This window comes from Streptomyces sp. NPDC048606, assembly GCF_040650855.1.
Classification (GTDB): Bacteria; Actinomycetota; Actinomycetes; order Streptomycetales; family Streptomycetaceae; genus Streptomyces.
Window position 1 is genome coordinate 54,701 of sequence record NZ_JBEZIB010000035.1, and the last position, 50,381, is coordinate 105,081.

At 72.6% G+C, this 50,381-nt stretch carries 48 protein-coding genes and 1 pseudogene (1 of these 49 cut by a window edge); 12 read left to right on the top strand and 37 right to left on the bottom strand.

Going from position 1 to position 50,381, the window contains the following annotated elements; translation table 11 throughout:
• The 7 genes from pheT to infC all read right to left on the bottom strand — a co-directional run.
• Positions 1-1,567 carry the 5' portion of a phenylalanine--tRNA ligase subunit beta gene (pheT, locus tag AB0D01_RS31020; RefSeq protein WP_363061060.1) on the bottom strand. 962 nt of this gene lie to the left of the window's left edge, so the window shows 1,567 of its 2,529 coding nt (coding positions 1-1,567); its start codon is at positions 1,565-1,567; its stop codon lies beyond the left edge, outside the window.
• Positions 1,567-2,694, bottom strand: a complete 1,128-nt coding sequence (pheS, locus tag AB0D01_RS31025) for a phenylalanine--tRNA ligase subunit alpha (RefSeq protein WP_363061062.1) — start codon at positions 2,692-2,694, stop codon at positions 1,567-1,569. The genes pheT and pheS overlap by 1 nt, the downstream gene beginning before the upstream one ends.
• Before the next feature lie 138 nt (positions 2,695-2,832).
• Complete coding sequence (locus AB0D01_RS31030; protein WP_363061064.1) at positions 2,833-4,155, bottom strand: ATP-binding protein; 1,323 nt, start codon at positions 4,153-4,155, stop codon at positions 2,833-2,835.
• 54 nt (positions 4,156-4,209) lie between these two features.
• Entirely contained in the window at positions 4,210-5,067 is an 858-nt protein-coding gene (locus AB0D01_RS31035; protein ID WP_363061066.1) for an RNA methyltransferase, read from the bottom strand.
• 172 nt (positions 5,068-5,239) lie between these two features.
• Entirely contained in the window at positions 5,240-5,626 is a 387-nt protein-coding gene (rplT, locus tag AB0D01_RS31040) for a 50S ribosomal protein L20 (RefSeq protein WP_007263143.1), read from the bottom strand.
• 102 nt (positions 5,627-5,728) lie between these two features.
• Positions 5,729-5,923: a 50S ribosomal protein L35 gene (gene rpmI / locus AB0D01_RS31045; RefSeq protein ID WP_266598480.1), complete on the bottom strand. Its 195-nt coding sequence runs from the start codon at positions 5,921-5,923 to the stop codon at positions 5,729-5,731.
• A 105-nt stretch (positions 5,924-6,028) separates the two neighbouring features.
• Positions 6,029-6,739: a translation initiation factor IF-3 gene (gene infC / locus AB0D01_RS31050; RefSeq protein ID WP_363061069.1), complete on the bottom strand. Its 711-nt coding sequence runs from the start codon at positions 6,737-6,739 to the stop codon at positions 6,029-6,031.
• 325 nt (positions 6,740-7,064) lie between these two features.
• Here infC and AB0D01_RS31055 point away from each other — a divergent pair, with 325 nt between their 5' ends.
• On the top strand, positions 7,065-7,445 hold the full coding sequence (locus AB0D01_RS31055) for a DUF1844 domain-containing protein (RefSeq protein ID WP_363061071.1): 381 nt from the start codon (positions 7,065-7,067) through the stop codon (positions 7,443-7,445).
• Between the two features lie 98 nt (positions 7,446-7,543).
• Here the strand turns inward: AB0D01_RS31055 and AB0D01_RS31060 are convergent, their stop codons facing one another.
• From AB0D01_RS31060 to AB0D01_RS31070, 3 genes are read right to left on the bottom strand one after another with little or no spacing between them, the layout of a single operon-like run.
• Complete coding sequence (locus tag AB0D01_RS31060; protein ID WP_363061073.1) at positions 7,544-8,290, bottom strand: SseB family protein; 747 nt, start codon at positions 8,288-8,290, stop codon at positions 7,544-7,546.
• Positions 8,291-8,292: 2 nt separating this feature from the next.
• A complete protein-coding gene (gene mycP, locus AB0D01_RS31065) occupies positions 8,293-9,582 on the bottom strand; it encodes a type VII secretion-associated serine protease mycosin (protein ID WP_363061075.1) in 1,290 nt (429 codons plus the stop codon).
• On the bottom strand, positions 9,579-10,382 hold the full coding sequence (locus tag AB0D01_RS31070; protein WP_363061077.1) for a hypothetical protein: 804 nt from the start codon (positions 10,380-10,382) through the stop codon (positions 9,579-9,581). The genes mycP and AB0D01_RS31070 overlap by 4 nt, the downstream gene beginning before the upstream one ends.
• 160 nt (positions 10,383-10,542) lie before the next feature.
• Between AB0D01_RS31070 and AB0D01_RS31075 the strand changes: the two genes are divergently transcribed.
• Positions 10,543-11,745, top strand: coding sequence for an amino acid deaminase/aldolase (locus tag AB0D01_RS31075; protein ID WP_363061147.1), 1,203 nt, complete (start codon positions 10,543-10,545; stop codon positions 11,743-11,745).
• Between the two features lie 25 nt (positions 11,746-11,770).
• On the opposite strand, the gene AB0D01_RS31080 is transcribed toward AB0D01_RS31075, so the two are convergent.
• The 4 genes from AB0D01_RS31080 to AB0D01_RS31095 all read right to left on the bottom strand — a co-directional run bounded on the left by AB0D01_RS31080 (position 11,771) and on the right by AB0D01_RS31095 (position 16,889).
• A complete protein-coding gene (locus tag AB0D01_RS31080) occupies positions 11,771-13,105 on the bottom strand; it encodes a haloacid dehalogenase-like hydrolase (RefSeq protein WP_363061079.1) in 1,335 nt (444 codons plus the stop codon).
• Between the two features lie 149 nt (positions 13,106-13,254).
• Positions 13,255-14,049 (bottom strand): 3-oxoacyl-ACP reductase, encoded by a 795-nt coding sequence (locus AB0D01_RS31085; protein WP_363061081.1) that lies wholly within the window; start codon positions 14,047-14,049, stop codon positions 13,255-13,257.
• A gap of 6 nt (positions 14,050-14,055) precedes the next feature.
• Positions 14,056-15,435 (bottom strand): aldehyde dehydrogenase family protein, encoded by a 1,380-nt coding sequence (locus AB0D01_RS31090; protein WP_363061083.1) that lies wholly within the window; start codon positions 15,433-15,435, stop codon positions 14,056-14,058.
• A gap of 83 nt (positions 15,436-15,518) precedes the next feature.
• Positions 15,519-16,889, bottom strand: a complete 1,371-nt coding sequence (locus tag AB0D01_RS31095; RefSeq protein ID WP_363061085.1) for a glutamine synthetase family protein — start codon at positions 16,887-16,889, stop codon at positions 15,519-15,521.
• 77 nt (positions 16,890-16,966) lie between these two features.
• Between AB0D01_RS31095 and AB0D01_RS31100 the strand changes: the two genes are divergently transcribed.
• The 4 genes from AB0D01_RS31100 to AB0D01_RS31115 all read left to right on the top strand — a co-directional run bounded on the left by AB0D01_RS31100 (position 16,967) and on the right by AB0D01_RS31115 (position 20,939).
• Positions 16,967-17,713 carry an FCD domain-containing protein gene (locus AB0D01_RS31100; RefSeq protein WP_363061087.1) on the top strand — a complete coding sequence of 249 codons (747 nt, stop codon included), beginning with the start codon at positions 16,967-16,969 and terminating at the stop codon, positions 17,711-17,713.
• A gap of 119 nt (positions 17,714-17,832) precedes the next feature.
• Positions 17,833-19,326 carry an ethanolamine permease gene (gene eat, locus AB0D01_RS31105; RefSeq protein WP_363061089.1) on the top strand — a complete coding sequence of 498 codons (1,494 nt, stop codon included), beginning with the start codon at positions 17,833-17,835 and terminating at the stop codon, positions 19,324-19,326.
• A 59-nt stretch (positions 19,327-19,385) separates the two neighbouring features.
• Entirely contained in the window at positions 19,386-20,093 is a 708-nt protein-coding gene (locus tag AB0D01_RS31110) for a gamma-glutamyl-gamma-aminobutyrate hydrolase family protein (RefSeq protein ID WP_363061091.1), read from the top strand.
• A gap of 27 nt (positions 20,094-20,120) precedes the next feature.
• A complete protein-coding gene (locus tag AB0D01_RS31115) occupies positions 20,121-20,939 on the top strand; it encodes a hypothetical protein (protein WP_363061093.1) in 819 nt (272 codons plus the stop codon).
• Positions 20,940-20,976: 37 nt separating this feature from the next.
• Here AB0D01_RS31115 and AB0D01_RS31120 read toward each other — a convergent pair whose 3' ends face one another.
• A complete protein-coding gene (locus AB0D01_RS31120) occupies positions 20,977-21,915 on the bottom strand; it encodes a LysR family transcriptional regulator (RefSeq protein WP_363061095.1) in 939 nt (312 codons plus the stop codon).
• A 70-nt stretch (positions 21,916-21,985) separates the two neighbouring features.
• Here AB0D01_RS31120 and AB0D01_RS31125 point away from each other — a divergent pair, with 70 nt between their 5' ends.
• Positions 21,986-23,119, top strand: coding sequence for a TDT family transporter (locus AB0D01_RS31125; RefSeq protein WP_363061097.1), 1,134 nt, complete (start codon positions 21,986-21,988; stop codon positions 23,117-23,119).
• Here AB0D01_RS31125 and AB0D01_RS31130 read toward each other — a convergent pair.
• The 3 genes from AB0D01_RS31130 to AB0D01_RS31140 form a co-directional block, all read right to left on the bottom strand.
• On the bottom strand, positions 23,116-23,841 hold the full coding sequence (locus tag AB0D01_RS31130) for a helical backbone metal receptor (protein ID WP_363061099.1): 726 nt from the start codon (positions 23,839-23,841) through the stop codon (positions 23,116-23,118). The genes AB0D01_RS31125 and AB0D01_RS31130 overlap by 4 nt on opposite strands.
• 4 nt (positions 23,842-23,845) lie before the next feature.
• Positions 23,846-24,439 carry an XRE family transcriptional regulator gene (locus AB0D01_RS31135; RefSeq protein ID WP_363061149.1) on the bottom strand — a complete coding sequence of 198 codons (594 nt, stop codon included), beginning with the start codon at positions 24,437-24,439 and terminating at the stop codon, positions 23,846-23,848.
• Positions 24,440-24,617: 178 nt separating this feature from the next.
• Positions 24,618-26,657 carry a peroxidase gene (locus AB0D01_RS31140; protein ID WP_363061101.1) on the bottom strand — a complete coding sequence of 680 codons (2,040 nt, stop codon included), beginning with the start codon at positions 26,655-26,657 and terminating at the stop codon, positions 24,618-24,620.
• A 285-nt stretch (positions 26,658-26,942) separates the two neighbouring features.
• On the opposite strand from AB0D01_RS31140, the gene AB0D01_RS31145 reads away from it, so the two are divergent.
• From AB0D01_RS31145 to AB0D01_RS31155, 3 genes are all read left to right on the top strand, one after another.
• Positions 26,943-27,848, top strand: a complete 906-nt coding sequence (locus AB0D01_RS31145) for a 5'-3' exonuclease (protein WP_363061151.1) — start codon at positions 26,943-26,945, stop codon at positions 27,846-27,848.
• 48 nt (positions 27,849-27,896) lie between these two features.
• A complete protein-coding gene (locus AB0D01_RS31150; protein ID WP_363061103.1) occupies positions 27,897-28,745 on the top strand; it encodes a siderophore-interacting protein in 849 nt (282 codons plus the stop codon).
• Positions 28,746-28,833: 88 nt separating this feature from the next.
• A complete protein-coding gene (locus AB0D01_RS31155; protein WP_363061105.1) occupies positions 28,834-29,811 on the top strand; it encodes a pseudouridine synthase in 978 nt (325 codons plus the stop codon).
• Here AB0D01_RS31155 and AB0D01_RS31160 read toward each other — a convergent pair.
• From AB0D01_RS31160 to AB0D01_RS31215, 12 genes are all read right to left on the bottom strand, one after another.
• Positions 29,747-30,460, bottom strand: coding sequence for a helix-turn-helix domain-containing protein (locus tag AB0D01_RS31160; RefSeq protein WP_363061107.1), 714 nt, complete (start codon positions 30,458-30,460; stop codon positions 29,747-29,749). The genes AB0D01_RS31155 and AB0D01_RS31160 overlap by 65 nt on opposite strands.
• Before the next feature lie 90 nt (positions 30,461-30,550).
• On the bottom strand, positions 30,551-33,403 hold the full coding sequence (locus AB0D01_RS31165; RefSeq protein WP_363061109.1) for a DEAD/DEAH box helicase: 2,853 nt from the start codon (positions 33,401-33,403) through the stop codon (positions 30,551-30,553).
• Positions 33,404-33,576: 173 nt separating this feature from the next.
• Positions 33,577-34,542 (bottom strand): twin-arginine translocase subunit TatC, encoded by a 966-nt coding sequence (gene tatC / locus AB0D01_RS31170; protein ID WP_363061111.1) that lies wholly within the window; start codon positions 34,540-34,542, stop codon positions 33,577-33,579.
• 56 nt (positions 34,543-34,598) lie between these two features.
• Positions 34,599-34,895: a Sec-independent protein translocase subunit TatA gene (tatA, locus tag AB0D01_RS31175; RefSeq protein ID WP_363061113.1), complete on the bottom strand. Its 297-nt coding sequence runs from the start codon at positions 34,893-34,895 to the stop codon at positions 34,599-34,601.
• Positions 34,896-35,094: 199 nt separating this feature from the next.
• The gene (locus AB0D01_RS31180) at positions 35,095-35,295 is read right to left on the bottom strand and encodes a hypothetical protein (RefSeq protein WP_363061115.1); all 201 of its coding nucleotides are present in this window, start codon (positions 35,293-35,295) and stop codon (positions 35,095-35,097) included.
• 24 nt (positions 35,296-35,319) lie between these two features.
• Positions 35,320-35,538: a hypothetical protein gene (locus AB0D01_RS31185; protein ID WP_363061117.1), complete on the bottom strand. Its 219-nt coding sequence runs from the start codon at positions 35,536-35,538 to the stop codon at positions 35,320-35,322.
• Positions 35,539-35,570: 32 nt separating this feature from the next.
• A complete protein-coding gene (locus tag AB0D01_RS31190; RefSeq protein WP_363061119.1) occupies positions 35,571-36,539 on the bottom strand; it encodes a WYL domain-containing protein in 969 nt (322 codons plus the stop codon).
• A 43-nt stretch (positions 36,540-36,582) separates the two neighbouring features.
• A complete protein-coding gene (locus AB0D01_RS31195) occupies positions 36,583-37,539 on the bottom strand; it encodes a WYL domain-containing protein (RefSeq protein ID WP_363061121.1) in 957 nt (318 codons plus the stop codon).
• Positions 37,540-37,666: 127 nt separating this feature from the next.
• Complete coding sequence (locus tag AB0D01_RS31200) at positions 37,667-38,044, bottom strand: FKBP-type peptidyl-prolyl cis-trans isomerase (RefSeq protein ID WP_363061123.1); 378 nt, start codon at positions 38,042-38,044, stop codon at positions 37,667-37,669.
• Between the two features lie 40 nt (positions 38,045-38,084).
• On the bottom strand, positions 38,085-39,026 hold the full coding sequence (locus tag AB0D01_RS31205; protein ID WP_363061125.1) for an FKBP-type peptidyl-prolyl cis-trans isomerase: 942 nt from the start codon (positions 39,024-39,026) through the stop codon (positions 38,085-38,087).
• Positions 39,027-39,156: 130 nt separating this feature from the next.
• Positions 39,157-40,518 (bottom strand): Pup--protein ligase, encoded by a 1,362-nt coding sequence (gene pafA / locus AB0D01_RS31210; RefSeq protein ID WP_363061127.1) that lies wholly within the window; start codon positions 40,516-40,518, stop codon positions 39,157-39,159.
• Between the two features lie 145 nt (positions 40,519-40,663).
• Positions 40,664-41,929, bottom strand: coding sequence for an MFS transporter (locus AB0D01_RS31215; protein WP_363061129.1), 1,266 nt, complete (start codon positions 41,927-41,929; stop codon positions 40,664-40,666).
• A 135-nt stretch (positions 41,930-42,064) separates the two neighbouring features.
• Between AB0D01_RS31215 and AB0D01_RS31220 the strand changes: the two genes are divergently transcribed.
• On the top strand, positions 42,065-43,063 hold the full coding sequence (locus AB0D01_RS31220; protein WP_363061131.1) for a LacI family DNA-binding transcriptional regulator: 999 nt from the start codon (positions 42,065-42,067) through the stop codon (positions 43,061-43,063).
• A gap of 92 nt (positions 43,064-43,155) precedes the next feature.
• Here AB0D01_RS31220 and prcA read toward each other — a convergent pair whose 3' ends face one another.
• The 6 genes and pseudogenes from prcA to arc all read right to left on the bottom strand — a co-directional run bounded on the left by prcA (position 43,156) and on the right by arc (position 49,006).
• Positions 43,156-43,920: a proteasome subunit alpha gene (gene prcA / locus AB0D01_RS31225; RefSeq protein WP_363061133.1), complete on the bottom strand. Its 765-nt coding sequence runs from the start codon at positions 43,918-43,920 to the stop codon at positions 43,156-43,158.
• 40 nt (positions 43,921-43,960) lie between these two features.
• Positions 43,961-44,755: a proteasome subunit beta gene (gene prcB, locus AB0D01_RS31230; protein ID WP_363061153.1), complete on the bottom strand. Its 795-nt coding sequence runs from the start codon at positions 44,753-44,755 to the stop codon at positions 43,961-43,963.
• A pseudogene (locus AB0D01_RS31235) lies at positions 44,752-44,853 on the bottom strand (recombination endonuclease VII); the annotation flags it as partial. The gene prcB and the pseudogene AB0D01_RS31235, both read right to left, overlap by 4 nt.
• 190 nt (positions 44,854-45,043) lie before the next feature.
• The gene (locus tag AB0D01_RS31240; RefSeq protein ID WP_042803062.1) at positions 45,044-45,256 is read right to left on the bottom strand and encodes a ubiquitin-like protein Pup; all 213 of its coding nucleotides are present in this window, start codon (positions 45,254-45,256) and stop codon (positions 45,044-45,046) included.
• Between the two features lie 199 nt (positions 45,257-45,455).
• The gene (gene dop / locus AB0D01_RS31245; RefSeq protein ID WP_363061135.1) at positions 45,456-46,967 is read right to left on the bottom strand and encodes a depupylase/deamidase Dop; all 1,512 of its coding nucleotides are present in this window, start codon (positions 46,965-46,967) and stop codon (positions 45,456-45,458) included.
• A gap of 272 nt (positions 46,968-47,239) precedes the next feature.
• Positions 47,240-49,006, bottom strand: coding sequence for a proteasome ATPase (arc, locus tag AB0D01_RS31250; RefSeq protein ID WP_363061137.1), 1,767 nt, complete (start codon positions 49,004-49,006; stop codon positions 47,240-47,242).
• A 264-nt stretch (positions 49,007-49,270) separates the two neighbouring features.
• Between arc and AB0D01_RS31255 the strand changes: the two genes are divergently transcribed.
• A complete protein-coding gene (locus AB0D01_RS31255; protein WP_363061139.1) occupies positions 49,271-49,591 on the top strand; it encodes a ferredoxin in 321 nt (106 codons plus the stop codon).
• 4 nt (positions 49,592-49,595) lie between these two features.
• Here the strand turns inward: AB0D01_RS31255 and AB0D01_RS31260 are convergent, their stop codons facing one another.
• Positions 49,596-50,207 (bottom strand): hypothetical protein, encoded by a 612-nt coding sequence (locus AB0D01_RS31260; protein WP_363061141.1) that lies wholly within the window; start codon positions 50,205-50,207, stop codon positions 49,596-49,598.
• Positions 50,208-50,381 lie beyond the last annotated feature (174 nt).

Sequence of the window (50,381 nt, forward strand, 5' to 3'; positions counted from 1 at the left end):
AGCCGGCGCCGGCGAGCGCGCGGCCGACCCGGCGGTGCAGCTGCTGGCGGGCGGTCAGACCGCGACCGGAGGGCACCTGCGGAAGGGTGGACGGGAGGTTCCCGTAGCCCTCCAGGCGGATGACCTCCTCGGCGAGGTCGTTGGGCTCGGCGAGGTCGGGCCGCCACGAGGGGACGGTGACGACGAGCTCGTCCTGGCCGTAGACGTCGCAGCCGATCTCCTGGAGACGGCGCACGACGGTCTCGCGGCCGTACTCCATGCCCGCGACGCGGTCCGGGTGGTCCGCGCGCATGGCGATGCTGCGCGGGGCGCCCGGGGCGATCAGCTCGGTGACGCCCGCCTCGGCGGTACCGCCGGCGAGGAGCACGAGGAGGTCGACGGTGCGCTGCGCGGCGGCGGCCGCGGCCTGCGGGTCGACGCCCCGCTCGAAGCGCTTGGAGGCCTCGGAGGAGAGCTTCAGGCGACGGGCGGTGCGCGAGATCGACACGGAGTCGAAGTGCGCGGCCTCGATGACGACGTCCGTGGTGCCCGTGACCAGACCGGTCTCGGGGTCGGTCACGGAGTCGGCGATCTCGGTGTTCGCGCCGCCCATGACACCGGCGAGCCCGATCGGGCCGCTGTTGTCGGTGATCACCAGGTCCTCGGCGTCGAGCGTGCGCTTGACCCCGTCGAGGGTGGTGAACTTCTCGCCCTGCTCCGCGCGCCGGACGCCGATCGCGCCGTCGAGGCGGGAGCGGTCGTAGGCGTGCAGCGGCTGGCCGAGCTCCAGCATCACGTAGTTGGTGACGTCGACGGCCAGCGAGATCGGGCGCATGCCCGCCTTCTGGAGGCGGCGCGTGAGCCAGATCGGGGAGCGCGCCTCGGGGTCGAGACCGGTCACGGTGCGGGCGGTGAAGCGGTCGCAACCGGCCGGGTCGTCGACCTTGACGAGGTAGCCGTAGGAGTTGGGCGCCGGGACGTCGATCAGCGCCGGGTCGCGCAGCGGCAGGCCGTAGGCGGTGGCGGCCTCGCGGGCCACACCGCGCAGGGACATGCAGTAGCCGCGGTCCGGGGTGATGTCGATGTCGAGGACCTCGTCGACGAGCTGGAGCAGCTCGATCGCGTCGGTGCCGACCTCGTACTCCGGCGGCAGCACGATGATGCCGTGCGTGCCGTCGTCGCCCATGCCCAGCTCCTCGCCGGAGCAGATCATGCCGTGCGAGGTCTTGCCGTAGGTCTTGCGCGAGGCGATCGCGAAGTCTCCGGGCAGGACGGCGCCGGGCAGGACCACGACGACCTTGTCGCCGACGGCGAAGTTCCGGGCGCCGCAGACGATCTCCTGCGGCTCGCCGGTGCCGTTGGCCCCGCCGACGTCGACGGTGCAGAAACGGATCGGCTTGCGGAAGCCCTCGAGCTCCTCGATGGTCAGCACCTGGCCGACGACGAGGGGGCCCTTCAGGCCGGCGCCGAGCGTCTCGACGGTCTCGACCTCCAGGCCGGCGTCGACCAGCTTGGCGGCCACGTCGCGGCCGGTCTCACCCGCGGGCAGGTCGACGTACTCCCGCAGCCAGGAAAGCGGGACGCGCATCAGATCTCACTCCCGAACGGCCGGGTGAAACGCACGTCACCCTCGACCATGTCTCGCATGTCTTCAACGTTGTGACGGAACATCAGCATCCGCTCGATGCCGAAGCCGAAGGCGAAGCCGCTGTACTTCTCCGGGTCGACGCCGCAGGCGACGAGCACCTTCGGGTTGACGATGCCGCAGCCGCCGAGCTCGATCCAGCCCTCGCTGGAGCAGGTGCGGCAGGGGCGGTCGGGGTTGCCCACCGAGGCGCCGCGACAGACGTAGCACTGCATGTCCATCTCGGCGGACGGCTCGGTGAAGGGGAAGAAGTGCGGGCGCAGGCGCGTGGTGGTGCCCTCGCCGAACAGCTCCTGGACCATGTGGTCCATGGTGCCCTTGAGGTCCGCCATGGTCAGGCCCTCGTCCACGGCGAGCAGCTCGACCTGGTGGAAGACGGGCGTGTGCGTCGCGTCGAGCTCGTCCGTGCGGTACACGCGGCCGGGGCAGACGATGTACACGGGGGGCTTGCGCTCCAGCAGCGAGCGCGCCTGCACCGGGGAGGTGTGGGTGCGCAGCACGACGCCGGACTCGTCGCCCGCGGTGCCCTCGGGGCCCTTGACGAAGAACGTGTCCTGCATCTGGCGCGCCGGGTGGTCGGGCGTGAAGTTGAGGGCGTCGAAGTTGAACCACTCCGCCTCGACCTCGGGGCCTTCCGCGACCTCGTAGCCCATGGCCACGAAGATGTCCGCGATGCGGTCCATCAGCGTGGTCAGGGGGTGGCGGGCGCCGGCGGGCACGCGGTCGTGGGGCAGCGTGACGTCCACGGCCTCCTCGACCAGCACCCGCTCGTCGCGCTCGGCCTCCAGCTCGACCGTGCGGGCCCCGAAGGCCTTGTTCACGGCGCCGCGGGCCTGTCCGACGCGCTTGCCCGCCTCGGCCTTGGCCTGGGGCGGCAGGGCGCCGATCTCGCGGTTGGCGAGCGCCAGGGGCGAGCGGTCGCCCATGTGCGCGGTCTTCGCCTCGCGGAGCTCGTCGAGGTCACCCGCGGAGGCGAAGGCGGCGAGCGCCTCGTCCCGCATGCGCTCGATCTCTTCCGGTTTCAGTGCCTCGACCTCGACAGGGTCGTACGACTTGTTCGGTGCCGACATCTCTTCCCGTACTTCCGATGGCTGGCTGGTGGGTCCCCGTACGACTCGGCACGCGGACACAAAGGTGCCAAAGGACGAGTCTAAAGGTCGACGGGGGTGGAGGAGCCCGTGGGCCGCCTGGCGAGACTCTCCGCAGGGTTACTGGGTGAGGTAGGCCGGCGCGCTCACGGGCAGGATAAATCGGAATTCGGCGCCGCCTCCGGGGCCCCGGCCGACGGTGATGGTGCCGCCGTGGGCCTCCACGATGCCCTTGACGATGTACAGGCCCAGGCCGGTGCCGCCGCGCTTGCTCCCCCGCCAGAAGCGGGTGAAGACGCGGGCCATCGACTCCTCGGGGATCCCGGGGCCTTCGTCGGTCACGGTGACGGCGGTTCCCTTCTCGTGCGGCGACACGTCGATGGTGACCGTTCCGTCCCCGTGGCGCACCGCATTTTCGAGCAGGTTGCCCAGGATCTGGTCGATCTTGTCCGGGTCGGCCCAGCAGTCCGGCAGCGGCCTGCTGACCCGTACGAGGAACCGCTCGGGGGCCTGGCCGTTGGCGGTGAGCGCCTGGACGTGCCGGCCCACGGCCGCGGCGAGGTCCACCGGCTGCCGGCGTACCTCCAGGCGACCGGAGTCGATGCGGGAGATGTCGAGGAGTTCGGCGATCAGCCGCGTGACGCGGTTGGCGTCGGCGTCGACGGTCTCCAGCATCAGCCGTTTCTGGTCGTCGGTGAACCGCTCCCACTTCGCGAGGAGGGTCGCGGTGAACCCCTTCACGGAGGTCAGCGGCGAGCGCAGCTCGTGGGCGACCGTCGCGATCAGTTCGGCGTGGCTGCGCTCGGTGCGGCGGCGGGCCTCGGTGCCGCGCAGGGTGACCACGAGGCGGCGCACCGGGCCGGTGGGGTGGGCGCGCACGTACCGGGCGGAGACCAGGACCTCGCGGCCCCCGGGGAGCAGCAGGTTGCGCTCGGGCTGGCCGCGTCGGGTGGCGAGCCCCCCGTAGGGGTCCGTCAGCGCCCACCAGCGGCGGCCTTCGAGGTCCTCCAGCGGCAGGGCCCGGTCGATGCGGGCGCCGAGGGCCCGCGCGGGGTCGGTGGCGGTCATCCGGGCGGCGGCCCGGTTGAAGCAGATGACCCGGCCGTCGTGGTCTGCGATGACGAGCCCGTCGGGCAGGTCGTCGGGGTCGATCAGCCCGAGGTCGGCCGGCGACGTACCAGCGGACGCTTCCTCCGCGGCGGCCGTACGGGTCCGCGCGCCCGCGCCGCGCCCGCGCGGGGCCCCCTCGCCGCCCGGGGCGCGCCGGGCCGCGGCCGGGGCCTGCGGCGGGACACCGCGCAGGGCGTCGGGAACGGTGGCCGGGTCCGGTGCGGGCGGCACGGGCAGCCCTGCGTCGAGGGGCCCGGGGGTGTCCCGGAGTCCTTCCCCGGCCGCGTCCGCGGCTCCCGCGGCCCCCGGCGAGCTGTTCGTACCGACGGTCATGTCCCCGTACCCCACATCTCCGAGGAGCGCAGTGGCTCCCGGGCGGACACCCTACTAGCTGGGGGTCACGGAGCGGCACCCTCCGGGCGCCCGCTGTGCACGGGCGGACGCGTAGAGGCACACGGCGGCGGCCGTCGCGAGGTTCAGGCTCTCCGCCTTGCCGTGGATCGGGACGCGCACGACGGCGTCGGCGAGCGCCCGGGTCTCCTCGGGCAGGCCCCAGGCCTCGTTGCCGAAGACCCAGGCCGAGGGGCCGCCCATCGTGCCCGCGTCCAGCTCGGCGTCGAGGTCGTCCGTGCCGGCCCCGTCGGCGGCGAGGATGCGCACGCCCGCCGCCCGCAGCCCCGCCACGGCCTGCTCGACCGGGACGCCGACGGCCACCGGGAGGTGGAAGAGGGAACCGACGGAGGCGCGCACCGACTTGGGGTTGTACAGGTCGACGGAGGCGTCGGTGAGCACGACCGCGTCGGCGCCGGCGGCGTCCGCGCAGCGCAGGACCGTGCCGGCGTTGCCGGGGTCGCGGACGTGCGCGAGGACGGCCACCAGCTTCGGGCCGGCCTTGAGGATCTCCTCGAACGGCGAGTCCAGGAAGTGGCAGACGCCGACCAGGCCCTGGGGGGTCACGGTCTGCGAGACCTCGGCGAGGACCTCGTCGGAGGCGTGGTGGACGCGGGCGCCGGCCAGCAGCGCGGCCTCGACGATGTCGGCGTAGCGCTCGGCGGCCTCGACGGTGGCGAACAGCTCGATCAGGGTCGCGCCCTGCGCCCCGCGGTGCTCGACGGCCTCCCGGACGGCCTGCGGGCCCTCGGCGATGAACCGCCGCTCCTTGGTGCGGAAGTTGCGCCGCGCGAGGCGCCTGGCGGCGGCCACCCGCGGGGACCGGGGGGAGATCAGCTCGTCGGCGTAACCCATGTGTCTGCGGTTCTCTTTCGAAGGTTCCGGGGCCCGGGGGCGCGGCGGGGCCGGGTGGGGCCGGGCGTGGGGCGTGAAGCACACCGGGGGTGGGGCGCAAAGCACACGGACCCGCAGGCGAATCGCCTGCGGGTCCGTGGGGGCCGGCCGCGTGGAGCGGGCCGGCTAGCCCTTAGGCAGCGGCCTTGGGGGCGTTGACGTCGGCCGGAAGCGCCTTCTGGGCGACCTCGACGAGCGCGGCGAAGGCGTTGGCGTCGTTGACGGCCAGCTCCGCGAGGATCTTGCGGTCCACCTCGATGTTGGCGGCCTTCAGACCCTGGATGAGGCGGTTGTACGTCATGCCGTTCTGGCGGGCAGCGGCGTTGATGCGCTGGATCCACAGCTGACGGAAGTCGCCCTTGCGCTTCTTGCGGTCGTTGAAGTTGTAGACCAGCGAGTGGGTGACCTGCTCCTTGGCCTTGCGGTACAGGCGCGAACGCTGACCACGGTAGCCGGAGGCAGCCTCGAGGATCGCCCGGCGCTTCTTGTGGGCGTTTACCGCCCGCTTGACGCGTGCCACTTTTTACTCCTTGTAGCGGGGCCGCGGTTGTCTTCACACGGCCCGAATTCGATGGGGTCCCGGTCTTGAACCGTCCGCTCCGACGGGCGGAGCGGAAGCGGATCAGATGCCGAGAAGCTTCTTGATCTTCGCGGCGTCGCCGGGGGCCATCTCCGCGGTGCCGGTGAGGCGGCGGGTGACACGGGACGACTTGTGCTCGAGCAGGTGGCGCTTGCCGGCGCGCTCGCGGAGCACCTTGCCGGAGCCGGTGACCTTGAAGCGCTTCTTGGTACCGCTGTGCGTCTTGTTCTTCGGCATGGCGCCGTTATCTCCTCGTCGGTGGCGCTCCCACCCGGTCCGGGGAAGGACCGGACGGCGGGAGCGTCATGTTGTGTAGGTGATCCGAGACGGGCTGCCTCGGGATCAGGCCTCGGTGTTCGCCTCGGTGGAGGGAGCCTCCGGGGAGACCTCCTCGGTGGCCTCGGCCTCGACCGGGGCGGCCTCCTGGGCGGGAGCCTCCTCGCCGGTGGCCGCGACACCCTGGCGCTCGGCCTTGCGGGCGGCCTGCGCCTCGCGGGCTTCGGCCATCGCCTCGGTCTTCTTCTTGTGCGGACCGAGAACCATGATCATGTTTCGGCCGTCCTGCTTCGGGTTCGACTCGATGAAGCCGAGCTCCTCGACGTCCGAAGCGAGACGCTGCAGCAGTCGGTAGCCGAGTTCCGGCCGGGACTGCTCGCGACCACGGAACATGATCGTGATCTTGACCTTGTCGCCCTGCTTGAGGAACCGAACGACGTGACCCTTCTTGGTGTCATAGTCGTGCGGGTCGATCTTCGGCCGGAGCTTCATTTCCTTGATGACCGTGTGCGCCTGGTTCTTGCGCGCCTCACGGGCCTTCATGGCCGACTCGTACTTGAACTTGCCGTAGTCCATGAGCTTGCAGACCGGCGGGCGGGCAGACGCGGCGACCTCGACCAGGTCGAGGTCGTACTCCTGCGCGAGCTCAAGCGCCTTCGCAAGCGGGACGATGCCCACCTGTTCGCCGCTGGGACCGACGAGTCGCACCTCAGGGACACGAATCCGATCGTTGATGCGGGGCTCGGTGCTGATGGATCCTCCTCGGTAGCACCACACGGATGTCTGGCAGACAGCCGCTGACGTCTTTCTGTCGTCAGACCTACCGCGGCGGAAACGAAAAAAGCCCCGCCGGGCACAGGCAGGGGCTCCAAAACAACCGGAGCACCGCCGCGTGCGAACCGCGGGGCGCAGACTCGGGCGGCTTTCCATCGTCCGTACGGAACGATGGATACCGCCTGACCGGATGACCCGCCTCCCCGGAGGGTGGTCGGGTGGGAGAACGGAGCCTCCACTTGTGGGCCGGGCACAGCAGTGTCCGGCCGGTCGATGTACATACTAGCACCCGCGAAACAAGCCCGCCGCACGGCATATCGTGGGACGCATGACTGACGCGACGCCCTCCGATTCCGCTCTCGACTCCGCCACCGCCCCCGACTACGACGACATGACCCGCGACATCGCGGACGTGCCGGCCGTGGAGGTCATCACCACGGTGGCCGTCCACCTGCTGAGCGCGGCGGCCGTCAACCTCGGCCTGGACAAGCCGGACTCCGAACACAAGGACCTCGACGAGGCCCGCAAGCTGATCACCGCCCTCGCCGGCCTGGTCACCGCCAGCGCCACCGAGATCAGCTCCTTCCACGCCGCGCCGCTGCGCGACGGCCTGAAGTCCCTCCAGCTCGCCTTCCGCGAGGCCTCCCTCGTCCAGGACGAGCCGGGCCAGGGCCCGGGCGAGAAGTTCACGGGTCCCGTCTACGCGTGACGCGCGGGCAACTGCGGCGGACCCGACGGGGGCCGCGGGGTCGAGCACCCCGCGGCCCCCGTCCGCGTTCTCGTCCGCGTCCGCTTCGGCGTCCGCGCTCAGCGCGTGAAGAGGGCCTCCCCCGGCGGGGCCGGGGAGTCGGCCGGGAGCAGGGCCAGGTCCAGGCCCCGGACGAGGCGGGCGCGCAGGGTCTCGTCGGCGGCGAGGGCCCCCGCCACCCGGCGGGCCGCCGGCGCGGGCTCGGCGTCGGGGGCCAGGACCACGGCGAGGGTGCCGTCGGAGCCCGAGCCGGAGCGGCCGGGGACCAGGTGGGCCCGCAACACCGCCGGCTCGGCCGCCACGGCGGCCCGTACGGCCTCCCGCACGGCCGGCGCGGCCAGCGGGTCGGCGTCCGTACGCCCCTCCGCGAGGGCCAGCAGGGCGGAACCGGTCAGCTGGTAGGGGACGGGTCCGGCCAGGTCGACGACGATCGTGTCGGCCTTCTCGTGCGCGGCCGCGGCCAGCGCCTGGTGCAGCGGGACGGCCACCGGGCGGGCCGCCGGGTCCCACAGCGCCAGCGAGGCGATCGAGGTGAACGCGGGCAGCGCCCGCCGGTCGCCCGCCGTGAGGGTGGGCACCGCCATGTCGCTGGTCTTCTCGCGCTTGAGGCCCGTCTCGGGGTCGGTCTCGACCTCGCCGAGCATCGCCACCACGGGCACCAGCAGCCGCGCGTCCTTCAGGGCCGCGAGCACCTGCGGTTCGGCCGACCGGTCCGCCGCCCACGCGGCGAGGGCCGCGCTCAGTCGGGGATCGGCGGTGCCGTCGTCGTCGGAGAAACCGGGGTCGGGAATGTTCTTGGTCGCCACAGTTACCCGACCCTATCCCGCCGGGCGGCGCGGGGCCGCCGCGCCAGTACGGCGGCCAGCACCAGCAGGCCCGCTCCCCCGGCGGCGGCCAGGGCGGCGCCCGGGCGGGCGTCCTTCCCCGGGGCCGGCGCCGGCGCGGGGCCGGGCCCGAAGTACTGCCGCCCGGCGGCGACGGCGGCCGGTGCGGGGGCCTCGGGGCGCAGCGCCTCGGCGGCCTGGAGGGCGGCGACGGGGTCCACCGTGCCGTGGCCCCGGGCGTCGTCGCGGCCGCCGGCCGGGCGGTCGCCGGCGGTGTCCTCCAGGAGCTTCTTGATCTGCGCCGGGGACAGGCCGGGGTGGGCGGCCTTGACGAGGGCCACGGCGCCGGAGACGAAGGCGGCGGCGGCGCTGGTGCCCCAGCCCTCGTAGTAGGAGCGGTCGGGGTCGGCGATGACCACGTCCACGCCGGGCGCGCTCACGGTCGCGTACCAGTGCCTGGTGGAGAAGGGCGCCTTGCGGCCCTTGCGGTCGACGGCGGCGACGGCGATGACCCCGGGGTAGGCGGCGGGGTAGGAGGTGTGGTCGCCGCGTTCGCCGCCGTTGCCGGAGGAGGCGACGACGACCGCGCCCTTGGCGAGGGCGTACTGGACGGCCTCGTCCTCGGCGGCCTCGTGGTGGGCGGAGTCGCTGTCGTCGCCGAGCGAGAGGTTGATGACGTCGGCGCCGTGGTCGGCGGCCCAGCGGATGCCCTCCGCGAGGGCGCCGGACTTGCTGTCGCGGGCCTTGGCCCGGCCCGGGTCGCCCTCTTCGAGGATCACCCGGACCGGCAGGATCCGGGCGTGCGGGGCGATTCCGAGGACTCCCTGGGAGCGGTCGGGGCCGTGGCCGTGGCCCGCGATGATGCTCGCCATCGCGGTGCCGTGGCGGGCCCAGGAGCGGTCGCCGCGGCCGGCGCCCATGCCGACGAGGTCGGTGCCCTCCAGGACCTGCCCGGCGAGGTCGGGATGGGTGGGGTCGACGCCGGTGTCGAGGACGGCGACGGTGATCCCGTCCCCCTGGGTGGTGCCCCAGGCCTCCTCGGCGCGCAGGGCGAGCAGGCCCCACTGGCGGTCGCGGATGGTGTCGGCGGCGGCGGGGTCGGCCGTCGCGGTGCCGGCGGCCAGCAGCGCCAGCGCCGCGAGCAGCCCGGTGGCGCTGCGGGCGGCGGCGCGGCCGGCCGGCCGTCCGGGGGCAGGGCCGGTGGTGGTCGCGGTGCCGGCGGTACGACCGGCGGCGGTGGCGGTCGCCGTCGCGGTGGTGCGGGTCGGGCTCATCGGCGGTGCTCCGGGGTGTCCGGTACGGAGGTTCCCGCGGGGGCGGGAGGGGCCGCGAGGGCGCCGACGTCCAGGCCGATCCGGGTCGCGACGGCCCGCGCGGCGTGGCCGAGGCCCGCTTCGGCGACGACGCCCTCGGCGTCCTCGCGGGCCGCTTCCTCGGCGGGTACCGGGGCGTCCATGGCGCGGCCGTCGGCGAAGGCGGAGACGGCGTAGACGACGACCGGGGCCCCGGGGAGGGCCGTCGCCGTCCAGGCGGCGCGGCGGGAGTCGGCGTACCCGAAGGCGGGCGGGGCGCCGAGGCGCGGGGCCAGGCCGGCCAGGGTCGGGGCGTCGGCGGCGGTGAAGACGAGGCCGACGCTGACCAGGCTGCTGCGGGTGGCGTCGGTGTACGTGGCGCGCAACACGCGGGTGCAGTCGGTGGCGGCGAACGCGGTCCGCCAGTCGGCGGCCAGACCGGCCGGGCAGTCGGCGTCCGGGGCCAGGGCGGTGCGGGTCCAGGTGCGGTCGGCGCCGCCGGGGCCGCTGCGCTCGGCGTCGATGACGGGCGGGAACAGCCGGTCCACGGGGGCCTCGCGCCACAGCGAAGCGGCCTTGCGGTAGGCGGCGTCGGGGGGCAACGGGCGGTGCGCGGCGCGGTGTTCGCTCCAGGCGGTGGCGGCGGCGCCGGCGAGGAGGCCGCTGCCGAGGAGTGCGCTCAGGACGGCGGTGACCACCCGCAGGGGGTGGCGGCGCGGGCGCCTCGGCGGGGGCGGGCCGGGTTCGTCCAGGGTCGTGGGCCCTGGTGTCGACGTGGTCATCCGGCGGCTCCGCCCCCCGATTCCGTACGGCTGCCTGCCCGTACTCTACGGGGCCCGGGGAGCGGGGCCGTCCCCGGTCCGCCCGGGGTCGAGCCGGGTCCGGGCCGGTCGGCGGTGGGTGCGCGTGCGCCTCTACCCACCGGTAGAGGCGTCTGGCAAGCTGCGGGCCATGACTTCCGACCGGGCCCGGTACGACCGGGCGACCGCGCACCTGGACGCTCCGCTGGCTCTCGTGGATCTGGAGGCGTTCGACGCCAACGCCGACGATCTGGTGCGTCGGGCGGGCGGGAAGCCGATCCGGGTCGCGAGCAAGTCCGTGCGGTGCCGGGCGCTGCTGGAGCGGGTGCTGGCGCGGCCGGGGTTCGCCGGGATCATGTCGTACACGCTGGCCGAGTCGTTGTGGCTGGCCCGTTCGGGCTTCGAGGACGTGCTGCTCGCGTATCCGTCCGTCGACCGGGCGGCGTTCGCGGAGCTGGCGGACGACCCGAAACTGGCCGCGGCCGTCACGGTCATGGTGGACGATCCGGCCCAGTTGGACCTGATCGACCGTTCCCGCGCGGGCGGCGCCGAGGAGGTGCGGGTCTGTCTGGAGCTGGACACGGCGCTGCGCATGCTCGGCGGCCGGGTGCGGGTCGGGGCCCGGCGCTCCCCCCTGCGGGAGCCGGCGCAACTGGCGGAGCTGGCCCGTGCGGTGGCCGAGCGGCCCGGGTTCCGGGTGGTGGGCCTGATGGGCTACGAGGGACACGTGGCCGGGGTCGGTGACGCGCTCGCGGGCCGGCCGCTGCGTTCGCGGGCGATCCGGCTGATGCAGTCGGCGGCCCGCAGGGAGCTGGCGGTGCGGCGGGCCGAGGCGGTCGCGGCGGTGCGTGCGGTGGTGCCGGACCTGGAGTTCGTCAACGGTGGCGGCACGGGCAGCGTGGCCGAGACGGCGGCCGAGGCCGCGGTGACGGAGATCGCCGCCGGGTCGGGGCTGTACGTGCCGCGGCTGTTCGACAACTACACCTCGTTCCGGGGGCGTCCGGCCGCGCTGTTCGCGCAGCCGGTGGTGCGCCGGCCGGGCGTCGGGGTGGTGACCGTGCTGGGCGGGGGCTATCCGGCGTCCGGGGCGCCGGGTGCGGACCGGCTGCCGGTGCCGTACCTGCCGGCGGGGCTGCGCTACGACCCGCAGGAGGGCGCCGGCGAGGTGCAGACCCCGCTGCTCGGCGCCCCGGCGGACGATCTGCTGATCGGGGACCGGGTGTGGTTCCGGCACGCGAAGGCCGGTGAACTGTGCGAGCGCTTCGACGTGTTGCACCTGGTCGAGGGTGACCGGGTGACGGCCTCCGCCCCGACGTACCGGGGCGAGGGCCGCACCTTCCTCTAGTTCCCGACGCCGGGAGGGCGGGGCGTCAGGGGAAGACCGTGTCCGTCTGGTCGGGGACGACGGCGCCGTCGGACCGGCGGACGGGGCCCGGGGTGCCGTCGTGGTCGACGTAGCCGGTGGTGGAGCAGGGGTAGGGGGTGGTCCTGCGCGGCTTCGGCTCGATGAACATCGGGTTCACGATCCACTTGCCGTCGGCGTCGTCGTAGGCCCGGCACATGAGTTCGTTCTTGTTGCGGTTCACGACGAGTCGCAGCGCGGTCGCGTCCCGCAGGAACGAGACGTCGGTGTCGGAGTCGCCCGCGGCGAAGACCTGGCGGCGGGAGGCGGGCTGGATCCGCTCGGCCGCGGCGCCGCGCACGCCGAAGACCTCCTGGTTGATCCAGCAGCGTTTGCCGTCGATGTAGGTGATCATCGTGTCGGCGCCGTCGCGCACCGTTCCGCACCCCAGGAGGTGCGGGGTGTGCCGGCCGTCGCGCGTGGTCGTGTTGCGGATGCCGATGACGTGGTCGGCGTCGATGCCGACGCCGTCGGCCCACACCTCGACGACGGGCTGCGGGGAGGCGGAGCTGATCCAGACGTCGAAGCCGGCCTTCCGCAGGGTCGCGACGAGGTCCCGCTGCTGGTCGTAGTAGCGGATCCAGCCGGTGGCCGTGCCGCTGCCGACGCGTTGGGTGGCGCCGACGGGGGCCGCCAGGTTCTCGGCGCGGGCGGCCGCCGCGAAGCCGCGTACCTCGCGCGCGGTCCAGCCCTGGGTGAGTTGCGCGAGCCAGGCGTAGCCGGGTTCGGTCGTCCGCCGGTCCCAGCCGGCGAAGGCGGCGGTTCCGGCGCGGGTCGTGGCGCTCCCGTAGACGGCGTTGATCTCGTCGGCGCAGGCCGTGCCGGCCGGGGTGCCGGTGGGCAGCGGTGTGCCGGGGCGGGCGAGCGGGCCGCAGGCGTCGGCCAGCGCGCGGGCGGCGGCCGGGGTGAGGAAGCGGCTGGTGGTGGACCAGTCGCGGGCGTCGGGTTGGCGGATCTTCCCGTGGCGCAGCAGCCAGAACATGGTGGCGTCGCCGACGTCGTTCCTGACGACGGTGTTGTCCCAGTCGAAGACGGCGACGGGCTTGTTCCGGTGCGGCCGGTACGGGCCGCAGCGGCCGTACGCGTCGATCAGTCGCTGGAGGCGGGCCCGGTTGTCCCCGTGCCAGCCGGCCGCGAGGCGCGGGGTGACGCAGGGTGCGCCGTCGGGGGTGGCGTGGGCGGGGGCGGAGGCGGCGAGGGTGCCGGCGGAGATCGCGAGGGCGGCGCCGACGGCCTGGATCCGTCGCAGGGTGCGGCGGGGGGTCACGGGGCGGGACGCGGGTGGGGGCACGGTTCGGGGCACGGGTGGGAACGCTCCCTTGTCTCCTGGAGGTCGTGACGGGCGGCGGTGCAGCGGTGCGGCGTGCGGCGGTGCGCGACAGCCGGGCGTCGTGCGACGCCCGGCTGTCGGGAGGGGTGGAGCGGGGGCGGTCCCTCGGGGCCGCGCGGGGCCTACAGGGGGGTGACGTACGCGCCGGAGATGCCGCCGTCGACGAGGAAGTCGGTGGCGTTGATGAAGGAGGAGTCGTCGCTGGCGAGGAACGCGACGGCGGCGGCGATCTCGGTGGGTTCGGCGAACCGGCCGAGCGGGATGTGGACCAGGCGGCGGGCCGCCCGCTCGGGGTCCTTGGCGAACAGTTCCTGGAGGAGGGGGGTGTTGACCGGTCCCGGGCACAGGGCGTTGACGCGGATGCCCTCGCGGGCGAACTGCACGCCGAGCTCGCGGGACATGGCGAGCACGCCGCCCTTGGAGGCGGTGTAGGAGATCTGGGAGGTCGCGGCGCCCATGATCGCCACGAAGGAGGCGGTGTTGATGATCGAGCCCCGGCCCTGGCTCCGCATGTACGGCAGGGCCGCCTTGCAGCACAGGTAGACGGACGTCAGGTTGACGTCCTGGACGCGCTTCCAGGCCTCCAGGCCGGTGGTGAGGATCGAGTCGTCGTCCGGGGGCGAGATGCCCGCGTTGTTGAAGGCGATGTCGACCGAGCCGTAGGTGTCGAAGGCGGTCTTGAACAGCGCCTCGACCTCCTCGGGGCTGGTGACGTCGACCTTGACGAACAGACCGCCCACCTCCTCGGCGGCGGCCTTGCCGGCGGTCTCGTCGATGTCCGCGCACACCACGTTGGCGCCTTCGGAGGCGAGCCGGCGGGCGGTGGCGAGGCCGATGCCGCTGCCGGCTCCGGTGATGACGGCGGTCCGGCCGACCAGGCGGCGGCAGACGATCTCTTCGCGGGACGCAGTGCTCATGGTGTTTCAGGCCTCCGTGCTGATGAAGACGTTCTTGGTCTCGGTGAAAGCGGTGAGGGCGTCGGGTCCGAGCTCGCGGCCGAGTCCGGACTGCTTGTAGCCGCCGAAGGGGGTCCAGTAGCGGACGCTGCTGTGGGAGTTGACGGACAGGTTGCCCGCGGCGACGGCGCGCGAGACGCGCAGGGCGCGGCCGACGTCGCGGGTCCACAGGGAGCCGGACAGTCCGTACGCGGTGGCGTTGGCCAGGCGCACGGCGTCCTCCTCGTCCTCGAAGGGCAGGACGACGGCGACGGGTCCGAAGACCTCCTCGGCGGCGACGGGCGCGGTGGGCGCGACGTCGGTGACGAGGGTGGGCGGGAACCAGAAGCCGGGGCCGTCGGGGGCGGTGCCGCGGATCGCGGTGAGGTCGTCGGTGACGTACGAGCGGACCCGCTCCAGCTGGGTGCGGGAGATGAGGGGGCCCATCTGGGTCTTCTCGTCGAGCGGGTCGCCGACGCGGACGGCCTCGACGGCGGGGGCGACGAGCTCCAGGAACCGGTCGTAGACGGTGCGCTGCACGAGGATCCGGGTGCGGGCGCAGCAGTCCTGGCCGGTGTTGTCGAGGTAGGCCATGGGGGCGGCCGCGGCGGCGGCTTCGAGGTCGGCGTCGGCGAAGACGATGTTGGGGCTCTTGCCGCCGAGTTCGAGGGTGACCCGCTTCACGCGGTCGGCGCACTTGGCCATGATCCGCTTGCCGACCGGGGTGGAGCCGGTGAAGACGATCTTGGCGACTCCGGGGTGCTCGACCAGGGCGTCGCCGGTGACGGACCCGTGGCCGGGGAGCACCTGGAAGAGGTGCTCGGGGATCCCGGCTTCGAGGGCGAGTTCGGCGAGGCGCAGGGCGGTGAGCGGGGTGGTCTCGGCGGGCTTGAGGAGGACGGCGTTGCCGGCGGCGAGGGCGGGGGCCAGGCCCCAGGCGGCGATCGGCATGGGGAAGTTCCAGGGGGCGATCACGCCGATGACGCCGAGGGGTTCGAGGAAGGTGACGTCGATGCCGCCGGCGACGGGGATCTGGCGGCCGGAGAGGCGTTCCACTCCCCCGGCGGCGAACTCCAGCAGGTCGCGGACGTTGCCGGCTTCCCAGCGGGCGTTGCCGAGGGTGTGGCCGGCTTCGCGGACCTCCAGCAGGGCCAGTTCCTCGATGTGCCCGTCGACGACGGCCGCGAAGCGGCGCAGTGCTCTGGCCCGGTCCGCGGGGGCGAGGGCCGCCCAGCGGCGCTGGGCCGCGGTGGCCCGTACGACGGCTGCGTCGACGTCGTCCCGTGTGGCGGCCGGGACGGTGGCGACGAGTTCCTCGGTGGCCGGGTTCAGTACGGCCAGGTCGGCGGGGGCCGGCGCGTCGGACACGTGATGCCTTTCGGGGGTGCGGGTGCGGATCGGGGGTGCGGGTCGAAGCCGCGGGTCGGGGGTGCGGTCGTGGCGCGGGGCGGTCAGAGGCGTTCGAAGGAGCGGCGCAGCTCCCAGTCGGTGACGGCGGAGTCGTAGGCGTCGAGTTCGACGCGGGCCATGTTGCGGTAGTGCGCGACGACCTCGGGGCCGAAGGCCGCCTTGGCGATCTCGCTGTTCTCCCACAGTTCGGCGGCCTCGCGCAGCGTGGTGGGGACGTGCGCGAAGTCGGCGGTGTAGGCGTTGCCGGGGCAGGCCTCGGGAAGTTCGAGGCGGTTCTCGATGCCGTAGAGACCGGCCGCGACCAGGCCGGACACGGCGAGGTAGGGATTGACGTCACCGCCGGGGAGGCGGTTCTCGAAGCGCATGGAACGTCCGTGGCCGACCACGCGCAGGGCGCAGGTGCGGTTGTCGACGCCCCAGGCGACGGCGGTCGGTGCGAAGGATCCGGGGCGGAAACGCTTGTACGAGTTGATGTTCGGGGCGTAGAGAAGGGAGAAGTCGCGCAGTGCGGCGAGTTGTCCGGCCAGGAAGTGGCGCATCACGGGGGACATCCCGTGGTCCCGGTCGGCCTCGCCGGCCATGGCGTTGCGTCCGTCGGTGTCGGTGAGTGAGAGGTGGATGTGACAGGAGTTGCCCTCGCGCTCGTCGTACTTGGCCATGAAGGTCAGGGAGACGCCCTCCTGGGAGGCGATCTCCTTGGCCCCCGTCTTGTAGACGGCGTGCTGGTCGCAGGTGGTGAGCGCCTCGTCGTAGCGGAAGGCGATCTCGTGCTGGCCGAGGTTGCACTCGCCCTTGGCCGACTCGACGACCAGGCCGGCGGCCTGCATCTCGTTGCGGATGCGGCGCAGCAGGGGTTCGACGCGGCCGGTGCCGAGGACGGAGTAGTCGATGTTGTACTGGTTGGCCGGGGTCAGGCCCCGGTAGTTGGTGTTCCAGGCCTGCTCGTAGGTGTCCTGGAAGACCATGAACTCCAGCTCGGTGCCGACCATGGCGGTGTAGCCGAGTTCGCCGAGGCGCTCCAGCTGTCGGCGCAGGATCTGGCGGGGCGCGGCGACGACGGGCGTGCCGTCGTTCCAGGCGAGGTCGGCCATGACGAAGGCGCTGCCGGGGTTCCAGGGGACGCGGCGCAGGGTGGCGAGGTCGGGGTGCATGGCGAAGTCGCCGTAGCCCCGGTCCCAGGAGGACATCTCGTAGCCGTCGACGGTGTTCATGTCGGTGTCGACGGCGAGGAGGTAGTTGCATCCCTCGGTGCCGTGGGCGAGGACCTCGTCGAGGAAGAAGCGTGCGGCGAACCGCTTGCCCTGGAGCCGTCCCTGCATGTCGGGGAAGGCCAGGACCACGGTGTCGATCTCACCGCTCTCCACGAGGGCACGGAGCTCCTCGGGGGTGAGCGGGGGCTTGCGGTCTACCACTGGAATCTCTCCTTCGGTGAGCCGAGTGCGCCTAAGGTATTGAACAGAACCATTGCTTGGGAAGGGGAGGGGCCGAGATGACCGACATCACGGACGAGGGTGGCGCGATCGCGCGGCTGAATCCCGTACTGCGCCAGGTGCGGGCGGGCAACGGGTTCGAGGAGGCGCTGGAGCAGATCCTCCAGGTGGTCCGGCTGGGTCTGGTGCCCGGCGGGGAACGCCTTCCGCCGGAGCGCGAGTTGGCGGAGCGGATGGGCATCAGCCGGGTCACCCTGCGCGAGGTGCTGAAGGTGCTCCAGGACCAGGGCCTGGTGGAGGCCCGGCGCGGGCGCTACGGCGGGACGTTCGTCCTGGCCCGCCCGGACACGCCGGCCGGCGGCGCCGAGGAGGAGCTGCGCCGGCGCGTGGCGGGGGTGGACATCGAGGACGTGCTGCGGTTCCGCGAGGTCCTGGAGGTGGGGGCGGCCGGGCTGTGCGCCTCCCAGGGGCTCTCCGAGGAGGGCGCCGAGCGGCTGCTGCGGGCGCTGACGGCCACGCACGACGCCCCGCTGCCCGACTACCGCCGCCAGGACACCCTCTTCCACCTCACCCTGTGCGAACTGGCGGGCTCCGCCAGCCTGACGGCCCAGTACGCCGCCGTCCGCGCGACCGTGAACGACCTGCTGGACTGCATCCCGCTGCTGGTGCGCAACCTGGAGCACTCGCAGCAGCAGCACACCGCGCTCGTCGAGGCGGTGCTGGAGCGGGACGCGGAGGGCGCCCGGCGGGCGATGCGGGAGCACTGCTGCGGCACGGCGGCCCTGCTGCGGGGCTTCCTGGCGTGAGCGGGAGCCCGCGGCGCCCCATTCGTAACCGGTCTTTAACGCAAGGGTCTTGCGCGCTCCACGCCCGTGACGCAAAGGTACGCCTCACAACCATTGCATTGCCCTAGGCAGGAGCGCACATGGCCGACGACATCGCACCCGTGCCCGTATCCGCACCCCCCGGGCCCCCCTCCGCGTCCTCGGGGACGTCGGACGCGGCCCGTTCGGACGCGGCCTATCTGGAGCGCCGCACCCTGCGCCGCGGCAGCGCCGGCTGGCTGCTGCTGACCGGCCTCGGCGTCGCCTACGTCGTCTCCGGGGACTTCTCCGGCTGGAACGTCGGCCTGGACAAGGGCGGCTTCGGCGGCCTGGCCATCGCCACCGTGCTCATGGGCACGATGTACGCCTGCCTGGTCTTCTCCCTGGCCGAGCTGTCCACGATCCTGCCGACGGCGGGCGGCGGCTACGGCTTCGCCCGCCGGGCGCTGGGCCCCTGGGGCGGCTTCCTGACCGGCACCGCCATCCTCATCGAGTACATCCTGGCCCCCGCGGCCATCGTCATCTTCATCGGCGACTACGTCGAGTCCCTGGGCCTGTTCGGGCTGACCTCCGGGTGGCCCGTCTACCTCGGCTGCTTCGTCCTCTTCATCGGGGTGCACCTGTGGGGCGTGGGCGAGGCCCTGCGCTTCAGCCTGATCGTCACGGCCGTGGCGGTGGCCGCGCTGCTGATCTTCGCGGTCGGCGCCCTGACCGAGTTCGACGCCTCCTCGCTCGACGACATCCCCGTGGACACGAGCGCGTTCGGCTCCGGCTCCTGGCTGCCCTTCGGGATCCTCGGCATCTGGGCCGCCTTCCCGTTCGGCATGTGGTTCTTCCTCGGCGTCGAGGGCGTACCGCTCGCCGCCGAGGAGGCCAAGGACCCGGTCCGCTCGATGCCGAAGGCGCTGGCCATCTCCATGGGCGTCCTCGCGCTGCTCGCCCTGATCACCTTCTTCGCCGCGACCGGCGCCCAGGGCGCCGACGCCGTCAAGAGCGCGGGCAACCCGCTCGTCGTCGCCCTGGAGGGGGACGACGGGCCGACCGCGCTGAGCCGGTTCGTCAACTACGCGGGGCTGGCCGGACTGGTCGCCTCCTTCTTCTCCCTCATCTACGCGGGCTCGCGCCAGCTGTTCGCCCTGTCCCGCGCCGGCTACCTCCCGCGGTTCCTCTCCCTCACCTCCAAGCGCAAGGCCCCGTACCTCGGACTGGTGATTCCCGGCGCCATCGGATTCGCCCTCGCGGCGGCCACCGGCAACGGCGCGCGCATGCTGAACATCGCCGTGTTCGGGGCGACGATCTCGTACGCCCTGATGGCCCTCTCCCACATCGTGCTGCGCCGCCGCGAGCCCGGCCTGGAGCGGCCGTACCGCACCCCGGGCGGCGTCCTGACCTCGTCCGTCGCCTTCGTCCTCGCCCTTTCGGCCCTGGTCGCCACCTTCCTGGTGGACCGGGACGCCGCGTTCATCGCCCTCGCCGTGTACGCCGTCGCCCTGGCCTACTTCGCGATCTACAGTCGGCACCACCTGGTGGCCTCGGCACCCGAGGAGGAGTTCGCCGCGCTGGCGGAAGCCGAGGCCGAGTTGACCCGCGACTGAAATCCTTGCCCCTGTCGTCTCCGAGCACCACCGTCCGGCACCACCCTGGAGGTAACACCGTGCCCAGGCCGCTCATCGGCATCAGCACCTACGTCGAGGAATCCACCCGCTACAACGTGTGGGACCTGCCCACGGCCCTCGTGCCGAGCGGGTACTACGAACTGGTCCAGGCGGCGGGCGGCACGGCCGTCCTGCTGCCGCCGGACGAACCGGAGCGGGCGGCGGAGGTGCTGGACCGGCTGGACGGCCTGATCGTCTCGGGCGGCCCCGACGTGGACCCGGTCCGCTACGGGGCCCCGCGCGACCCCCGTACGGGGCCGGCGGCGACGGTGCGCGACGGGTGGGAGCTCGCGCTGATCGCGGCGGCCCTGGAGGCGGGCACCCCGCTGCTGGGCATCTGCCGGGGCATGCAGGCGCTGAACGTGGCGCTCGGCGGCACCCTGATCCAGCACATCGACGGCCACGTCCACACCCCCGGGGTCACGTCCTGGCACCCGGTCAGCCCCGTGGCGGGCACCCGGTACGGGGAGTTGGTCCCGGAGGTGGCGGACGTGCCGACGTACCACCACCAGGCGGTGGAGCGGCTGGGGCGCGGCCTGGTCGTCTCCGCGTACGCCGAGGACGGCACGGTGGAGGCCGTGGAACTGCCGGAGCGCGACCGGTGGGTGGTGGGGGTCCAGTGGCACCCCGAGCGGGACAAGGACACCCGCGTGATGGCCTCGTTCCTGGAGGCCGCCGCCGAGCGCTCGGCGGTAGCGGTGGCCTGACCCGGCCGTCCGGGGCAGGCTGGAGGGGTGCGGTCCGAAGCCTATGGAGCGGCCTCCCGGTCGATGGCCGGGTTCCTGGAGAACCCGGTCATCGGGATGGCGCCGTGGATCGTCTTCTCCCTGCTGGTCGGCCCGGGGCGCTTCGAGATCGCGGTCGGGCTCGCCCTGGCCGCGGCCGTCGCCCTGGTCGTGCTGGGCCGGGTGGTCCACCGGGGCAGCTCGTGGAAGCTGCTGGAAGTGGCGGACGTGGTGTTCTTCGCCGCGATGACCGTCGTGGGAATCCTGGCGAGCGCGGGCACGCTGCGCTGGTTGGAGACGTACGCCGGCGAGGTCGCGAACATCACCCTGACCCTGATCGCCTTCGGCTCGATCGCCGTCGGGATGCCCTTCACCCTCCAGTACGCCCGTGAACAGGTGGATCCCTCCCTGTGGCACGAGCCCGGTTTCCTGCGGGCCAACCGGGTCATCACCGCCGTGTGGGGCCTGGCCTTCCTGGTGGCGGCCCTCGCGGGCGCCTTCGGGGACCTGGTCCTGCGCAACCCGAACAACATCTGGACCGGCTGGATCATCCAGATCCTCGCGATCGTGGCCGCGCTGCGGTTCACCGTCTGGTACCCGGAGGTCGTGCGCGCCCGCGCCGTCCGCGCGGCCGGTGGCGGCGCCCCCGAGGGCGGCCGGCTCGCCGGTCTGCTGCTGCCGCTGGCGGGCCTGCTCGTCCCGATCGGCATCGCGGTGCTGGTCTTCGACGGGAACGTGTGGTGGCTGGGCGTGGCCCTGATCGTCGCCGGCGCCCTCCTGACCAGGGCCCTGCGCGCGCACGACGACACGCCGAGCGAACCGGCCTGATCCGCCCCGACCCGCCCCGGTCCGGCCGGAACCGGGCTCAGGCGGAGACGGGCGGGGTGCGGCGGCGCGTCAGGGAGAGCAGGTCGCGGGCCGGACCGGCGGGGCGGGCGCCCATGGGCCACACCGCCCGCAGGGCGCGGTCGAGCGCGGTGCCCTCCACCGGTACCCCCACCAGGCGGCGGGCCGCCAGCTCGTCCCCCAGGGCCAGCTCGGACAGGACGCACGGGCCCGCTCCGCTCACCGCGGCGCCCTTGACGGCGGTGGTCGACGCCAGTTCGAGCAGCGGCTCCGCCAGTCCTCCGGCGGAGGCCAAGGCGGCGTCGAGCACCTGTCGGGTTCCCGAGCCCCGCTCGCGCAGGATCAGCGGGGTCGCCGCCAGTTCCGCCGCCAGGACCCCGCGCGAGCGGCGCGCCCAGGGGTGCGAGGGGGCCACCGCCACCACGAGGCGGTCCTGGGCGATGACCACCGAGTCCAGGCCGTCGGGGACCGACAGCCCCTCGACGAAGCCGAGGTCCGCCTCGTGGGCCAGTACGCGCTGGGCGACGTCGGCCGAGTTGCCCGCGTGCAGGGAGACCGCGGTCCCGGGGCGTTCCCCTCGCAGGGCGATGAGCCAGCCGGGCAGCAGGTACTCCGCGATGGTCATGCTGGCCGCCACCCGCAGCCGGGAGTCGCGGCGGCCCCGTAGCGCCTGGGCCCCGGCGTCGAAGGCCTCGGCGGCCTCCACCACGCGCCGGGCCCAGTCCGTGACCAGCGCGCCCTCCGCCGTGAGCGTCGAGCCGCGCGGCGAGCGGTCCACCAGGGCCACCCCGAGGCGGGTCTCCATCGCGCGGATCCGGCTGCTCGCGGCGGGCTGCGTGATGCCCAGCCGGCGGGCCGCGCCGCTCAGACTGCCGACGCGGGCGACCGCGAGCAGCAGCTCCAGCGCGCCCAGGTCCGGTACGCGGTGCGCGAGCGGAACCCACTCCTCATTACCCATAACATCAGTTTATGGCCTCATAGGAGGGTGATCCCTGCCGTCCGGGTCGGCCCCGCCGCAGGCTGGACCCATGGCCACCACGCTCGTGCACCCCCGCACCACACCCCACACCGCCCGCACCTCGCCCCGCACCCACAAGGTCCCGGCGCTGCGCCACCTCGGCCCCAACTGGTACGCGTCCATCATGGGCACGGCGATCATCGCCAACGCCGGCGCGAGCCTGCCGTACCAGCTCCCCGGACAGCGCGTGGCCTGCCAGGTCTTCTGGGCGCTGTCCCTCGCGGCCCTCCTCGTCCTGCTCACCGCCCGCGCCGGCCACTGGCTCCACCACCGCGACCAGGCCCGCTCCCACCTCCTCGACCCGGCGGTGGCCCCCTTCTACGGGTGCCTGTCCATGGCCCTGCTGGCCGTCGGCGGCGGCACCGTGATCGTCGGCAAGGACCTGATCGGGGAGCGGGCGGCCGTGGCCGTCGACACCGTCCTGTTCACCACCGGCACCGCCGTCGGCCTGCTGATGGCGGTGGTGGTGCCCTACCTGATGGTGGTCCGGCACAAGGTCGAGGCCTCCCAGGCCACCCCCGTCTGGCTGCTGCCCGTGGTCGCCCCGATGGTCTCCGCCGCCCTCGGTCCCCTGCTGGTCCCCCACCTGCCCGCCGGCCAGCCCCGCGAGGCCCTGCTGCTGGCCTGCTACGCCATGTTCGGCGTCAGCCTGCTCGCCACCCTGCTGATGCTCCCCCTGGTCTTCGGCCGGCTGATCGTCAGCGGCCCCCTGCCCCTGGCGCTGACCCCCGCCCTGTTCCTGGTGCTGGGCCCCCTCGGCCAGTCCACCACCGCCGTGAACCAGCTCGCCGACGTCGCCCAGGGCGCCATCGCGGCCCCCTACGCCGGCGCCCTGGGCGCCTTCGCGGTGGTCTACGGGGTCCCCGTGATGGGCTTCGCCCTGCTGTGGCTGGCCCTGGCCGCGGCGATGCTGGTCCGGGCCGCCCGCGCCGGCATGGGCTTCGCGATGACCTGGTGGGCCCTGACCTTCCCCGTCGGCACCTGTGTCACCGGCGCCGCGGGCCTGGCCCGGCACACCGGGCTCACCGCCTACTCCTGGCTGGCCGCGGCCCTGTTCCTGGCCCTGGTCACCGCCTGGGTGCTCGCCGCCGGCCACACCCTGCGCGGCCTGTTCGACGGCCGCCTCCTGGCCGCGCCCCGCTAGCGGCGCGCCGCTGCCAGCGCCTGCGCCAGCACCCGCGGGGCCTCCTCCAGGGAGGGCCCGTACCAGGTCAGATGACGACCGCTCACCAGCGCGGCCCGGATGCCGGGGAAGGCCTCCGGGCCGTCCTCCTCGGTGAAGCGGTACGGCTCGTCGGGGAGCACCACCAGCTCGCAGCCGCTCGCCGCGAGCTCCTCGGCGGGCACCCGCGGGTACCGCTCCGCGTGCCCGGCGTAGACGTTGCGCACGCCCAGTCGGGCCAGCAGGTCCCCCGCGAAGGTGTCGCGGCCGAGCACCATCCAGGGCCGCCGCCAGACGGGGACGAAGGCGCGGACCGGCGGGCCGCCGGCAGCCGCCGGCCCGTCCCAGGCGGCCTCCGCCCGGGACAGCCAGGCGGGCCTGCGCAGCCCCAGCGCGTCCACCAGCACCCGGTCCAGCTCGGTCCAGGCCTGCGGCAGGGTGCGGACCTCGGTGACGAGCACCTCCACCCCGGCCGCGCGCAGCTCCGCGAGGTCGGGGGCCCGGTTCTCCTCCTCGTTGGCGATCACCAGGTCGGGGCGCAGCCCCACGATCGCCCGTACGTCGGGGTTCTTCGTACCGCCGATCCGTACCGCGCCCCCGAGGTCGGCCGGGTGCGTGCACCAGTCGGTGACGCCGACCAGCCGTCCGGGCGCGGACACGGCGACGGCCTCCGTCAGGGACGGGACGAGCGAGACGACGCGCACCGGCTCAGCGGCCCGGCGCGGGGGGCTCGGAGGTGGCGTGGATGTGCTCGCCGACGGCGACGACCAGCAGCCGGGTGTCCTCGCTGACGGCCCTCCAGCGGTGGCGCACCCCGCCGGAGAGGAACAGCGCGTCCCCGCTCTCCAGCCGGTAGGCCCGCCCCTCCGCCTCCACCTGGCAGGCGCCCGAGACCACGTACATCAGCTCGTCGTTGCGGTGCTGGTACTCGCGGCCCGCGTCCTGGTCCCCGCTGAACTCCAACGCGTGCAGCTGGTGGTGGCCGCGCACCAGGGGCCGTACGCCCTTGATCGGCGTGAGCCCCGAGTCGTCGCCGGCCCGTACGAGGTCCACGGTGCGCGCGGTGTCGGAGGCGGCCAGCAGGTCGACGGCGGTGGTCTCCAGCGCGTCCGCGACCCGCTCCAGGGAGCGCATGCTGGGGCGGGCCCGTTCGTTCTCTATCTGGCTCAGGAAGGGCACGGACAGGCCGCTGCGGGCCGACACCGCGGCCAGGGTCAGGTGCAGGGCGCGGCGCCGCTTGCGCACGGCCACGCCCACCCGCAGCGGCTCCTTGGAGTCCTTGTCCTTGTCTCCGCCGTCCATGCCGCCGGCGCCGTCCTCCGCGATCTTCCTGTCGTCCTTCTCGTTCATGGCGGGGCTGCCCTCCCCTGTCCTCGTCGCACGTCGATGTGCTGTAAGCACCTTACGCAGCATCCCGCCCCGGATTCGCGCCCAAGGGCCTCACCCGATCGCACCCGGGCAGGTTTCCGCGGCGCGGCCGTCACCCTGCGTGCGCGCGCCGGTCCTCGGGGGCGCTCCAGACCGCCCGGTCCCCGTCGATGATCACCACGTCGCCCTCGGGCCTGACCAGCAACCTCGCCCCGGGGTGGCCCTCGGTGCCGCTGCTCCAGACCCGTTCGCCCGAGGCGTCGCGCACGGTGAGCTCCCCGTCGCGGTCGAACAGGGCGTCGTGACCGGATCCGGCGGTACCGGCGCTCCAGGTCCGCGACCCGTCGCGGTCGAGGACGACGAGGTCCCCGTCGGCGCCCAGGACCAGGCGCACCGCGCCCGCGTCGATGACGTCGCCGGCGCGCAGCACGGTGGCGGGGTGGACCTCGACGGAGTCGTCGAGGGTGCCGCGGGCCAGGTCGCGCAGGGTGGTCAGGGAGGGGGTGAAGGCGTAGAGGGCGCCCTCGGTGCGGACGAACCGGCCGAAGCGCAGGGTGGCGGCCCGGCTGCCCGTGTCGGAGGGGTTCTCGAAGGTGACCGGGGTGTCCGGGCCGATCACCGGGTCGGCGCCGACGCGGGGGTTGCGGCCGGCCGGGAAGTCCTGCTCGTTGATCCAGCGCTTCGCGACGAACTCGAACTGCTGGACGAGGTCGGCCTGGTAGCCGACGAAGACCAGCCCGCGCGGCACGTCCGCGCCCGAGCGGGCGCCGCCCTTCGGGTCGTACGCGGGGCCGTAGGGGATGCCGCGGCGAATGATCCGGCGGCTGTCGAGTTCGGCGGCGTCCACCGGGGGCCGGCCCGGGGCGGGGTTCAGTCCGTCGCGCGGGTTGCCCTTGCGGATGTGGGCGAACAGCGGGGTGTGCCAGCCCTGCGGGTCGTCGGCGTAGGTGAGGTCGGCGTCGGGGTCCCTGCCGAGGGGGCCCGGCTTCTCGACGAGCGGGCAGCCCGCGATGGGGGTGCCGCCCGGCCACCGCCCCACCAGTCGGGCCGCGAGCCAGGTGTCGCCGGCCTCGGCGGGCGCGGCCCCGGCCCGCTTCAGCTCGACGAGCCGCGCCCGGACCTGCTCCCACCATCCGGGCACGTCCTGCGCGAGGCGCCGTACGACCTGGAAGGAGCCGCCCGTGGCCCACGCAGGGAGCCCGGCGGGCCGCTGTCCGATCCGCTCCTGGCCCACGAGGAACTCCCCGGCCGGGACCAGCCGCGTGCCGGGCCTGCCCTCGACGGTGGTGCCGGTGGCCGCGTCGGGCGCGTGGAAGCCGCGCACGCCGGGCTGGCTGATGCCGTCGGTGAAGCCGAAGTGTTCGTGGCCGCGCAGGGCGCCGGTCAGGGTGGCGGCGTCCTGCCGGAAGACGACGGTCCCGGAGGCGGGCCCGAGCGCCTCGCGGTGGCGGGCGACGGCGGCGGCGAGCTTGGCGGGTTCGTCCGCGGAGAGGCTGAGCACCGCGTGGACCGGTCCCCCCGAAGCGGCGGAGCGCCCCGGCCGCTCGGACTGCCCGGCCCCGAACAGCCAGGAGTCGGGGGCGCTGTCGCCGGTGTCCCCGAGGGCCTCGGCCCGTTGGGCCGCGCCCTGGACGAAGGCCTCGGCGGTACCGCCCGGCGGCAGGGCGGGGAAGGGCTCGCGCCCGGCGAACAGCCGCAGGCCGGGGTGGGTCAGGGACAGGCCCGTCCAGGTGGCGGAGAGGGCGGCGGGATCGACGCCGCCCGCCTTGACGCGGGCCGCGCTGAAGGCGGCGTTGAAGCGGGCCATCTCCTCGGTGGTGGACAGCTGCGGGAGCAGGTCCGCGAGCCAACGCCGGGCCTTGACGGGGTCGGTGAAGCGCAGGAGCAGCAGGCAGGCGTGGTCCTTGCGGGAGCCCGCGAGGATGTCGCCCTGGGTGGTGCGGTCGGTGCGCAGGGGCAGGTCGTCCGCGTCGGCGCGGGAGGCGGCGGGACCCGCGGGCGGCGCGGCGGGCGCGGCGGGGGCGGGGGCGGCCGTCGGGGCGGCCGCGGCGGCGTGGGGGCACATCGCGAGCGCGACGGCGCCCGCCCCGGCGGCCCCGGCCCTGAGCACGGTCCGGCGGTCGGGGGCGGATTGCCGGTCGGCGACATCCATCGTGGGGGCTCCTGGGTCGGGGTGCGGACGGGTACGCCGAAGGGGCCGGGGCGCCGGGGGGCGCGGCGCCGGCACACGACGACGGGGGCTCGAACGACGGGAACGGCCGTACGGAACCGGGCGGGCGGGACGTCCCGCCGGTGATCCACACCCTCCGCGAAAGATCGCGTACGCGCGCGCCGGACGAACTGTTGGAGTGACGGCCGCGTCGCACCGGGTGACGCCGCGTCACGATCCGCCGTCGGACCGGTACGGCATCATCGACCCGTGACGACACGACGCCTGATGCTCCTGGACACCGCCTCCCTCTACTACCGCGCCTACTTCGGGGTGCCGGACTCCGTGAAGGCCCCCGACGGCACGCCCGTCAACGCCGTGCGCGGACTGCTCGACTTCATCGGACGGTTGGTCCAGGACCACCGCCCCGACGACCTGGTGGCCTGCATGGACGCCGACTGGCGGCCGCACTGGCGGGTGGAGTTGATCCCCTCCTACAAGGCGCACCGGGTCGCCGTGGAGACGCCGACCGGGCCCGACGTCGAGGAGACCCCCGACACCCTGACCCCGCAGGTCCCGATCATCGAGGCGGCGCTCGACGCCTTCGGGATCGCCCGGGTGGGGGTCGAGGGCTACGAGGCGGACGACGTGATCGGCACCCTCACGGCCCGAGCCGACGGGCCGGTGGACATCGTCACGGGCGACCGCGACCTCTTCCAGCTGGTGGACGACGCCCGCGGGCGCCGCGTGCTGTACCCCCTCAAGGGCGTGGGCACCCTCCAGGTGACCGACGAGGCCTGGCTCCGGGAGAAGTACGGGGTCGACGGCTCCGGGTACGCGGACCTCGCACTGCTGCGCGGCGACCCGAGCGACGGCCTGCCGGGGGTTCCCGGAATCGGCGAGAAGACGGCCGCCAAGCTGTTGGAGGCGTTCGGTGACCTCGCGGGGATCGTCGCCGCGATCGACGACCCGAAGGCGAAGCTGACCCCCACCCAGCGCAAGCGGCTCGACGAATCCCGCCCGTACCTCGCGGTGGCCCCCAAGGTCGTCCGAGTCGCCTCCGACGTGCCCGTTCCGGCCTTCGACCCGGTGCGCCCCCATGCCCCGAAGCACCCCGAAGCGGTGGACGCACTCGTCCATCAGTGGGGTCTGGGAGGAGCCGTGGCACGTCTGAGCAGCGCGCTGCGCCCATGAGGTGCTAACTTAGGTAATCCTAAGCTTGCTAAGTTCAGGGGAGTCACCGTGGCTGAAGGACGCGCCCGCTCTGTCGGCACCGCCGTCGTCGTACGTACCGAGCGGCTCACGCCGCACATGGTCCGGATCGTGCTGGGCGGTGACGGGCTGGCCGGCTTCGGTGCGGGCGTGTACACCGACCACTACGTGAAACTCCTGTTCGCCCCCGAGGGCGTGCGCTACGCGGAGCCCTGGGACCTGGACGTGATCCGCGCGACCCACCGCCGCGAGGAGTGGCCGCGCCAGCGCGCGTACACGGTCCGCGCCTGGGACCCGACCCGCCGGGAGCTGACCCTCGACTTCGTGGTCCACGGCGACGAGGGCCTCGCCGGACCGTGGGCCGCCCGCGTCCAGCCGGGTGAGGCGGTACGTTTCCTCGGCCCGGGCGGCGCCTACGCCCCGGACCCGCTCGCCGGCTGGCACCTCCTCGTCGGCGACGAGAGCGCCCTGCCGGCCATCGCCGCGGCCATGGAGCGGATGCCGCGCGGCGCGACCGTACGCGCCCTCATCGAGGTCGAGGGACCGGCGGACGAACACCCCCTCCTCAGCACCCCGGACGGGATCGCCCCGATGTGGCTGCACCGCGGGGACCGGCCGGTGGGCTCGACCCTGCTGCCCGCCGTCACCTCGATGGTGTTCCCCTCCGCCGACGTCCACGCCTTCGTCCACGGCGAGGCCGGCTTCGTCAAGGAGCTCCGCCGCCACCTGCGCCTGGACCGCGGCATCACCCGCGAACGCCTGTCCATCTCGGGCTACTGGCGCCACGGCGAGACCGACGAGGGCTGGCGCGCGATCAAGCGCGACTGGAACGCCACCGTCGAGGCCGAGCAGGAACTGCGCACCCCCGCCGCCGCCTGACCCGCGGCGCCCGCGCGGGCGCCGCGGGCGGCGGAGGCCGACGGGCGGGACCCCGGTCCCGCCCCCGCGCCGCCTACCCTGGTCTCCGATGAGCCGCAGATCCCACATCCCGCCCGCACCCCTGCCCCAGCAGTCCGGCATCGACCCGGTCCGCATGCGGCTGCCCCCCGACCCCGAGGGCCGCTGGCCCGTCCTCGGCGCCTACCTCACCGAGCGCTACGCCGGCACGCGCGGCGCCGAGTCCATGGCGCGGCTGCTCGCCGCGGGCCGGGTGCTGGGGGTCGGCGGCCGGGTCCTGGCCGCCGGGGACCCGTACGAGCCCGGCGGCTGGCTCTGGTTCCACCGGGACATGCCGCCCGAGCCCCCGGTGCCGTTCCCGATCCGCGTCGTCCACCGCGACGACCGGCTCCTGGTGGTGGACAAGCCGCACTTCCTGGCGACCACCCCGCGCGGCAGCCACGTCACCGAGACCGCGCTGGCCCGGCTGCGCCGCGAGCTGGACCTGCCCGCCCTCAGCCCGGCGCACCGCCTCGACCGGATGACGGCCGGACTTGTGATGTTCAGCATCCGCCCCGAGGACCGCGGCGCCTACCAGCTGCTGTTCCAGCAGCGCCGCGTCCACAAGGAGTACGAGGCGATCGCCGCGCACGATCCGGCCGTGGAGCTGCCCCGACTGGTCCGCAGCAACATCGAGAAGGTGCGCGGGGTGATGGCGGTGGTCGAGGACCCGGACGCCGAACCGAACGCCGAGAGCCTGGTCGAACTCGCCGACGTGCGCGAGGGCCTGGGCCGCTACCGGCTGACCCCGCACACCGGACGCACCCACCAGCTGCGGGTGCACATGAGCGGCCTCGGCCTGCCCATCCTCGGCGACCCCGTCTACCCGGTCGTCGCCGGCGAGGTCGACCCGACGGACTTCCGCCGCCCCCTCCAGCTGCTGGCCAGGAGCCTGGCCTTCACCGACCCGGTCACCGGCGTGGAACACCGCCTGGAGTCCGGTCTCACCCTCCAGGCCTGGGAGGACCGGGCAGGCTGGGAGACGGGCCGACCGCCGCGCGACCACTGACCCCGGCGAGACCCGCGATCCGCAGCGCGGCGTCGGCGGCCGCCTCCGCGAAGGCGGCCACCGGCCGGGCCGGATCGGAGCGGTGGACGAGGCTGACGCCCTCGATCAGGCCGAAGAGCAGGTCGTTGCGGAGCGTCAGCCCGGCCCCGTCGCCGTCGAGTTCGTCACCGACGTCCGTGGCGTACAGCAACGAGCGGTAGTTGTCGCGCAGTTCCTCGCGCATCCGGTGGAAGCGCCCGAACCGCGGCCCCCTCAGCTCGGGCAGCAGGTAGAGGGCTCCCAGGTTGTAGGGACCCCCGCACAACAACTGCACGTCGAAGCGGCACAGCTCCCACAGCCGCAGCGCCGCCGCCCGGCCGCCGTCGGCCAGGAGCCGGCGCGACAGGGCCAACGAGGGACCCACCGTGGACTCCAGCAACTCGGCGAGGAGCTCCTCCTTGCCGGCGAAGTAGTGGTACATCGTGGCCTGGCGCATCCCGGCCCGTTCGGCCACCTCCCGCGTGGTGGTGGCCGCGTATCCCCGCGCCGCGAACAGTTCGGCCGCCGCACAGAGGAGTTCCTCGCGCGGCGGCCGGTCGCTCGGCACCCTCATCCGATCGGCGCGCGGCCGACCGACGCGTCTCGGTCCTTCGTCCGTTCCCCCACTCATGCGCCGATCGTCGCACAGGACACGCCCGAAGGATCATGGCAAGAGATGAGATCCGGCCACGCCGCGGTTCGGAGGAAGCCCCAAAACCGCCTATCCGAGCGAGCTGTAGGCCACTACACCCCGCAACAGCGCGTCGACGGCCTTGCGCGCGTTGCGCGCCACCGTGCTCCCGCTGCCCGAGGAGGCCGGCGCCGTGTTCACCGGCGCCGCCGCCGCGATCTGCCCGAGGACGTCGATGACCTGCTTGCACCAGCGCACGAAGTCACCGGCCGGCATCTCCGCCTCGCGCAGCACCTCGTCGAGGCTCTTGTCCGAGGCCCACTGGTACGCGGCCCACGCGAAGCCGAGGTCCGGCTCCCGCTGTCCCACGCCCTCGGCCTGGTTGATGCGGTGCTCCTCCTCCAGCGCGTCGAGCCGACCCCAGATGCGGACCATCTCGCCGAGCGCGGCCTTCGCCGGCCCGTTCGGCACCTTCGGCGCCACCGCGTCGTCGGACTGCCGCGCCTCGAAGACCAACGCCGAGACGCAGGCGGCCAGTTCGGCGGGGCTCAGGCCCTCCCAGACACCCTCGCGCAGACATTCCGAGGCCAGCAGGTCCAGCTCCCCGTAGAGCCGGGCGAGCCGCTTGCCGTGCACGGTGACCTCGTCCTCGCGCAGGTAGTCCAGCTCGGTGAGCAGCGCGTGGATCCGGTCGAACGTCCGGGCGATGGTGTTGGTGCGGCCCTCGATGCGCCGCTCCAGCTGCTGCGTGTCGCGCCTCAGCCGGTGGTAGCGCTCCGCCCAACGGGCGTGGTCCTCGCGCTCGTCGCAGCCGTGGCAGGGGTGCGCGCGCAGCGCGGTGCGCAGCCGGGCGATCTCGCGGTCGTCGGCCGCGGCGGCCCGGCCGGGCCGGTGCCGCTCGGGGGTGAGGTGCCCGGCCTTGTTGCGCAGCGCGGTCGCCAGGTCCCGGCGGGACTGCGGCGAGCGGGCGTTGAACGTCTTCGGGATCCGCATCCGGTCCAGGGGCTCGACGGGGACCGGGAAGTCGATCGCGGCGAGTCGCTTGACCTGCCGCTCGGCGGTCAGCACCAGCGGGCGCGGGCCCTCGTGGTACTCGTACCCGCGGTGGCCGTGGACGCGGCCGGCGGGCACGCCCGGGTCCAGGACCAGCGCGAGACCGGCGAACTTGCCCGTCGGCACGTGGATGACGTCGCCCGGCTTGAGCCGCTCCAGCGCCGAGGCGGCCTGCGCCCGACGCTGGGCGGCGCCCTGCTTGGCCAGGTCGTTCTCGCGGTCCTTCAGCTCGCGGCGCAGCCGCGCGTACTCCTCGAAGTCCCCGAGGTGACAGGTCATGCCCTCCCGGTAGCCGTCGAGGCCCTCCTCGTTGCGCTGGACCTGCTTGGAGATGCCGACGACGCTGCGGTCGGCCTGGAACTGCGCGAAGGAGGTCTCCAGGAGCTCGCGGGAGCGGTGGCGCCCGAACTGCGAGACCAGGTTGACGGCCATGTTGTACGAGGGCTTGAAGCTGGACCGCAGCGGATACGTACGGGTGCCCGCGAGTCCGGCGAGCTGCACCGGGTCCATGCCCCGCTGCCACAGCACCACCGCGTGGCCCTCGACGTCGATGCCGCGCCGCCCGGCCCGGCCGGTGAGCTGCGTGTACTCGCCGGGGGTGATGTCGGCGTGCTGCTCGCCGTTCCACTTGACGAGCTTCTCCAGGATGACCGTGCGCGCGGGCATGTTGATGCCCAGGGCGAGGGTCTCGGTGGCGAAGACGGCCTTGACGAGGCCGCGGACGAACAGCTCCTCCACGACCTCCTTGAAGGTGGGCAGCATGCCGGCGTGGTGCGCGGCGATGCCCCGCTCCAGGCCTTCGAGCCATTCGTAGTAGCCGAGGACGTGCAGGTCCTCGGCGGGGATGGAGGCGGTCCGTTCCTCGACGATCTCGCGGACCTTCAGGCGGGCGGCGTCGTCGTTCAGGCGCAGGCCCGCGTAGAGGCACTGCTGGACGGCGGCCTCGCAACCGGCCCGGCTGAAGATGAAGTTGATGGCCGGGAGCAGGTCGTCGCCCTCCAGGCGGGCGATGACCTCGGGGCGGGCGGGGGTCCACACGCGGCTGCGGGAGCGGCGTTCGCGCTCGCGGTCGGCCTCGCGGACCATCTTGCCGCGCCGCCGGTCCTTGGGGCTGTAGCCGCGGCTGTTCTCCTCGCGGGCCATGCGCAGCAGGTCGGGGTTGACCTCGCGGCGGGCGGAGCCGCGGCCGCCGTGGTCGGACTCCTCCTCGAAGAGGTCGTAGATCCGCCGGCCCGCCATGACGTGCTGCCACAGCGGTACGGGCCGCTCCTCGGAGACGATCACCTCGGTGTCGCCGCGCACGGTGTCGAGCCAGTCGCCGAACTCCTCGGCGTTGGAGACGGTCGCGGACAGCGAGACGAGGGTGACGGACTCGGGGAGGTGGATGATCACTTCCTCCCAGACGGCGCCGCGGAAGCGGTCGGAGAGGTAGTGCACCTCGTCCATGACCACGTAGCCGAGGCCGCCGAGCGCCTGGGAGCCCGCGTAGAGCATGTTGCGCAGGACCTCGGTGGTCATCACGACCACCGGGGCGTCGCCGTTGACGCTGTTGTCGCCGGTCAGCAGGCCCACGCGGTCCGCGCCGTAGCGCTTGACGAGGTCCGCGTACTTCTGGTTCGACAGGGCCTTGATGGGTGTCGTGTAGAAGCACTTGCGGCCCTGTTGCAGGGCGAGGTGCACGGCGAACTCGCCGACGATGGTCTTGCCCGAGCCGGTCGGGGCGGCGACGAGGACGCCCTTGCCGGCCTCCAGTGCCTTGCAGGCCTCGATCTGGTACGGGTCCAGGTCGAATTCGTACATCTCGCGGAAGGGGGCCAGGGCGGTGGCCTCTTCGGCGGCGCGGATCCGGGCAGCGGCGTACCGCTCGGCGGGGGAGAGTTCTTCGGTCATCTTGCGTCGAGCCTACCCGCCGCCTCCGACAACAGTCGCGGGCATTTAAACGATCAGCCCGGGCGCGCCGGGAACGCGGAAGCGGCCGGTCGCGCGGTGTGCGCGCGCCGGCCGCTTCGGCGGTGCGTTCGACGGGGAGGACGGCTCGGCGGCCGACCCCCGGGGGTCACCGGTCAGGTGGCGTCGTCGTAACCGTTGATCTGTCGCCGCCCGCCGTCGGCCTGCTCGGGCAGGGTGGAGGCGGAGGGGGCCGCGTCGGGCGCGCCGACGGGTGCCGGGGTGAGGTCCACCTCGGAGGCCTCGTCGTCGTCGAGGTCGGCGTCGGGGTTGTTGCGGCGGCGCCGCCGGTCGTTCAGGAGGCAGATCCCGAGGGCGATGAAGTACAGGGCCACGATCGGGGAGGCCAGCGTCAGCATGGTCAGCGGGTCGCCGGTGGGCGTCGCGAAGGCCGCGAAGACGGTGATGCCGAGCACCATGGCGCGCCACCAGCTGCCGAGGCGCTTGGCGGTGAGGACCCCGGTGAAGTTCAGCAGGACCAGCATCAGCGGCAGCTCGAAGGCGATGCCGAAGACCACGACCATGCGCGTGACCAGGTCGAGGTAGTCGTCGACCGGCAGCAGGTTCTTGACGTGGTCGGGGGTGAAGCCGAGGAGGATCTCCGCCGTCTGCGGCAGGATCTTGTAGGCCAGGACCGCGCCCGCGAGGAAGAGGGGGGCGCCGATCGCGACGAAGCTCAGCGCGTACTTCTTCTCGCTGCGGTGCAGGCCGGGGGCGGCGAAGGCCCACAGCTGGTAGAGCCAGATCGGGGCGGAGAACACGATGCCCGAGGACAGGCCGACCTTCAGCGCGATGGAGAACGGCGCGGTGAGGCCGTTGGTGGTCATCTCGGCACAAGGGGCACCGTTGCGCTGGTGCGTGGCACCGTTGGTGCAGCCGACGGACGACAGCATCGGCTCCAGCAGGAAGTCGATGATGTCCCGGTAGAAGTAGGCCGCGACCACGGTGATGACCATGATCCCCAGGACCGACTTCAGCAGGCGGTTTCTCAGCTCACGCAGGTGCTCGACCAGCGGCATGCGCCCTTCGGCGTCCTTCGCCTGCTGGTCCTTGTTCCCCTGCTTGCGGGCAGACTTGAGCAACCCACGTCCCTTGTCTCGTTGCAGATGACTGGTGTGACGGGTGTGGCCGCCGGCCGTCAGCCCTGGGTGGTGCGGTTCGGCTCGCCGACGGGACGGGCGCTGGTGACGTCACCGGGAGCGGCCTGGATGGTGCGCGGGGCGACGGGCTGCTGCGCGGCCTGGTCGGCGGCCGGAGCGGGCGCCGCGGCGTCCTCCGCCTCGCCGTCCTTCTTCATCGCCTTGGCCTCGCTCTTGAGGATGCGGGCCGACTTGCCGAGGGAGCGGGCCATCTCGGGAAGCTTCTTGGCGCCGAACAGCAGCACGATGACAGCGATGATCAGAAGGATCTCAAGGGGCTTCAGATTGCCGATCATGTAAGTCTTCCTTCTCACCGAAGCGGCTGGTTGTGGTGGCCTCGCGTAACGGACAAAGATCCGATACGCCTGACAAGGATCGTAACCCCCGAGGGTTAACGCCCGGCAATCCCCTGGGGTCCGCGCGCTTGCGCACGCCTCCTGACGGTACGGGTAGAGGCCGCCAGTTTCCATGGACGGACCATGACGGGCCTATATCCTACGGCCGCGCCGCCCGCCCCGACCGGGCCAGATCGGCCGCCGCCCGCTCCAGGTCCCCCGAGGCCTCGGTGATCCGGCGGCTGGCCTCGGCCACCTGGCCGGACAGCCGCCGCACCTCCAGGAAGACCCGTACGGCCAGTACGGAGAGGACGGCGAGCCCCAGGAACCCCAGGGCGATTGCGAGCATCGGCCACAGCATGGGAGGAGCCTAACCGGCCCGCCCTCACACGCTGCGCAGGGTGCTCACCCCGCCCCCCGTCAGCAGCTCCACGATGCGCTCACCGGCGGGTTTGCGGACGGCGGCCGCGCACTGCGGGCAGGTGAAGGAGTAGAAGGTGCTCCGTCTGCTGCCGCCGATCACGAGGCGCAGCGCGTTCGCCGCCAGCTCGAAGCGGGCCCTGCACTGCGGACAGGCGGCTTTGAAGGTGACCTCGTGCGCCATCGCTCCCTCTCTCCCCGGACCCGTTCCCTGCCCTAGATCTGTTCCCCGTATCCCGCGAGTGCCTCTCGAGCGGCCTTCCGCGCGCTCTCGGCCGGTTCCGGCGGGGACACGATCCGTCCCTCGCGCCCCAGGCGCAGCGCCAGGCGGCGCAGCGAGGCGGGGTCCGGGCTGCGCAGGGTGATGCGCAGACCGCCGTCGGTCAGCTCCTCGGCGCTGTCGTGCGGGTAGTACTCGGCCACCCAGCGTCCGCCGGGCGCGACCTCGATCACCACCTGCGGGTCCTCGGCGGCCGGCTGGACCAGGCCCTCGGACAGGTCGCGGGGCTCGATCGCGGGCGGCTCGGCCCGCTCGTCCAGCAGCCGGATCTCCGCGACCCGGTCGAGGCGGAAGGTCCGCCGGGCCTCGGAGAGGTGGCACCACCCCTCCATGTAGGTGTGGCCCACCGCGAAGAGCCGGATCGGGTCGACGGTCCGCTCGGTCAGCTCGTCGCGCGCCGGGGAGTAGTAGCGCAGCCACAGCCGGCGCCGCTCGGCGATGGCCCGGTCCACGTCGGCGAAGACCCCGCCCTCCGACTCGAACGTCACCGAGAGCCGGGCGCTGGCCCCGGCCGCCTCGCCGGCGGCCGCCTCCAGCTTGGCGGTGGCGCGCAGCAGCGCGTCCCGGTCGCTCTCGCGCAGCCCCGGCAGGGTGGCCACCGCGCGGGCGGCCACCAGCAGCGCCGTCGCCTCGTCGGCGGCCAGGCGCAGCGGTTCGGCGGTGGACTCCCCCGAGGCGTCGGGGTTGCGCCACCAGATGCGCTCCCCGTCGGTGTCGATGTCGAGCAGGTCCCCGCCGCGGAAGCTGGTGCCGCACATGGGCAGCACGTCGAGGTCCGAGATCAGCTCGTCCTCGCTGATCCCGAAGGCCCGGGCGACGTCGGCGACGTGCGCACCGGGGCGCTCGCGCAGGTAGGTCACCAGGGACAGCATGCGGCGGGTCTGGTCGATGGCGTTGGCGGCCATGCTGGTACGTCTCCCCCTCGGGGCGTCGCTGTTGTTGTTCCGGTCAGCCCTGCGCGACGGCGCGCAGCCGGTCCACCACGTCGGAGCGCAGGTCGGCGGGCTCCACCACCACCACGTCCGGGCCGAACTCCACGAGCCAGGCGTCGAGCCCGTGCCCGTAGGGGATCTCCAGCTCGTCCCAGCCGTCGACGCCCTCGCGCACGGTCGTGGCCTTGGCCCGCAGCGGGTACCCGGCCCCGGCCCGCAGCCGGATCAGCGCCGAGCGCTGCGCGCCCTCCCCGGCCCAGCTCGCCACGGTCTCCCGTACGGTCACCACGTCCGGCACCTCGGCCGTGTAGCGGCCCGCCCGGGAGCGGACCTTGCCGGTGATCCGCGAGAGGCGGAACACCCGCTCCGCCCCGCGGTCGCGGTCGTAGCCCGCCAGGTACCAGTGGCCGCGCCAGCACTCCAGCGCCCACGGCTCGACCTGTCGGGTCTCGGGGCGGGCCGCGTTGGAGCGGCGGTAGTCGAAGACCACGGGCCGGCGGTCGCGGCAGGCCAGCATGAGGGGCTCGAACGCCGCCTCGTGGACGGGGATGCGCGGCTCGATGGCGCTGTGCTGGCCTTCGTAGGGGTCCCCGGCCTCCGGCATCCCGCCGGCCCGCAGCTTCTGCAGGGCGCCGCTGGCCGCGCCCGCCAGCCGGGCCTGCTGCCACACCTTGGCCGCCAGCCCCAGGGCGGCGGCCTCCTCCGCGTCCAGGGAGACCGGCGGCAGCCGGTTGCTGTCCCGGCGCGCCAGGTAGCCGGTCTCGCCCTCCAGGTTCTCCACGGTCTCGATCACCAGACCGAGCTCCCGCAGATCGTCCTTGTCCCGCTCGAACATGCGGTTGAAGGACTCGTCGTTGCCGGCTTCCATGTAGGCCTCGATGGATCCGCGCAGCTCGCGCTTGCTGAGGGGACGACGCGTCCCCAACAGACACAGCGCCAGATTCATCAGCCGCTCGGCCTTGGCAATCGCCATCGACGCCATTCCCCCCGCTTCTCGACGCACACGCTCGTTGACCGTTGACCGTACCGCCCCCGCGGTCCCCGACAAAAGCGAGGGCCCCCGCCTCACGGCGGGGGCCCTCGACGCACGGCGGCCTGGATCAGGCGGCCATCAGGTCGCAGACGAAGATCAGCGTCTCGCCCGGGGCGATCGCGCCGCCCGCGCCGCGGTCGCCGTAGGCGAGGTGGGCCGGGATCGTCAGCTTGCGACGGCCGCCGACCTTCATGCCCTGGATGCCCTGGTCCCAGCCCGCGATGACGCGGCCGGCACCGAGCGGGAACTGCAGCGCGGAGCCGCGGTTCCAGGAGGCGTCGAACTCCTCGCCGGTGGAGAACGCGACACCCACGTAGTGGACGGAGACCATGGCACCGGCCTTGGCCTCGGCGCCGTCACCCACCCAGATGTCCTCGATGACCAGGTCGGTGGGGACCGGACCCTCGGGGAAGTCGATCTCGGGCTTCTCGAGCTTGTCGCTCACGGAACTGCTCCTCAAAACTGATGGGACAACCGGGACAGTCTTACATCACCGTGAGGATGTCGAGGCTGAAGACCAGCGTGGAGTTCGCCGGGATCGTGCCCTGTTCCTTGTCCCCGAAGCCCTGGTCCGGCGGGATGACCAGCAGGATCCGGCTGCCGGCCTTCTTGCCGAGCATGCCCTCCTTGAGGCCCTTCACCGACAGCTCCGCCATCGGCCAGGTCACCGTCGTGTCGGTGGCGTACGTGCTCTCGAAGGTCTTGTCGTCCTTCCACGTCTTGCCGTTGAACTTGACCACGACGTTGTCGGTGTCCTTGATCACCGGGCCGTCGCCCTCGATCACGTAGTTCGAGACCAGCTTGGTCGGCGCCGCCGTGTCCTTCGGAACCTCGACGGAGACCTCCTTGCCGTCCGTGTTGGTGCCGACCTTCGGCAGCGCCTTGTCGTCCTGCGGGACCTCCTTGCCCTTGGCCGAGGCCGGGATGGTGGCACCCTTGACGATGTCGACGACGAACACCAGCGTCGCGTTCGGCTTGATCTTGTCGCCGGAACCCTGCGCTCCGTAACCCAGCTCCGGCGGGATCACGAGCTCCAGGCGGCTGCCGACCTTCTGGCCCTCAAGGCCTTGGTCCCACCCCTTGATGACGGCGCCCGCGCCGATCGTCACGTCGAAGGTCTTGCCCCGCCCGAAGCTGGCGTCGAACGGCTCCTTGCCGTCCCAGACCTGACCCGAGTAGTTGACCTGGGCGACGTCGCCCTTCTTCAGCACCGGGCCGCTGCCCTCGCTGATGACCTCCACCTTCAGTTCCTTGGGAGGCTCGCCCTTGCCCTGCGACAGGGTCGGGGTCTCCCCGAACTTGGCGCCCTTCGTGATCGCGGGCACCCCGTTCTTCATCTGGGCGGAGTCGGAGCCGCTGTCGTCACCGCACGCCGCCGTGGACAGCAGCAGAAGGGGGACGACAATCAGGCCGGCAAGTCGGCGCACGTGTTCCTCAGATCTCAGACGGCAAGACGGTCCTCGCCACTCTAAGGCGTGACAAGGGCCCCGTACGAGATACGAACGGGGCCCCGGCCGAGATCCACACCGTGTCACGCGCCCGCGGGCACGTTCACGGCTACATGCCCGCGATCAACTTCTCCACCCGGTCGTCGACCGACCGGAACGGGTCCTTGCACAGCACCGTGCGCTGCGCCTGGTCGTTCAGCTTCAGGTGCACCCAGTCGACGGTGAAGTCCCGCCGCTGCTCCTGCGCCCGCCGGATGAAGTCCCCGCGCAGCCTGGCCCGTGTCGTCTGCGGGGGCACCGACTTGCCCTCGAAGATCTTCAGGTCGTTGCAGATCCGCGCCGCCTGCCCCTTGCGCTCCAGCAGGTAGTACAGCCCGCGCCGGCGGTGGATGTCGTGGTAGGCGAGGTCTATCTGCGCGACGCGCGGATTGGACATCGTCATGTTGTGCTTGGCCCGGTAGCGCTCGATCAGCTGGTACTTCATCACCCAGTCGATCTCCGTGCCGATCCGGTCCAGGTCCTCCGCCTCGACCGCGTCGAGGGTGCGGCCCCACAGCTCCAGCACCTGCTCGACGACCCCGGTACGGATCCCCCGCCGCTCGGCGAAGTCCAGGGCCTTCTCGTAGTACTCCCGCTGGATCTCCAGCGCGGACGCCTCGCGCCCGCTGGCCAGGCGCACCTTGCGCTGCCCCGTGATGTCGTGGCTGACCTCCCGGATCGCCCGGATCGGGTTCTCCAGCGTCAGGTCGCGCATCACCGTGCCCGCCTCGATCATGCGCAGCACGAGGTCGGTGGCGCCGACCTTCAGCAGCATCGTGGTCTCGGACATGTTCGAGTCCCCCACGATGACGTGGAGGCGCCGGTAGCGCTCCGCGTCCGCGTGCGGCTCGTCGCGCGTGTTGATGATCGGCCGCGACCGGGTCGTCGCGGAGCTCACGCCCTCCCAGATGTGCTCGGCCCGCTGGCTGACGCAGTAGACCGCGCCCCGGGGGGTCTGGAGCACCTTGCCCGCGCCGCAGATCAGCTGCCGCGTGACGAGGAAGGGGATCAGGATGTCCGCCAGACGGGAGAATTCACCGTGCCGCGCCACGAGGTAGTTCTCGTGGCAGCCGTACGAATTCCCCGCCGAGTCGGTGTTGTTCTTGAACAGGTAGACGTCGCCCGCGATTCCCTCCTCGTGCAGGCGACGTTCGGCGTCGACCAGCAGGCCTTCGAGAATGCGCTCGCCGGCCTTGTCGTGGGTGACCAGTTCGGTCAGGTTGTCGCATTCGGGAGTTGCGTATTCCGGATGCGATCCCACGTCCAGGTACAGGCGGGCGCCGTTCCGCAGGAAGACATTGCTGCTGCGGCCCCATGACACGACACGGCGGAAGAGGTAGCGCGCCACTTCGTCAGGAGACAGTCGGCGCTGTCCCCTGAACGTGCACGTGACGCCGTACTCGTTCTCCAGCCCGAAAATGCGGCGGTCCATGACTGAACATTACGCCTTCTGCCCTCTTCTGAAACCGGGTTCGAGAAGGCGTTCCGATCGGATTCCGCGCGTCGGCCGCGCGCGGGCCCCCGCGGACCCGTGCCCGGACCCCCGCGAACCCGCCGCGCACCCGCCGCGCCGTGCCCTACGAACCCTCCGCGACGGCCGCCTTCGAGCCCTGCCCGACCGCGTCCGACGGCGCCCCCGCACCGCCCGCGACGGCCACGCCGCGCCCACCGCCGGACAGCGCCCGCTGAGTCCCCATCAGGACCGCCCACGCCGCCACGCCCGCGCCGACCGCCACCGCGAAACCGGCCGGGACCCCGCCCAGTTCCACCGCGGGGCCCGCCGCCGCCGTACCGATGGCCGCGCCCACGCCGAAGAAGGTCACCAGCCACGAGAAGGCCTCGGTCACCGTCCCCACCGGGGCGTGCCGGTCCACCACGATGAACGCGCACGCCAACGAGGGAGCCAGGAACACGCCCGCCAACGCGCCCAGCGCCACCATGGCCACCGGACCCACCGTCAGCACCAGCGGCACGTAACAGATCGCCAGCAGACCCACGAGCACCCGCAGCCGCCGCTCCGGCGCGCCCGCCCACTGCCGCGCGCCGTAGGTCACGCCGCCCAGCAGCGCGCCCAGCCCCAGCGCCGCCATCAGCCAGCCGTACACCGCCTGGCCGCCGTTGGCGTCCGCGTAGGCCACACCGGCGACCGTGATCGAGCCCAGCGCCATGCCCACGAAGAAGAACGCGCCCAGCAGCGCCAGCAGACCGCGCGAGCGCAGCGCGCCCAGCCAGTGCGCCTCGCGCGGCGCGGAACGCCACGTGCGCGAGGGCTCCGACACCACCACCGACAGCGCGCCCAGCACCCCGAGCGCGTTCAGCGCGAGCAGGGCCACGGCGGGAGACCACAGGGCCACGAAGAGCGTCACCAGCAGCGGACCGACCGTGTACATGATCTCCTGGGCCACCGCGTCCATCGCGTACGCGGCGTGCACCCGCTCCTGCTTGCCGCCCAGCACGCTCGGCCACAGCGCCCGCAGGCCGCCCTCCAGGGGCGGTGTGAACAGCCCCGCGACCAGCACGGCCGCGTAGGCCACGCCGACCGAGTCGGTCCCCGCCAGTGCCAGCCACACCATGCCCAGCGCCGAGATCACCGCGGACGGCAGCTGCACCCGCGGCTGCCCGTACAGGTCCACCGCCCGGCCCAGCAGCGGCTGACCCACCGCGTTCGCCAGCCCGTACGCCGCCGCGAGCGCGCCCGCGAGGGTGTAGGAGCCGCCCTCCGCGCGGGTGAACAGCACGATCGCCACCGGGCCCGTGCCGTTCGGCAGCCGCCCGATCAGCGTGCCCGCCAACAAGCGCGCGGCGTGCCGGGTCCTGAGCAGCTCCGCGTATCCCGCGGCCATGTCCCGCCCCTTTCTGCCCGGACCAGCCGGAGTAATACGTATAACGTGACCCGTCATACGTACCATGGCGACAGCCCACCGTCCACCCGGCCCGACCGCCACACCCCCTCCCACCTCGGACTTCAGGAGCACGCTGTGACGAGACCCACCAGCCGCGACGTCGCCGGCGCCGCCGGAGTCTCCCAGGCCACCGTCTCCCTCGTCCTCGGCGACAAATGGCGCGGCCGCGTCTCCGAACGCACCGCCGCCCTCGTCCGCGAAGCCGCCGCCGACCTCGGCTACCGCCCCAACCTCGCCGCCCGCAACCTGCGCCTGGGCAGCACCCGCACCGCCCTCCTCGTCGTCCCCGCCCTCACCAACGAGTTCTTCGCCCGCGTCTACACCGGCGCCGCCCGCGTCGCCGCCGAACACGGCTTCGGCGTCGTCCTCTACCCCTCCCCCGACGGCACCGGCCCCGCCCGCGACCCCTTCGCCTCCGCCCGCGCCGCCCTCGACGGCGTCATCGCCTCCTCCATGGCCGCCGCCGCCCTCGACGCCATCGGCGGCGACGACCTCCCCCTCGTCATGCTCGACAGCGACCCCGCCGCCCCCGGCCCCGCCGCCCACGTCAACCTCGACATGCCCGACGGCGTGCGCCAGACCGCCCACCACCTCCTCGACTTCGGCCACCGCGACTTCCTCCACCTCGCCTCGGCCGTCGACACCTGGACCTTCCACATCCGCGCCCGCGCCCTCGCCGAACTCCTCGACACCACCGCGCGGCTGCGCACCGTCCGCTCCGCCCTCACCGTCGACGCCGCCCGCACCGCCATGGAGAGCGCCCTCGCCGACCCGGCGACCCGCCCCACCGCCGTGGTCTGCGACGACGACATCCTCGCCGCCGGCGCCTGCAAGGCGGCCCGCCGCCTCGGCCTGCGCATCCCCGAGGACCTCTCCGTCACCGGCATCGACGACCTCGCCCTCGCCACCGCCGTCGAACCCGAGCTCACCACCGTGCGCCTCCCCGCCGAACACGTCGGCGAACAGGGCATGAGGGCCCTCCTGACCGTCCTGGACGGCTCCCCCTGGACCGCCCCCGACCTCCCCGTGGAACTCGTCGTCCGCGGCTCCACCGGCCCCGCCCCGACCCCCTGAGCCCCGGCCCCGCCGACCGCCCCCGGGGACGCGAGAGCCCCGGCCCGCACACGGCGGACCGGGGCTCCCCCGACACACGGGCGGACGCGCGGCTACTGCGCGTCGTCCTCCGGGACCTCGTCGTTCGAGACGGCGTCGGCCTGCGCCGCCGCCGGCACGTCCGCCTCCAGCAGCCGCGACAGCTGCCGACCCCGGATCCGCTTGAACTTGCGCTGCTGCGCGCGCGTACGGTCCAGCACCGCGACCTCCAGCCGCTCCGCCGGAATCGTCTTGTCCGCCCCGTTGGCCTGGCTGGACAGCGCCTGCACCGCCAGCTTCAGCGCCTCCGACAGCGTCATCCCGTCCTGGTGGCGCTGGTCGAGGTAGGTGCTGATCTGCTCGGCGTTGCCGCCGACCGCGACCGAACCGTGCTCGTCCACGATCGACCCGTCGTGCGGGAGGCGGTAGATCTGGTCCCCGGCCGCCGTCGCGCCGACCTCCGCCACGACCAGCTCCACCTCGTACGGCTTCTCGCCGGCCGAGGAGAAGATCGTGCCGAGGGTCTGCGCGTAGACGTTGGCCAGACCGCGGGCGGTCACGTCGTCACGGTCGTAGGTGTATCCGCGCAGATCGGCGTAGCGCACGCCGCCGATCCGCAGGTTCTCGTACTCGTTGTACTTGCCGGCGGCCGCGAAGCCGATCCGGTCGTAGATCTCGCTGAACTTGTGCAGCGCGCGGGACGGGTTCTCGCCGACGAACACGATGCCGTCGGCGTACTGGAGCACGACGAGGCTGCGGCCTCGGGCGATGCCCTTCCGGGCGTATTCCGCCCGGTCGGCCATGGCCTGTTGGGGTGAAACGTAGAACGGAGTCGACACCGGCTTTCCGTCCCTTTCTTCTGGGCGACGAGAGGAGTGGTCAGAGCAGGGCGGCGCGCGGTCCGTCGGGCTCCTGGAGCCGACGGTCCGTCACCTTGCGGGCGAGCGCCTGCGACTCGTCCTCGTCCAGCCTGCGGAAGCCCTCGTCGGTGATGACGGTGACGATGGGGTAGATGTGGCGGTACAGGTCCGGCCCACCGGTCGCCGAGTCGTCGTCGGCCGCGTCGTACAGCGCCTGCACGACGAGCGTGGTGGCCTGGTCCTCCGTCAGGTCGGGGCGGTACAGCTTCTTCATCGAGCCCCGGGCGAAGATCGAGCCGGAACCGGTGGCGGCGTAACCGTGCTCCTCGGAGCGGCCGCCGGTCACGTCGTAGGAGAAGATCCGGCCCTTCTCCTTGGCCTCGTCGTAGCCCGCGAAGAGCGGGACCACGGCCAGGCCCTGCATGGCCATCCCCAGATTGCTCCGGATCATGGTCGACAGGCGGTTCGCCTTGCCCTCCAGCGAAAGGGTCGCCCCCTCCACCTTCTCGAAGTGCTCCAGCTCCAGCTGGAACAGCTTCACCATCTCCACCGCCAGGCCGGCGGTGCCCGCGATGCCGACGGCGGAGTACTCGTCGGCCGGGAACACCTTCTCGATGTCCCGCTGCGCGATCATGTTGCCCATGGTCGCGCGCCGGTCACCGGCGAGCACGACGCCGCCGGGGAACGTGGCGGCGACGATGGTCGTCCCGTGCGGCGCCTCGACGATCCCGTCCGGCAGCCTGCGGTTGCCGGGCAGCATCTCGGGCGCGTGCGCGCCCAGGAAGTCCATGAAGGACGACGATCCCGGCGTCAGGAAGGCTGCCGGTAGACGCCCTGTGCCACGAGTGTTGGGTTCCACAGGTTTCCTTCCACGTAAGCGGCTGCACGCCGGATGACGTCCTGCCGATCTTGAACTACGCCCCGGACCCTACCTCCCGACGACCGTGACCCACAGGGCTCGCCCGACGGCGTACGGCGACGCCCGTCGCCGTACGCCGCGACGCGATCACGACATCGGGCCGGGGCCCGTCCCGGCGGTTGGGGTCCGCCGGAGACCCGCTTCGAGATGAAGCCAGACCTTCGATCCGAAGGCCGGAAGGCCTTACTGGCCACCCTTTTGAACGAAGGAGCGCACGAAGTCCTCGGCATTTTCCTCGAGTACGTCATCGATTTCGTCGAGAACCGAGTCGACGTCGTCCGAGAGCTTCTCCTGCCGCTCCTTGAGGTCGGACTGTGCCTCGGCGGCCTGCTCCTCGACCTCTTCGGTCGAGCGCGTCGCCTTCTGCTGTCCGCCGCCGGTGTCCTTGGTCGCCATGTCTACCTCACCCCGCTCGGTTCGCACGCTCACGTGGAAGGACCCCGGGATTCGGGATCCCTCAAGATCAGACCCTACTTCGGACCCTACAAGGAGGGCCCGACATTCGTCCCCGCAGTTGTTCAAAAACGACCGGTGCGAAGTCCGGTCCTCCTCATGATTCCCGGGCCGGGGCCCTTTCAGGCCCCGAAGGCGGCGCTCACTGTCCCGAAAGCACCCGCACCAGGTCCTCGGCCGTGCGACAGCGGTCCAGGAGCTCCTTGACGTGGTTGCGGGTGCCCCGCAGCGGCTCCAGCGTCGGGACCCGCTGCAGCGAGTCCCGGCCCGGCAGGTCGAAGATCACCGAGTCCCAGGAGGCCGCGGCCACGTCGTCCGCGTACTGCTCCAGGCACCGGCCCCGGAAGTACGCCCGGGTGTCCTCCGGGGGCTTGCTCTCGGCCCGCTCGACCGCCGACTCCTCCAGGAGCCTGCGCATCTTCCCGCGGGCCACCAGGCGGTTGTACAGCCCCTTCTCGGGCCGTACGTCGGAGTACTGCAGGTCCACGAGGTGCAGCCGGGCCGCGTCCCACTCCAGCCCGTCCCGCCTCCGGTAGCCCTCCAGGATCTCCCGCTTCGCGATCCAGTCGAGCTCTCCCGACAGGCTCATCGGGTCGGTCTCCAGCCGGCCGAGCACGTCCTCCCAGCGGGACAGCACGTCCTTGGTCTGCTCGTCCGCGTCGGCGCCGAAACGCTCGTCGACGTACTTCCTGGCCAGCTCGAAGTACTCCATCTGGAGTTGTACGGCGGTCAGGGTGCGCCCGCTGCGCAGCGTGATCAGGTGCTGGAGGTCGGGGTCGTGGGAGACCTGGTGCAGGGTGCGCACCGGCTGGTCGACGGCGAGGTCGACGTTGATGAACCCGTCCTCGATCATCGACAGGACGAGCGCGGTGGTGCCCAGCTTGAGGTAGGTCGAGATCTCGGAGAGGTTGGCGTCTCCGATGATCACGTGGAGGCGCCGGTACTTCTCGGCGTCGGAGTGGGGCTCGTCGCGGGTGTTGATGATGGGGCGCTTGAGGGTGGTCTCCAGACCGACCTCGACCTCGAAGTAGTCGGCGCGCTGGCTGATCTGGAAGCCGTGCTCGCGCCCGTCCTGGCCGATGCCGACGCGGCCGGCGCCGGTGACGACCTGGCGGGAGACGAAGAAGGGCGTCAGGTGGCGCACGATGTCCGAGAAGGGGGTCTCCCGCTTCATCAGGTAGTTCTCGTGCGTGCCGTAGGAGGCGCCCTTGTTGTCGGTGTTGTTCTTGTAGAGGTGGATCGGCTGGGCCCCGGGCAGCTGGGCGGCCCGTTCGGCGGCCTCGGCCATGATCCGTTCGCCGGCCTTGTCCCACAGGACGGCGTCCAGGGGGTTGGTGATCTCCGGCGAGCTGTACTCGGGGTGGGCGTGGTCGACGTAGAGCCGGGCTCCGTTGGTGAGGATGACGTTGGCGAGGCCGATGTCCTCGTCGGTGAGCTGACTGCTGTCGGCGGCCTCGCGGGCGAGGTCGAAGCCGCGGGCGTCCCGCAGCGGATTCTCCTCCTCGAAGTCCCAGCGGGCGCGTCGCGCCCGGTGCATCGCCGCCGCGTAGGCGTTGACGATCTGGGACGAGGTGAGCATGGCATTGGCGTTCGGGTGTCCCGGGACGGAGATCCCGTACTCCGTCTCGATTCCCATTACTCGCCGTACGGTCATGCGGCCCTCCTTGCCCGGCGGCGCTCCCGTTCGGGGCGGCGCTCAAGTACCGCTGGTGCTCCGGTGCGTCGTGTGCGGTGCCCGTCCCCGCGCTGCGCGACCGGCGGTACGCAAGAGCCTAGAACCACTCCGCGCTGGTGGGGAGATCATTTCGGTCATTGCCTTGGACCGCCTTCCGGCCGAAAAGCGCGGGGCGGTTTCGCGGTGGTCGGGGGCGGTAAAGCAAGCGGCTGCGGGTGCCCGGTGTGGGCATCCGCAGCCGCCCGGCTTCGTCAGAGGTACTGACCGGTATTCGCCACCGTGTCGATGGAACGTCCGGTGTCCGCTCCCTGCTTTCCGGTGACGAGCGTGCGGATGAATACGATCCGCTCGCCCTTCTTGCCGGAGATGCGGGCCCAGTCGTCCGGGTTGGTGGTGTTGGGCAGGTCCTCGTTCTCCTTGAACTCGTCCACGCACGCCTGGAGGAGGTGGGAGACCCGAAGGCCCTTCTGGTTGTGTTCGAGGAAGGCCTTGATGGCCATCTTCTTGGCCCGGTCGACGATGTTCTGGATCATCGCTCCGGAGTTGAAGTCCTTGAAGTAGAGGACTTCCTTGTCGCCGTTGGCGTACGTGACCTCGAGGAAGCGGTTCTCCTCGGTTTCGGCGTACATCTGCTCGACGACGGTCTGGATCATGCTGTGCACGGTGCCGGCCGTGGAGCCCTGGTGTTCGGACAGGTCGTCCGTGTGCAGGGGCAGGGTGGCCTTGAGGTACTTCGCGAAGATGTCCTTCGCGGCCTCCGCGTCCGGGCGCTCGATCTTGATCTTCACGTCGAGGCGGCCGGGGCGCAGGATGGCCGGGTCGATCATGTCCTCGCGGTTGGAGGCGCCGATGACGATGACGTTCTCCAGGCCCTCCACGCCGTCGATCTCGGCGAGGAGCTGCGGGACGATGGTGTTCTCCACGTCCGAGCTGACGCCGGATCCGCGGGTGCGGAAGAGGGATTCCATCTCGTCGAAGAAGACGATGACGGGGGTGCCCTCACTGGCCTTCTCACGGGCACGCTGGAAGACGAGGCGGATGTGCCGCTCGGTCTCGCCGACGTACTTGTTGAGGAGCTCGGGTCCCTTGATGTTCAGGAAGTACGACTTCCCGGCCGCCTGTCCGGTCACCTCGGCGACCTTCTTGGCAAGGGAGTTGGCCACGGCCTTGGCGATGAGCGTCTTGCCGCATCCGGGCGGGCCGTAGAGCAGGATGCCCTTCGGCGGCCGCAGTTCGTGCTCCTTGAAGAGGTCCGGGTAGAGGTAGGGGAGCTCGACGGCGTCGCGGATCAGCTCGATCTGGTCGCCCAGGCCGCCGATCTTGTCGTAGTCGATGTCCGGGACCTCTTCGAGGACGAGGTCCTCGACCTCGCTCTTGGGGACCACTTCGTAGACGTAGCCGGAGCGCGGTTCGAGCAGCAGGGCGTCGCCGGGGCGGATGGTGATGTCCAGGAGCGGCTCGGCGAGCCTCACCACCCTTTCCTCGTCGGTGTGCCCGACCACCAGGGCCCGCTCGCCGTCCTCGAGGATCTCCTTGAGGGTGACGATGTCCCCGGCCCGCTCGAATTCCATGGCCTCGACCACGTTGAGCGCTTCGTTGAGCATGACCTCCTGGCCGCGCCGGAGGTCTTCCGGCTCGACGCTGGGGCTGACGTTCACGCGGAGTTTGCGACCTCCGGTGAAGATGTCGACGGTGCCGTCCTCGTTCGCCTGCAGGAAGACACCGAATCCGGCCGGCGGCTGCGCGAGCCGGTCGACCTCCTCCTTCAGCGCGACGATCTGGTCGCGTGCTTCACGGAGGGTGTTCGCCAGTCGTTCGTTCTGCGCGGAGACGCCTGCCAGATTCGTCTGGAGCTCTACGATCCGCTCTTCGAGAATCCTCGTGTGTCGCGGAGAGTCGGCGAGCTTGCGTCGCAGGACGGCGATTTCCTGCTCGAGATAGGCAACCTGGCCGGCGGGGTCCTCAGACCCTCGCCCGGGCCGGATGCCGCGGTTGATGTCGTCGTCGTGGGCTGCCACGGTCCTCACCTCCTCCAAGGGGAGCTGGACGCTTCCTGACCCTACCTGGGCTGGTGGTGATTGAAACCCCTAGATCACAAAGACGGTAGGGGTGTGTCCGATCTTCACCCTTGCGTACTCCCTCACGCCAAGGAAATACCCACCCTTCAACATCGGAAAGCAGCCGGTTGTAAGGTCGAACTGTTCAACACCCGTCAGAGCTCGCGCGACTTGCCGCGAGTTGTGTCCGGGACGGATCACCGAGCGCAGGAAACGGCAGGAGATATGACCGTGCAGCAGGAGGCCCCGGCGGGCGGTGCCGGCGAGTCCGGAGAGCCGCTGGAGGTCTGGATCGACCAGGACCTCTGCACCGGGGACGGCATCTGCGTGCAGTACGCCCCGGAGGTGTTCGAGCTGGACATCGACGGTTTGGCGTATGTGAAGAGCGCCGATGACGAGCTGCTCCAGGAGCCGGGGGCGACCACTCCGGTTCCGCTGACGCTCCTGGTGGACGTGGTCGATTCGGCGAAGGAATGTCCGGGTGACTGCATCCACGTGAGGCGGGTTTCGGACAGGGTCGAGGTGTACGGTCCCGACGCCGAGTGACGGCTCAAACACGTCCGGCGGTCGAGTCCGTAAGCTCCTGGCGGAATTTTCCGCCGCTCCAGCGCCACTTGGCGAGCTGTTTCACATCGGGTGCGTAGCGCGGCACCTCGGGTGAGGAGTACCCGAGGAGGGTGGCCGTGATCGCCGCGTCGCGGACCGTGAGATCGGTCGCGGTCCGGCGGGCCGCGGCGTCGAGGAGCGTGGCGACGACGCGGGGCGCGCCCCCGGGCGTCCGGTCGTGGGTGAGTACGTAGAGCGCGTGGGGCGGGGTGCCGGAGCCGGCGTCGCAGCGGACGGCCGCGACCGTCTCGGGGCGGCCGTCCCCGTCGAGGTCTCCCCGGGCGGTGTCGGTGACGGTGTGCGGGGCGCCCTTGCAGTCGAGGGGGTACGCGGCCGCGTGCGCGTCGGGGGCCTCGGCCCGCCGGGCGTCGGGGCCGGAGCCCGAGGCGGGTCCGGTCGCGGTCACGGCGGTCGCGCCGCCGGCCGGGGCTCCCTGGAGCAGCCCGGCGGCGGCCACGACGGCGGCCAGGGCCGCGGCGGTGACGGCCCAGTGCCGGGGGCGGGTGTGCCCGTGGGCCGGGCTGTGGGGTGCGGGCGCGGCGGGGCTGTGCGGCACGCGGGGTGTCTCCTGTGCGCGGGGTGACGGGGAGCCAGCATCGTGCCACACCTCACACGGAGGGGGAACGGCCGGGTCCGGACCGGTGGGGCGGGGTGTCGTGGTCCCCTGCCCGTGACAACGAAAAGGCGCTGTGCCGCAGTTCCCCCGGGGCCGGGGGAACTGCGGCACATC

Coding starts and splice junctions, on each gene's coding strand:
- pheS (WP_363061062.1), bottom strand. CDS start 2,694: ATGTCGGCACCGAACAAGTCGTACGACCCTGTCGAGGTCGAGGCACTG.
- AB0D01_RS31030 (WP_363061064.1), bottom strand. CDS start 4,155: ATGACCGTCGGTACGAACAGCTCGCCGGGGGCCGCGGGAGCCGCGGAC.
- AB0D01_RS31035 (WP_363061066.1), bottom strand. CDS start 5,067: ATGGGTTACGCCGACGAGCTGATCTCCCCCCGGTCCCCGCGGGTGGCC.
- rpmI (WP_266598480.1), bottom strand. CDS start 5,923: ATGCCGAAGAACAAGACGCACAGCGGTACCAAGAAGCGCTTCAAGGTC.
- AB0D01_RS31055 (WP_363061071.1), top strand. CDS start 7,065: ATGACTGACGCGACGCCCTCCGATTCCGCTCTCGACTCCGCCACCGCC.
- mycP (WP_363061075.1), bottom strand. CDS start 9,582: ATGAGCCCGACCCGCACCACCGCGACGGCGACCGCCACCGCCGCCGGT.
- AB0D01_RS31070 (WP_363061077.1), bottom strand. CDS start 10,382: ATGACCACGTCGACACCAGGGCCCACGACCCTGGACGAACCCGGCCCG.
- AB0D01_RS31085 (WP_363061081.1), bottom strand. CDS start 14,049: ATGAGCACTGCGTCCCGCGAAGAGATCGTCTGCCGCCGCCTGGTCGGC.
- AB0D01_RS31100 (WP_363061087.1), top strand. CDS start 16,967: ATGACCGACATCACGGACGAGGGTGGCGCGATCGCGCGGCTGAATCCC.
- eat (WP_363061089.1), top strand. CDS start 17,833: ATGGCCGACGACATCGCACCCGTGCCCGTATCCGCACCCCCCGGGCCC.
- AB0D01_RS31120 (WP_363061095.1), bottom strand. CDS start 21,915: ATGGGTAATGAGGAGTGGGTTCCGCTCGCGCACCGCGTACCGGACCTG.
- AB0D01_RS31125 (WP_363061097.1), top strand. CDS start 21,986: ATGGCCACCACGCTCGTGCACCCCCGCACCACACCCCACACCGCCCGC.
- AB0D01_RS31135 (WP_363061149.1), bottom strand. CDS start 24,439: ATGGACGGCGGAGACAAGGACAAGGACTCCAAGGAGCCGCTGCGGGTG.
- AB0D01_RS31140 (WP_363061101.1), bottom strand. CDS start 26,657: ATGGATGTCGCCGACCGGCAATCCGCCCCCGACCGCCGGACCGTGCTC.
- AB0D01_RS31145 (WP_363061151.1), top strand. CDS start 26,943: ATGCTCCTGGACACCGCCTCCCTCTACTACCGCGCCTACTTCGGGGTG.
- AB0D01_RS31155 (WP_363061105.1), top strand. CDS start 28,834: ATGAGCCGCAGATCCCACATCCCGCCCGCACCCCTGCCCCAGCAGTCC.
- AB0D01_RS31160 (WP_363061107.1), bottom strand. CDS start 30,460: ATGAGTGGGGGAACGGACGAAGGACCGAGACGCGTCGGTCGGCCGCGC.
- AB0D01_RS31165 (WP_363061109.1), bottom strand. CDS start 33,403: ATGACCGAAGAACTCTCCCCCGCCGAGCGGTACGCCGCTGCCCGGATC.
- tatA (WP_363061113.1), bottom strand. CDS start 34,895: ATGATCGGCAATCTGAAGCCCCTTGAGATCCTTCTGATCATCGCTGTC.
- AB0D01_RS31180 (WP_363061115.1), bottom strand. CDS start 35,295: ATGCTGTGGCCGATGCTCGCAATCGCCCTGGGGTTCCTGGGGCTCGCC.
- AB0D01_RS31185 (WP_363061117.1), bottom strand. CDS start 35,538: ATGGCGCACGAGGTCACCTTCAAAGCCGCCTGTCCGCAGTGCAGGGCC.
- AB0D01_RS31190 (WP_363061119.1), bottom strand. CDS start 36,539: ATGGCCGCCAACGCCATCGACCAGACCCGCCGCATGCTGTCCCTGGTG.
- AB0D01_RS31195 (WP_363061121.1), bottom strand. CDS start 37,539: ATGGCGATTGCCAAGGCCGAGCGGCTGATGAATCTGGCGCTGTGTCTG.
- pafA (WP_363061127.1), bottom strand. CDS start 40,518: ATGGACCGCCGCATTTTCGGGCTGGAGAACGAGTACGGCGTCACGTGC.
- AB0D01_RS31215 (WP_363061129.1), bottom strand. CDS start 41,929: ATGGCCGCGGGATACGCGGAGCTGCTCAGGACCCGGCACGCCGCGCGC.
- AB0D01_RS31240 (WP_042803062.1), bottom strand. CDS start 45,256: ATGGCGACCAAGGACACCGGCGGCGGACAGCAGAAGGCGACGCGCTCG.
- dop (WP_363061135.1), bottom strand. CDS start 46,967: ATGACCGTACGGCGAGTAATGGGAATCGAGACGGAGTACGGGATCTCC.
- AB0D01_RS31255 (WP_363061139.1), top strand. CDS start 49,271: ATGACCGTGCAGCAGGAGGCCCCGGCGGGCGGTGCCGGCGAGTCCGGA.